This window comes from Vibrio chemaguriensis, assembly GCF_012275705.1.
Taxonomy (GTDB): Bacteria; Pseudomonadota; Gammaproteobacteria; order Enterobacterales; family Vibrionaceae; genus Vibrio; species Vibrio diabolicus.
The window spans coordinates 1-57671 of the sequence record NZ_SHOE01000011.1 but is presented as its reverse complement, the minus strand read 5'-3'; the positions used below and the strand labels follow the sequence as shown (position 1 = coordinate 57671).

The window sequence follows — 57671 nt, the reverse complement described above, 5'->3', positions numbered from 1 at the left end:
GATCCAGAGAAAGTGCTGCGCGAGCTGAGTAATAAACTCACCAACAAACTGATTCACGCTCCAACTCGCGCATTGCAAAGTGCGGCAGAGCAAGGCGAACCAGCAAAATTAACGATTATCCGCCAGACACTCGGCTTGGATGATCTATAACTCACGCTTTTTATTAAGAAAACGACACTATGAAAGCCTCTATTCTGACTAAGCTAGAAACGCTAGTAGAACGTTACGAAGAAGTTCAACATCTTCTTGGTGATCCTGATGTAATTGGAAATCAGGACAAATTCCGTGCTCTATCAAGAGAGTACTCTCAGCTAGAAGAAGTAACCAAGTGCTTCCAAGCTTATCAACAAGCACAAGAAGATCTTGTCGCCGCTGAAGAGATGGCAAACGAAGACGACGAAGAAATGCGTGAAATGGCGCAAGAAGAAATCAAAGAAGCGAAAGCGACGATTGAGCGTCTTACTGATGAGTTACAGATTCTTCTTCTGCCAAAAGATCCGAACGATGATCGTAACTGTTTCCTAGAAATTCGTGCAGGTGCGGGTGGCGACGAAGCGGGTATCTTCGCGGGTGATCTATTCCGTATGTACAGCAAGTACGCAGAAAAGCGTGGCTGGCGCATCGAAGTGATGTCTTCAAACGAAGCTGAACACGGTGGTTACAAAGAGATGATCGCAAAAGTGAGCGGCGACGGTGCGTACGGCGTACTGAAGTTTGAGTCTGGCGGTCACCGTGTACAGCGTGTTCCTGCAACTGAATCCCAAGGCCGTGTGCATACTTCTGCATGTACCGTAGCGGTGATGGCGGAAATCCCAGAAGCGGATCTGCCAGAAATCAAAGCAGCAGACCTGAAAATCGATACGTTCCGTGCATCTGGCGCGGGTGGTCAGCACGTTAACACCACGGATTCTGCAATCCGTATTACTCACTTACCAACGGGTACGGTGGTAGAGTGTCAGGACGAGCGTTCACAGCACAAGAACAAAGCGAAAGCGATGGCGGTTCTTGCTGCTCGTATCGTTCAAGCGGAAGAAGAGCGTCGTGCCGCAGAAGTGTCTGATACACGTCGTAACCTTCTAGGTTCTGGTGACCGTAGTGACCGTATTCGTACCTACAACTACCCACAAGGTCGTGTGTCTGATCACCGCATCAACCTAACCATCTATCGTTTGAACGAAGTGATGGAAGGTGACCTGCAGAGCTTGATTGATCCTGTGATTCAAGAGCACCAAGCAGACCAACTTGCGGCGCTCGCAGAGAACGGCTAATCGATGAGCCAAGTTCAATCAATTGAGCAAGCACTGAAAAGTGCGACGGCGAAACTGGCAGAAGGCGGCAAAGAGTCGCCTTCTCTCGATGCAGCTGTACTCCTCTGCCATATCCTTGGCAAACCACGAACTTATCTACTGACCTGGCCAGAAAAAGCATTAGAAGCAGAGCAACAAGCAAAATTCGACGCTCTACTTGAACGACGTTTAGCTGGTGAACCCGTCGCTTATATTATTGGTGAGCGAGAGTTTTGGTCTCTACCGTTCAAAGTTTCTCCCTCCACCTTGATCCCAAGACCGGATACAGAACGTTTGGTCGAAGTTGCACTCGATAAGACCTATGAGCAAACAGGACCTATTTTAGATCTTGGAACGGGGACGGGGGCAATTGCTATCGCACTCGCATCTGAAATGCCAAAACGTCAAGTGATGGGCGTAGATCTCAAGCAAGAAGCGAAAGCACTTGCAGAGTACAATGCTGAGCAGCTAAACATCAAAAATGTGACCTTTGCTCAAGGCAGTTGGTTCGAGCCTATTGCAGAGGGTACGAAGTTTGCTTTAATTGTCTCCAATCCGCCGTATATTGATGAAAAAGATCCACATTTATCCCAAGGTGATGTGCGCTTTGAGCCAAAATCTGCATTAGTTGCTAAGGAGAATGGTTTAGCCGATATCCGCCATATCTCGGATCTTGCTCGTCAGTATCTTGAAGTAGGCGGTTGGCTGGCATTCGAACATGGTTATGATCAGGGTGATGCCGTACGTGAGATAATGCGTGGTTTTGGTTACCAACAAGTTGCCACGGAAAAAGATTATGGCGGTAACGACCGAGTAACACTTGGTTGCCTGGCCAGTTAATCATGGAAGTCAGCAAACACTAACTAAAAAGAGAAGAAAAATGTACGTAGCTCTAAAACACATACACTTAGTGACGATTGCGCTCAGCGCGACACTATTATCGATCCGATTCGTGTTAATGATGATGAACTCACCGAAGCGAAATAATCGCTTTTTGAAAGTGTTTCCCCACATCGTTGATACTGCATTGCTAGTGTCAGGTATCGCGCTTATTTTCATTACTGGTTTCATCCCGTTTACTGATGCCGCACCGTGGTTAACAAACAAAATCACCTGCGTACTAGCGTACATTGCGCTCGGTTTCTTCTCGTTGAAGCTTGCGAAAAACAACCTACTGAAGATATTTGGCTTTTTCGGCGCATTAGGTTGGTTAGTCATGGCTGCAAACATTGCTGTGTCTAAGAGCCCTACGTTATTTGGATAAGACGTCATGTTAGAGTTTTTTGACGAAGATTTTGACAATATACCGTTGGTGGAAGGTGCGCTTGAGCTAAACAAAGCGATTAACCCAGAAACCAAAGTACATTGGGCGAAACAAGAGTTAGAGCGTCTTTACAAAGATGCAGAAGCCACGCTTGTTCATGAAACCGATGAAGAGCAACGATTTGATGCATTCCTACGACTGTTTTTCCACGAGTGGGGATTCAAAGGCGACGAGCAGGAATACTTTATTTCGGACAACAGCTTCATTGATAAAGTATTGGAGCGCAGAAAAGGTATTCCCGTGAGCTTAGGTTCGATTTTGTTATACCTAGGCAAAAAGCTGGGTTTCCCGTTGAAGGGAGTCACTTTCCCTACTCAGTTCCTACTAAAAGTCGATTGGATGCATAAAAAGCCAGACTACATTAACCCATTTAATGGTGAGTATGTGGGGGAAAGAATTCTCCAAGCTTGGCTTATTGGTCAAGAAGGGCCGTTGGCTCAGTTAAAGCCAGAACACTTTGAAGAAGCTGACAATCCAACCATTATTGGTCGCTGGTTAGCGTTGATCAAAAGCGCGATGTTACGTGAAGAGCACTACACGCTGGCGTTGCGTTGTACGAACCTTGCGTTAACCTTTGTGCCAGATGACCCATACGAGATTCGTGACCGTGGTTTTATTTTCCAACAGCTAGAGTGCCCTCAAGTGGCGGTGTCAGATTTTCAGTACTTTATTGACCAATGCCCTGACGATCCGGCTTCTGAGCTACTAAAATCACAAGTTAATGTGATGAGTGAAACGCACGTCACACTTCACTAATTTTATCGATGTGCCGAACTGTGGCGTATCGTGGACAGAAAAAGAGAATCAAAATGGAACAGAAAATCGTTAATATCGGCGACATTCAGGTTGCTAACGACAAGTCATTCACCCTATTTGCAGGTATGAACGTTCTTGAGTCTCGTGATCTTGCGATGCAGATCTGTGAGCACTACGTAAAAGTAACGGAAAAACTTGGCATTCCTTACGTATTTAAGGCGTCGTTTGACAAAGCAAACCGCAGTTCTGTTCATTCATACCGTGGGCCAGGCCTGGAAGAAGGTATGAAAATCTTCCAAGAGCTAAAAGACACATTTGGTGTGAAGATCATCACGGACGTTCACACTGAAGCGCAAGCTCAACCTGTCGCTGACGTGGTAGACGTTATTCAGCTTCCTGCATTCCTAGCTCGTCAAACTGACCTTGTTGAAGCAATGGCAAAAACAGGTGCGGTTATCAACGTGAAGAAACCTCAATTTATGAGCCCAGGTCAAGTGGGTAACATCGTTGAGAAGTTCGCGGAATGCGGTAACGACAAGATCATCCTATGTGAGCGCGGCTCTTGCCACGGCTACGATAACCTAGTCGTAGACATGCTTGGCTTTGGTGTGATGAAAAATGCGTCGAAAGGCAGCCCAATCATCTTTGACGTGACGCACTCACTACAGATGCGTGACCCGTCAGGTGCGGCATCTGGCGGTCGTCGTGAGCAGACAGTTGAACTTGCGAAAGCGGGTCTAGCAACAGGCATCGCAGGTCTATTTATCGAGGCGCATCCAAACCCAGACCAAGCACGCTGTGATGGCCCATCTGCACTGCCGCTAGACAAGTTAGAACCGTTTCTAGCGCAAATGAAATCTCTTGATGATCTGATCAAGAGCTTTGCAGATATCGATATCAAGTAAACGCCAGATGACTGGTGATCAAATGCAATAGCCAACCTCGTGTTGGCTATTTTTTTATCAGATGGCGCATCATTCTCAGCTTCTTGCTGTAAAGGCTCTAGGCCGCTGGGAATGTGCATCAGTGACTCCCAATAAGAAAAAAGGTAAATAAATGAAGCAGCGTCTGATTATTAAAACTGCGTTGAGTGCCGCTATTTTGGCCTCGTTAGCTGGGTGTGCTACGCAACCTGCACCAGAATGGAATGCAGATACAACCTATAAATTGACCGTGCTACACACTAACGATCATCACGGTCGTTTTTGGCAAAATCGATACGGCGAGTACGGTATGGCGGCACGTAAAACGTTAATAGATGATTTGCGTGAAGAAATACAAGCAGAGGGGGGCAGTGTGTTACTGCTTTCTGGTGGTGACATCAACACTGGAGTACCTGAGTCTGATTTACAAGATGCCGAGCCAGATTTTAAAGGCATGAGCAAAATTGGTTACGATGCGATGGCGCTAGGTAATCATGAGTTTGATAATCCATTGGATGTGCTTTTCAAGCAGCAAGAGTGGGCAAGTTTTCCGATGTTGTCTGCCAATATTTACGATAAAAATACTGGCAAGCGCCTATTCCAACCGTACGCGATGTTTAACAAACAGGGTATTAAGATTGCAGTAATTGGTCTTACAACCGAAGATACAGCGAAACTTGGCAACCCTGAATTCATTGAACAAATTGACTTCCGTGATCCAAAAGAAGAAGCCAAGAATCTAATTGCTGAGCTGAAAGAAACGGAGTACCCAGACCTTATTTTTGCTGTCACACATATGGGACACTATGAGAATGGCAATAGAGGCATCAATGCACCTGGTGATGTAGCGTTAGCTCGTTATTTGAATGAAGGTGATCTGGATATGATTGTCGGTGGTCACTCACAAGAGCCGGTTTGCATGGAAGGTCCAAACGTCATCAAAAAGAGTTTTAAACCGGGTAATGAATGTCAGCCTGATCAACAAAATGGTGCTTATATTGTTCAGGCACATGAGTGGGGGAAATATGTGGGACGCGCCGATTACGAGTTTCGTAATGGTGAACTCTCGATGGTGAGCTACGATCTGATCCCAGTAAACTTGAAAAAGAAAATTAAAGTTGATGGTCAGTCGCAACGAGTTTTGATCCAAGAAGAGATTGAACAAGACGAAGCGATGCTTGAGTTTCTTCGTCCTTATCAAGAAAAAGGTCAGGGCAAGCTAAACGTGAAGATTGCAGAATCTAACGGTAAGCTTGAGGGTGACCGCAGTGTGGTTCGTTACCAGCAAACAAACTTAGGTCGATTAATTGCAACGGCTCACATGGAACGTGCAAAAGCAGATTTCGCCGTAATGAATTCTGGCGGCGTTCGCGATTCGATTGCAGCAGGTGACATTACCTACAAAGATGTGCTGACTGTGCAGCCATTTGGCAATATGGTCTCTTACGTTGATATGACGGGCAAAGAAGTATTGGATTACCTAAATGTCGTTGCAACTAAGCCTGTCGACTCTGGAGCTTACGCGCAGTTTGCGGGTATTGCGATGAGTATCAATAATGGTGAGGTAACCAATGTGTTCATTGGTAATAAGCAACTTCGCTTAGATGGTAATTACCGCTTTACCGTACCAAGCTATAATGCTGCTGGTGGTGATGGTTACCCTAAAATCGACGATCATCCTGGGTATGTAAATACAGGTTTTACCGATGCTGAGGTTTTGAAGGATTATTTAGAAACACACAGCCCTATTGATGTTAATGAGTATGCCCCTTCAGGTGAAATCACGTATTTAGTTGATACGGCGATTGATCAGTAACCCAACAGAGAAAAAGCGATTGACTCAAACTCGCTGATATCATTAACTAAAAGCGCAGATCCAATTCAATCTGCGCTTTTTGTTTTTATGAGGAGAATCTTGATGACTCCGGCCATTAATCTTGCGAAAAAGAAAAAAATTCCACACACGATTCATCAGTATGAGCACGACCCTAGAGCCGATAGTTATGGCTTGGAGGCTGCTGAAGTACTGGGGCAGGATCCGAAAACAGTATTTAAAACCTTGCTGTTCTGCTTGAACGGCGAGCCAAAGAACCTTGCGGTTGCGATTATCCCTGTTGATCAAAAGCTGAACCTAAAACTGGCAGCGAAAGCAGCGAAGGGCAAAAAGGCCGATATGGCTGATCCGGAAATCGCGCAAAAGACCACAGGTTATGTTGTTGGTGGGATTAGCCCACTGGGGCAGAAGAAAGTCTTACCTACTTTTTTGCACGAAAGCGCAGCAGAGCAAGACACAATCTGTGTAAGCGCAGGGAAGAGAGGATTAGAGATTGAACTCGCCCCGAGAGATTTGCTTGGATTAACTCGTGGTCAGTTTGCACCTCTTTGTTTGTAAACTCATGACAAATAAAAAGGACGCTCATGAGCGTCCTTTTTTGATCTTGCCTGTCAGTGAAGCGTTACTTCTTTAGACTCAATGTACCACCGGTGCGTTTAGCTGGTTTGCTTGGCTTCGCGACATTTGGGTTCATGTAATGCTGCTTAGGCTTACTCGGTGATTGAGGCTTGTTTGCTGAGTGCGTATTGCTCGATGCATCTGGTTTACGGTGTGATTTACCATGCTTGCTTTGCGGTCTGCTGCGTTCACCTTGTGGTTTCGTTTTGTAATGTTCTTTTGCTGGACGTCCGCCTTCATCATCACGCTGACGGCGCTTTTGTTGACCTTTTTTCGAATTTGGAGCATGACGAAAATCGTCTGCGTTATTTCCGCGGTAGGTACGTGGCTTTTGATTTCGTCGAGATACCGAGTCTTGGTTTTCTTCACGGCTGTCATATAACTTCGCGTCGGTCGCTTTACGAATATTGCGGCCTTTTGAGTCAACACGAGATGCCTCTTCTGTACCCACCGAACCATCGCACATAGCAAGAATCTCAGCGACTTCATCGTCAGTTAAGTAACGCCATTTTCCGTTCGGAATACCGTCAAGAGAGATATTCATGATTCGAACACGACGAAGCTTAAAGACTTCGTAACCTAGTGCTTCACACATACGACGGATTTGGCGGTTAAGTCCTTGAGTGAGCACAATACGGAAAGAGAACTTAGTCTCTTTCGTTACCTTACAAGGTAGGGTGACGGTATCGAGAATCTTAACGCCGCTCGACATCTGTTTGAGAAACTCACCTGTAATCGGTTTGTCCACGCGCACAACGTACTCTTTTTCGTGGCTGTTGCCAGCACGGAGGATTTTGTTGACGATATCACCATCGTTGGTCAAAAAAATCAGACCATCAGAGGGTTTATCCAAGCGGCCGATCGGAAAGATACGTTTTTTGTGACCGATAAAATCAACGATGTTTCCAGGTACATCTCGTTCTGTTGTACAGGTGATGCCTGTTGGTTTATTGAGAGCGATATAAATCGGCTTCTCTTTTGCTGCAACTGGCTTACCATCCACACAAACATCATCACCAGGTAGCACTTTTGTTCCCATTTCAGGCTTGTTTCCATTAATGGTGACACGACCTTGTTCAATCAGTCTGTCTGCCTCACGGCGTGAACAAAAACCTGTTTCACTGATGAATTTATTTAATCGTTTAGCGTTGTCTTGTGACATTTTTGTCTCCTAACGTTTCACAACGGCGAATGAAGTTTCCTTCCCGTGAAAGGGAAGGAAGAATAAGGGCGGGCATTCTAGCATTAGGGTGAAATTTAGCCCAACCGTTTTTGGTGACGTTCGCGAGTTTCTAATTTCTTTTCCGCACTTTTTCTAAGTAGAACGTAAACGGCTCCGGTCCCACCGTGAAAGCGTTGCGCACTATGCACGCACTGAACTTCTCTGATTTGTTGTAGCCAGCTGCTAACAAAGCTTTTCATTAGTGCTGGTGGATTTGAGCGTTCTCCTCGGCCGTGGACAATAACGACCGTTCGTATGTCCATTGATAGGCACTGTTTTAAAAACTTTACGACTTCATCACGAGCTTCTTTCAATGTTTTACGATGCAGATCTAGGCGTGCTTGGATTGGATATTTGCCAAGACGAAGCTTGCGGTAAACCCCGTCTTGTACGCCATCACGTTTAAACTCAACAAAGTCCTCTGGTTTCAGCATTTCTGCGTGATCAAGTGACAGGTATTCTGGGTCATCTTCTGTTAGCCAGATTGCTGCTTCTCTCTTGGCGAGCTGTGCTTCGGTTACTTGGTGTACTTTTTTGTGTTCGGCGGTGTCTTGAGTGATCGGCTTTACATCGCCCATCATCTGTTGGAACAGATCAAAATCGTCATCGTGAGACATAGTAGTAATCTCATTAAGAACAGGGAGGAATAATAGGATTATATCAATGAGTGGTGCATTGAGATCAAATAAAAAACCGGAGTAGGCAAGTAACCGACTCCGGTGCAAAGCGTTTCTAGAGCTAAGCGAGATCTAGTGAGGAGATTTGTCGTTCATGATCTTGTATATGAAGAAACCGCCGTAAAATAACATCAGACCAATTGCCCCAAAGATTACTATCATTGACGATAGACCCACTGCATTACCAAATAGGAGATCAAGCCAAAAGTCCATACGTTTCCTCCAAGATGTTCCCGACAGGCATAAAACTAAATGGCAGTGCCTTGTTGCACACTGATCTGGATCAATTATGTTGCTAAGGTTAATAAACTGTATTTTGTTGTGAGTTATCAGTCACATTTTACGTGCTAGTGTTCAGTTATTCATCAAACGAATTAAGACCTAAGGTTTTTTTGTAAAAAGCACTTGCGTCACAGTCCAGAATCCGTAATATACGCATTCGTTGACGAGGACAAGTCCTCAGTTAAAGATCTCGGTGAATAGCGCAGTTTGGTAGCGCATCTGGTTTGGGACCAGAGGGTCGGGGGTTCGAATCCCTCTTCACCGACCATATTGAGAAAAAGGCTCTACAGAAATGTAGAGCCTTTTTCGTATTTGGTGATATTTATTTGGAGCCAGAGGGTCGGGGTCTGGTGCGCCAGTCCGATGGAATGCCAGTCCAATCGAATCCCTACTTCACCGACCACTTTTAGAAAGCCTGCTCAATGAGCAGGCTTTCGTCGTTTTTAGCGCTAGTAATTTTAGACTTCAATAGTATTGAGCCAAATGGGTTCACCTGACGTTAGAATATGGCACTTCACCGACACGTATTGAGAGGAAGGCTCTACAGAGATGTAGGGCCTTTTCATTTTTTAGAGCGAGTAAATTTATTACTTGATGTCACACGAGATAGTGCTGATAGGAGTTTCAGAAGTTGTGAAGCAAACATAAGCGGTCTTTGGATGGTTTGGACCAACTTTGATGTAACCTGCTTTTAGTTCGTCTTCATCAAACGTGACAGAGTGAGATTTGCTCGTACTTCCATCAAAGTAAACAGCTTCAAAGCCTTGATTCATCATATGTGCGACGCGATTTCGGGTATGGTTAGTGGAAAAAGTGATGTTCGCACAACGCATCATTGGTTTTTCGGTAATAAGAAACTGGCCACTCTCTTTATCTAATACCCCGCCTTTTGCTTCTGGGGTTATATCAATAGCTTGAAAATTTTCTACGTTACATGACGGTTTAGCATAAGCAAGCGATGAAGTGAGCATCATGCTGCTCACGCATAGGAATAAAGCTTTAAATTTCATATGAGTTATTATGTATCCGCATAGGTTAGAGTCGTTTTAGCAGAGGAGTAAACCATTGTCAGTGATCGTGTTAGCGTGATGCCTTGCTATTCATCATTGATGAGGCCGGCTGCCTTCAAATAAATTTCTAAATATGGCACCTAGCTTGGCGGGTTTTACCGAGTGGTTTTATGTCAAAGCCCCTTTTTTTAAGCAGCTCAATCAGATTATCTTTACCAACTAAATGCAAACTGCCGACAACAACGGTATAGCGACCCGAACGTTGAGGTAGGACACTGCCAGTATCAAGCTTTTTTGCCCAATCTCGATTGCGCTCATATAAGAAAGCCTGATTAAAATCTTCTGTTGCTTGATCGGTTAATGATGCCTCAACCAACATGCTACCATCACCGCTCTTCCAACTTTCTATCAAACACTGAACCAATTCTTCCCCACCGTCATATTCTTCAATTGACGAGAGGAGCATCTCTTTACCACCTTCTGATTGACCTGCTATTAAATCAATTTGGAATTGCACGGACTCCAGTGGAATGACCGGGATTTGTTTTTTATCAGCGAGTCCTATTAAGTGCATGTCGACCCCTTTATCAGAGACATACCCCAGCTTGTTGACTAAAGCGAGTTGGATGGTTAATGCAGCCGTCCATGGTGGAGAATTTAAAAGTTGAGTTTCAGGCAACCCTAAATCTTGTGCTATCTCGACTAAGTGGCGACGTTGAGCCTTATCTAAAACATCTTTAGAAAGGATGGTTGTTTGTGGGTAAACCAAGCCTTCAGAGTTTCTGACATCTGCTTCGATAATCAACCCAGCGCTTTGGCTTAAGTGCTGAGTAATAGTTTTAGGGAGTGGGTACATCGTTTTATCGCCCACATGCACAGAGCCAATGATCATCAGCTCGGTTTCCCCTTTTTTTGCTAACCAATGTTGCGGTTCTGCATAAGAGGAAAAGGGAGCAAAGGCAACAAGTAGGGATGATATGAGTGTCAAGAGACGAAACATAGAATGGTCCTCAGGTAAGATACCTTTAAACTTTATACGCAAAAATGCTTGAGGTTAAGTGCAATTTCTCTAGTGGGGATATTCGACAAAATCGTCATTTCTAAAAATATTGACGAGTTTTGACGACGAATAAATGAGAGTCACTTCACGAAAGATAAATAGGTCATTCGCTTACTAATGGTTCACAAAATAATTAGGCGTGATCCAAATCTTACAAAATCAGTCGTAACTCATGAATATGAGTGACCTAGATCGCAGCAAACTCGTCAAAACAAGTTGTTCGATTTTGACGTAGCTTGTAACTTCATGAAAGTTAAGTTTTTATGGTTTTTGCTGAGTATCATTTTTTGAACTAGATCACTTCCTATTTCTATTTATTTTACTCTTAGAAATAACTGGTTGTATGTTGAATGCAACTGTTAGGCCCCTCGCATTTGAGGAGCCGCGATGTTTATCGTTGTCGTTTTGAACCACTGACTTTTTTGGGGAAGTAAGATGTTTAAACCTAGTCTGATTGCTGTTTCTGTTATCACCACATTAGCAGGTTGCTCTGCTCTGCAAAGCTCTGAGCAACAAGTTGTAAATTCACTGGCTCATAACCTTGATATTCAATACCAAGTGTTGACTAACCACGGTGCAAACGAAGGTCTTGCTTGTCAGGATTTAGGAGCTGAGTGGGCTTCTTGTAACAAGGTGAACATGACGCTAGTTAACCAAGGTGAAGCGGTTAACTCAAAAGATTGGGCTATCTACTTCCACAGCATTCGTCTGATTTTGGATGTAGATAATGATCAGTTCAAAATTTCTCGTGTAACGGGCGACCTACACAAACTGGAACCAACAGATAAGTTTGATGGCTTTGCGGCGGGCGAAGAAGTGGTACTTCCACTAATTGGCGAATACTGGCAGTTATTTGAAACCGACTTTATGCCAGGCGCTTTCGTGGCTGCACCAAACGCAGAACCTAAGATGATCGCTTCTCTTAACACAGAAGACGTTGCATCTTTCGTGACTGGCCTTGAAGGTAACAACCTAAAACGTACGCCAGATGACAACAACGTATTTGCAAACGCTGTGTCTCGCTTCGAGAAGAACGAAGACCTAGTAAAACAAGATGTATCAACCACGTTACTACCAACGCCAATGTCTGTTGAAGCAGGCAAAGGTACAGTAGATATCGCGGCAGGTATTGCGCTGCCTAAAGACGCATTCGATGCGACTCAATTCGCAGCAATTCAAGATCGTGCAGAAGTGGTAGGTGTGGACGTTCGTGGTGATCTTCCTGTAAGCATCACTGTTGTTCCTGCAGACTTCACCGGTGAATTGGCAAAATCTGGTGCTTACGAGATGAGCATCAAAGGCGATGGTATTGCGATTAAAGCGTTTGACCAAGCAGGTGCTTTCTACGCAGTACAATCTATCTTTGGCCTGGTAGATAGCCAAAATGCTGATTCTCTACCACAACTGTCTATCCAAGATGCACCGCGCTTTGATTACCGTGGTGTGATGGTGGATGTGGCTCGTAACTTCCACTCTAAAGACGCCATTCTCGCAACGCTAGACCAAATGGCAGCGTACAAGATGAACAAACTTCACCTTCACCTAACCGATGATGAAGGCTGGCGTTTAGAAATCCCAGGCCTACCTGAGCTGACAGAGGTTGGCGCTAATCGTTGTTTCGATACACAAGAGAAAAGCTGCGTACTGCCTCAGCTTGGTTCCGGTCCAACGACAGACAACTTTGGCTCTGGCTACTTCAGTAAAACAGACTACGTGGAAATCTTGAAATACGCGAAAGCGCGTAACATTGAAGTCATTCCCGAAATCGATATGCCAGCGCACGCTCGTGCCGCAGTAGTATCTATGGAAGCTCGTTACGACCGTCTAATGGAAGAAGGTAAGGAAGCTGAAGCGAACGAATACCGCCTGATGGATCCTCAAGATACTTCTAATGTCACTACGGTTCAGTTCTACGATAAGCAAAGCTTTATCAACCCGTGTATGGAATCTTCCACTCGCTTCGTAGATAAAGTGATTTCAGAAGTGGCAGCAATGCACGCTGAAGCTGGGGCACCGCTAACGACATGGCACTTTGGTGGCGATGAAGCGAAGAACATCAAGCTTGGCGCTGGTTTCCAAGACGTGAACGCGCAAGACAAAGTTAGCTGGAAGGGCACGATTGATCTGTCGAAACAAGACAAGCCATTCGCGCAATCTCCACAATGTCAGGCGTTAATCGCAGAAGGCACAGTGAGCGATTTTGCTCACCTACCGAGTCATTTTGCACAAGAAGTATCAAAATTAGTTGCTGAGAAAGGCATTCCAAACTTCCAAGCATGGCAAGATGGTTTGAAATACAGCGAAGGTGAGAAAGCATTCGCAACAGAAAATACGCGTGTTAACTTCTGGGACGTTCTTTACTGGGGTGGTACATCATCAGTGTACGAGTGGTCTGAGAAAGGTTACGACGTGATCGTTTCTAACCCTGACTATGTGTACATGGACATGCCATACGAAGTTGATCCGAAAGAGCGTGGTTACTACTGGGCAACACGTGCAACCGATACGCGTAAGATGTTTGGCTTTGCACCAGAGAACATGCCTCAGAACGCAGAAACCTCTGTAGACCGCGATGGCAACGGCTTTACTGGTAAAGGTGAAATCGAAGCGAAACCTTTCTACGGTCTATCAGCACAGCTTTGGTCTGAGACAGTACGTAACGATGAGCAATACGAGTACATGGTATTCCCTCGCGTACTCGCAGCCGCTGAGCGTGCATGGCATCGCGCAGTTTGGGAGAACGACTACAAAGTCGGTGTTGAGTACTCGCAAAACTCTAACCTAGTTGATAAAGCATCGCTAAACCAAGACTACAACCGCTTTGCGAACGTGCTTGGCCAACGTGAACTGGCTAAGCTAGAAAAATCTGGTATCGACTACCGCCTTCCAATTCCTGGTGCGAAAGTAGAAAACGGCAAGCTAGCTATGAACGTTCAGTTCCCTGGCGTTGAACTGCAATACTCATTAGACGGTCAAAACTGGCTGACTTACGCAGACAATGCTCGTCCAAGTGTGAAAGGAGAAGTGTTTATCCGCTCTGTATCGGCGACAGGGGAAAGAGCAAGCCGCGTAACTAGCGTGAAATAACCTTAATCTTCTCAGCTAAATTTAAGCAAACCCTCAATGTCATGTTGAGGGTTTCTTTATTTTTATGGGAAATTAAGTGTGACCAATGTCTGATTATTTTTCATTGATAAATAAGTTTTAGCTTGTAATGGTCAGGGTTATTGTGAACTGGATCGACTTAATTTGCTAAATGTCAATAAATTACCTGTTTATGATCACACTTCTATTTTTTGAATCATTATAGAAAAATACGGTAAGTGCCTGTATTTACCATACTTTTATCAGGGTTGTTGAGCGTCGGTTTGAACAAGATCACTTTTTAAAATGTTTTATTTTCCATCGCGAATTAATTGGAACAATATTGCGATCGCCAAGGAGGCACATTCCAAAGTTTGCGATAAAAGGGAAGAGAAGCCCTTTAAAACCGTCGCATAACGTGAATAAATAAAGGCAGTAATTATGAAAAACATTTTTGCACTGAGTGCTCTTTCTCTCGCTTTCGCTTCTAGCGCTTTTGCTGGTTCTTCTTACGTAACGGGTAACGTTCAATTCCACGATGATGGTCGAATCCATGGTTCGGACGTTACGTCTACACTGGAAGCTGGTCATACTTTTGATAACCAATTCGGCGGCTTTACGGTTTACACCGAATTTGATGGTATTCAGTTGGGTAAACTGGAAACAGAAAACGGTGGCGCGGGTAACACAACACCAGCAATCACTGTGGGTGGTGAGCAGTCATTTAACATTACCGATCATTTATGGGTTGCAGCGGGTTACCAACACTTGTTCTCTGCTGGCGAGAACGTACAGTACCGTCCATTGGTTAAGATCGGTTACAACTTCGATAACGGTATCTCGCTAAGTAACCGTACTCGTGCGCATATTGATGCGACAGACGCAGATGCGGATACAGATTACCGTATGGATAACCGTATTGGTTACGTGATGAATGAAGATGTGACGCTAAGCTACAACAACGTCTACATGATTGAAGCGGAAACGATGGACCACGAGCTTCGCGCAACGTGGACACGTAAAGGTGTTCAGCCTTACTTTGAGTTCCGTAGCCAAGCACACGGTGCAGAAAACGCAAGTGGTGATAGCCTAGTTAACAATGCGTTTGTATTTGGTGCCTCTTACGGCTTCTAATCTTATATTTGTCTATTAAGAAAAAGCCCAGCAATTGATTTGCTGGGCTTTCTTGTTATTTGTCGTTGCCTTCGTGGTGGCTATATTCGAACACTTGGCCTTTTTCGTTAAACGCGTAAACAGTGTAGCTGTCTTTTTTATCGCCATACTCCATACCAGGGGAACCCATTGGCATGCCCGGTACCGAGAGCCCTTTTGCGTTACGTGGTGGATTTTCTAAGAATGCTTTAATGTCTTCGGCTGGAATGTGACCTTCGAACACATAGCCGTTGATTTCTGCTGTGTGGCAAGAGTAAAGCTGTTCGTTCTTGATGCCTAGATCGCGTTTTATGGCGTTCATGTCATCGTGCAATTTCTCTTCGACCGTAAATCCGTTCTCTTCCATGTGTTTTGTCCATTCACCACAGCAGCCGCAGTATGGCGATTTGTGGTTAATGACATCAGCTGCCAATACGTTGGCGGATGCGGTCGCAAGCATTGCAAAGGTCAATAATTTCAACTTCATAATAGCCTCAAATATAAGTGGTTATTTTACTGAAAAAAGTCGTAGTCGATTTGCATTACTAACGACAGTAATAGATGACAGCGCCATTGCCGCACCTGCGACAACTGGGCTGAGCAAAAATCCAAATGCAGGATAAAGTACGCCTGCGGCAACAGGGATCCCCAGTGAGTTATAAACGAAGGCTCCAAATAGGTTTTGCTTCATGTTTTTAAGTGTAGCGCGCGACAGTTCAATCGCATGTACCACCGCCATTGGTGACGTGTTCAGGATGGTCATTTGCGAACTTTCAATGGCGACATCACTGCCGCTACCCATGGCAATACCAAGGTTGGCTAACGCGAGAGCAGGGGCGTCGTTAATGCCATCCCCCACCATTGCCACGACATGGCCTTGGGATTGAAGTTGCTCAATGTGCTGAGCTTTCTCATCTGGCATTACTTGAGCGATTACTTCATCAATACCAAGTTCTTGACCGATAGCGTTGGCTACGTGTTGGTTGTCACCCGTTAGCATTACCGTTTTGATGCCTTGCGATTTTAATGCAGAGAGCGCTTGTTTTGCATCCGATTTGATTGGGTCAGCAATGGCGATCAGGCCGACTAACTCACCATCGAGCGCAACGGCAACCGGAGTCCATGCGTTCTGAGCACATTCGTCAATTTCATCCTGAAGAGCCTCTGTTGCAACGTTTTCCGCTTGCATAAATTGAAGCGAGCCAATAAGCAGCGGTTTACCTTGATACGTTGCCAAAATGCCGCGCCCACGAACGTTTTCAAATTTATCGAGAGTCACTTCTTGCGTGTCGTGCTGATTAGCAAAGTTGCATACCGCTTTTGCTAGTGGGTGCTCTGACTGACGCTCGGCGGCGTACGCTAACCCCAACAGCTCTTCTTGGCTGGTGGTCTGAGTAAACACTTGCTGCACACTCGGTTTACCTTGGGTAAGCGTGCCTGTTTTATCGAACACAACCGTATCTATTTTACTCGCTAGCTGCAGGGCATCAGCATCTTTGATCAAAATGCCGAGTTCTGCGGCTTTACCCACACCCACCGTGACAGAAAGTGGGGTTGCTAAGCCTAGAGCACAAGGGCAGGCGATGATAAGTACGGTTGTGGTGACCACCAGCATATAGCTCGCTTTTGGCTCTGGGCCAACGGCAAACCAAACAAGCGCGGCCAGTATTGCTATGCCTACAACGACAGGGACAAACACCGATGAAATCTGATCTGCCAATTTAGCGATGGCGGGCTTGCTGCTCTGAGCGCTGCGCACCATACGAATAATACGTGCGAGCATCGTATTTGCGCCGATTCCGGTAGCCTCTATAGTGAGAGAGCCGTCGGTATTCAATGTTCCTGCGGATACATGAGCCTCTTGTGCTTTTAATACAGGAACGGGTTCACCTGTTAGCATGGACTCATCAATGTACGATTCACCATTAATTACCGTACCGTCGACGGGCACTTTCTCTCCCGGCTTGATACGTAATTTCATTCCTAAAGTGATTTCTTCTACCGCGATTTGTTTATCACCTTGCTCAGTGATGACGGTCGCTTGTTGAGGCTGTAAGTTCACCAAAGCCTGAAGCGAGCGAGTTGTGTTTGCTTTCGCTTTGGCTTCTATATAGTGACCAAGTGAAATCAAACCAATGATCATCGCGCTGGCTTCGAAGTAAACATGACGAGATGCCATTGGGAACCAATCTGGGAAAATCACCACAAGCATAGAATAGAACCACGCTGCGCCAGTACCGAGCGCAACTAAGGTATCCATCGTGGCGCGCTTGTGAGTGGCTGCTAACCAAGCGTTACTAAAGAACTGTTTTCCGGCAGTGGCAAGCAGCAGCAAACACACAATACCGATCGCGCCCCAAACCAATTGGTCATTGGTGTTGCGAATCATCATGTTGCCACCAGCAACACCCCAAATCATCAAAGGGGCACCCACAACAAGGCCGGCAATGGCATCCAACTTAAAACGTTTTTGCTGTTGACGTTGTTGCTGCGCTTGCTTTTCTTGCTGTGTCGCGGCGTCTTGTAAAACCTCGCCTTGGTAACCCGCTTGTTTGACAGATTGCAAAATAGATTGATGTAACGAATCTGAGTCTTCAGTCACAAACACCAGTGCGCTTTGTTCTGCGAGGTTTACCTGAGCTTTTTCAACCCCTTGTACATTAGTCAGGGCTTTTTCTACTGATGCGACACAGCTTGCACAGGTCATACCTTGAATCAACATCTGTAGTTGAGCTGTGCCTGCTGGTTGCTCGTCAGGCGCTGCTTGGTCGCCTTTTTCGCTTTGATATGTCTGGCTTTGGCGTTGATCGGGAGTGATTGCCTTGTGCTCTTCAGCAACTGAGTTATCAGTAACAGCGCTATTGTTGGCCGTATAGCCCAAGCTGGCAACTAGCTCAATGACTTGTTGCTCGGAGAGTAGGGTACGAATCTCTAAGTGCGTTGTTGAAGCCTCGAAAGAAATAACGTCTTGATGAGAGTCTAATAAAGACGAGAGTTTTTTCACGCAGCCGCCGCAGCTTAAGCCTGAAAGGTTTAACTCGTACTGATTTCCTGCTTGGTAACCAAGAGATTCAATTGATGAGACAAGCTCTTTGAGAGAGGACTCGGTTTTGACCTCGACTTGCGTTGGGGACAAAGTGAGGATCTCTACATCGTGATTCGCATGTAAAGCCTTCTCAACTTTTCTCGCACAGCCCATGCAGTTGAGCCCTGATAAAGGTATGACAAACTGATACATAATCTGCACCTCAATAATAGTGATACATTGAGCTTAAACCTTTCTGCAAGGGTAAGGTCAATACCCATTTTTTGTTCTCAACAATTTCGTCAAAATCGCTTGAATCACAAAAGTTCACTGCCATTTTACTTGCGAGTGATCTCAAGGTTTTTTCTCTCTGAATATAAAGTTCCGTTAAAACACCTAAAAGATGAATGAAGTCGCTCACGCTTTTAAGATGCTCTCAATGTCAGTTCAGTGTCAAGAAGTGCTTTTAACGTTTTTAACTTTTTATATTTGAACTTAATTATTTGATTATTAAGTATTTATATTGTTTTTGATCTTCTCATTTTGAAGTCGCTCAGATTGCTGTAGGGAAAGTTTTTTAGTGCGAAAAAAGTTTGTCATATTTGCCCCGTCCAAACATTGTTTCAAGTTCCTGCCATGTCCTAGTTAGCGAATTTGAAAATGGAAAAAACTAAAAAATATAGGGGTTAAAAATGTCTTACCTAAAGAAAAGCCTACTTGCTACGGCAATCACAGGCATGATGTTCAGTGGTGCTGCATTTGCTGATGGTGCAAACAGTGACGCAGCAAAAGAGTTCCTAACCAAAGATTCATTCTCTTATGAAGTTTACGGGATCATCGCGATGCAGGCCGCGTACCGCGATTACGATTCTGGCAACAAAGCAACGGACGATGATCTAGGTGGCATGCAGCTAAACAACGAATCTCGCATCGGTTTCCGTGGTAAAAAACAATTTGCTAACTTCGGCCCTACTTTTATTTGGCAAATCGAAGGTGGTTACGTTGACCCTAGCTTTGGCGGCGAGGGTGCAGGTCTTGGTGAACGTGACACATTCGTCGGTTTTGAAAGTGCATCTTGGGGTCAAGTTCGTTTAGGTCGTGTATTAACACCGATGTACGAATTAGTTGACTGGCCTGCATCTAACCCAGGTCTCGGTGACGTTTACGACTGGGGTGGTGCAATTGGTGGTGCTAAGTATCAAGACCGTCAATCAAACACCATTCGTTGGGACTCCCCAATGTATGCGGACAAATTCTCTCTAGATATCGCGGCAGGTGCAGGTGACAAAGCGGGTCTGGGTGAAGGTGATGACTACTGGGGTGGTGTCGCAGCGCACTACAAAATTGGTCCAATTCAGTTAGATGCTGCATACGAGGGTAACCGTAACATTAAGATGGAAGGCCAAACGTGGGAAAACAACACATACTTGGTGGGTGCTCAAGGCTGGTTTGATAACGGTATTTCTTTCTTCGCGCAATACAAATACATGGAAGCTGACGCAAGCAACGGCGTGAGTGAGAAGCAAGACGCAATGTCTGCCGCTATCATGTACACCACTGGTGATTGGCAATACAAACTGGCTTACGCAGCGAACTTTGATCTAGAGCGTGATGGTAAGACAATTAACGATACAGCAGACGATGTACTATCTGCACAAGTTATGTACTTCGTAGACCCATCGGCAGTGCTTTACGTACGTGCTCGTACGCTAGACTTTGGCGACGGTGCATATCAACTGGATAAACCAACAGAAGCGCGTTGGAAATCTGCGGACTACGATGAGTTCTCTGTGGGTGTTGAATACTACTTCTAATAAAGAAGCAGCTAAAAGGGCGGAAACGCCCTTTTTGTCTTGATACTGATTCAAATAAGCCTTTGGAATGACTGGCCTGTAAGTTTCAGAGGCTTATCTAAATTGGTATAAAGTGAGAAACCACGATGAAAAAAACAACGACACTTCTCGGACTTTGCGCAATGCTTTCTGCGCCTGCTTTTGCTGCTCAACTGACTCTGCAAGCTGAACTGGTTCCTCGCGTTCTCAACGGTGAGTTCGTGTACCCTGAGTGGATTTCCAAAAATAACAGCATCGAGCTGAAGGACGGGGAAAATCAGTTGGCGGTGACGGTTGGACAAATTGTCTTTGAAGATGGCAAGCGCCGTAAGTTCGATTCGCAGCCACTGGTATTAGAGTTTGAAGCAGAAAAAGACGCCGAACTATCGCTGACTTACAAAGCGTTCCGTACCATCGAAGAAGCGAAAGCTTTCGAACTCGATCCCAAAGTGGTATTGAAAGACAAACACGGAAAAGAAGTGGCATTTTCTATGGTTCAACTTCGTAAAGGTGGTTTGCAAGGTTTTCGTGATTACGAGCGAGAAGTGGCTGACTATAACAATGCAATGAACAAACAATCGACCAAGGCAAGCATTGCGTCTTCTCCGGCGGAAACCAAAACAATCAAAGCATCGTTTAATGAGTTAAGCCGTGAAGAGCAGCAAGAATTTATGCAATGGGCGATGCGTAACCTGAAGTAATTTCGTTCTGCACTTTAACAGTAAATAGGAGGGCAGTACCTTTATTGGTGCTGCCCTGTTTGTATTTCTGGTGTCAAACCGATTGTAGAATTGACTTACGGTGGTAAAATGTCGCCACTTTTATCCTTGACATTACAACGAGAGATCTCTCGTTGCTCATTATCCCTAAGGAACTCAAATGACGGTTAAAACTCGTTTTGCTCCTAGCCCAACTGGCTATCTACACGTTGGTGGTGCGCGTACTGCACTTTACTCTTGGCTATACGCTAAAAACCAAGGTGGTGAATTCGTTCTACGTATCGAAGATACAGACCTTGAGCGTAACTCTCAGGAAGCAGTTGATGCAATTCTTGAAGGCATGGAATGGCTAGGCTTGGAGTGGGATGAAGGTCCTTACTACCAAACTCAACGTTTTGATCGTTACAACGAAATGGTTGATAAGCTGCTGGCAGAAGGCAAAGCTTACAAATGTTACGCGTCTAAAGAGCTGCTAGATGAAATCCGTGCAGAGCAAGAAGCAAACAAAGAAATGCCTCGTTACGATGCGAACCATCCAAAAATCAAAGCGGCAAACGAAGCGGCAAAAGACGGCGACCCATGTGTTATCCGTTTCCGTAACCCAAAAGAGGGCAGCGTAGTATTTGATGACCAAATTCGTGGTCGCATCGAAATCCGCAACGACCAAATGGATGACTTAATCATCCGTCGTACTGACGGTTCACCTACTTACAACTTCTGTGTAGTTGTGGACGACTGGGACATGGGTATCACTCACGTTGTTCGTGGCGAAGACCACATCAACAACACGCCTCGTCAAATCAACATCTACGAAGCACTAGGTGCGCCAGTACCAACATTTGCACACTGTGCAATGATCTTGGGTGATGACGGTGCGAAATTGTCGAAACGTCACGGTGCTGTATCAGTCATGCAATATCGCGATATGGGTTACCTGCCTGCGGCACTAAACAACTACCTAGTGCGTCTAGGTTGGTCTCATGGCGACCAAGAAATCTTCTCTCAAGAAGAGATGATCAACCTATTCAGCCTAAATGCAGTATCTAAGTCAGCGTCTGCCTTCAACACGGATAAACTGCAATGGTTGAACAACCATTACATCAAAAACTCAGATCCTGCGTACGTTGCAGAGCACCTACAATGGCACCTAGATCAACAAAAACTAGACGTAACGAATGGTCCTGCTATCACTGACGTGATCAAGCTAGTGGGTGAGCGTTGCAACACGCTGGTTGAGCTAGCTGAGCAAATCCGTTACTTCTACGAAGATTTCTCTGAGTTTGAAGCGGGCGCAGCGAAGAAACACTTACGCGGTGTGGCTAAAGAGCCTCTAGAGCTTGCTCTAGCGAAAGCTGAAGCACTGACCGAGTGGACAACAGCAAACATCAAAGATGGCGTTATCGCAGCAGTCTGTGAAGAGCTAGAAATCGGCATGGGCAAAATCGGTATGCCATTACGTGTTGCTGTAACAGGCGGCGGTCAGTCTCCTTCTGTAGATGCAGTAATGGAACTGGTTGGCAAAGAGCGTTGTGTTGCTCGTATTAAGATGGCGCTTGAGTTCATTGCTGAGCGTGAAGCAAACGCATAATTGCTTTGAGCTAAACGTTCTTTTGAATAAATAGTCACAAAGCCGCGGTAAACACCCGCGGCTTTTTTGTATCTGAATCCTAGATAATGAGAAATCTTCTCATATGTCGGTGAAGGATGTGGTATTTAGGACCGTAATTCACCTAGGTATGGATAAGATTTTTTAATCCAAACATCGTTGGCATGAATAAAAAACGAGCGATTATATATCAAATATCTGATTGATTTTTATCCACCTTCCTTAAAGTTCCATTTTTGTTGTCTCATTTTTAAGAAAAAACTTTGCTTAAGTTGTAGTGTTCCAGAAAATAAAGCAAACGTTTGCGTCGTGATTGTGTGGGGATTTTTTTGCTTAAGATCACATGTTGTTGAGATTTTTGATGACAATAAATTGACAGAATTGGGATTTTTCTCGCGATTTCTTAGCGTTATAGTTCACCCCGTCAGTGATACCGAGATGGCGATATGTATCACTGAACAGGAAATGTACGTAAGTAGCTTCCATAAAAAAAATGCATGTGCATAAAAAGAAGCTGACTAAGTATCTCACTCAAGGAATGAATAAAAAGAATTGAAATACAACGTCAGTCAGACGGCGCATTTCGGCATCTAACAAAAGAACTTCTTTAGAGGAATCAATAATGAAAAAATTAGCAGCGGTAATTTCAGCGTCTCTACTTATGGCTTCAGCAGCACAAGCAGAAGTATACGTTGGTGGTAAGATGGGTAAGTCATGGATGGAAGACGCGTGTGTAGCGGGCCAGGCTTGTGACAAAGACGACTCTACTCTTGGCGCTTTTGTTGGTTACGAAATGAATAAATACTTCGCAGTAGAAGCAGGTTTCGACAACATCGGTGATTTTAACCAAACTTCTTTCGGTGGCCATGTAGAAGCAATCACTCTTGCACCTAAATTCAGCCTACCAATCACTGAAGACATCGCACTTTACGGTAAAGTGGGTGGCGCTTACGTAATGTTTGATGGCAAAGATGATTACTCTTACCTAGGCGCAGCTGGCCTTGAGTTCAACCTAAGCCAAAACGTAACTGCTCGTGCGGAATACCAAACTCTGACTGATATCAGCAACGATGTAACTCGTGCGACAGGTAACACAGCAACACTGGGTGTTTCTTTCAAATTCGGCGGCAACGATGAGCCAGTAATCGTAGAAGAGCCAGTTGTTGTTGAAGAAGTGGTTGTAGAAGAAGTGGTAGAAGAGCCAGTAGTTGTAACGAAAACATTCGAAACTCAAACAATCGGCACTGGTAGCTTCGATCTAAACAGCACAACTCTAAAACCAGAGAGCGCTGCAAAACTTGATAACCTAGTTGCTTTCCTAAACGAGCACCCACAAGCGAACGTTGAAGTTGTAGGTTACACAGATACTTCTGGCCCAGCAGCTTACAACCTAAAAGTTTCTGAGAAACGCGCTGAGTCTGTAGCTAACGCACTCGTTGAAAAAGGCATTGATTCATCACGTATTCAAGCGCGTGGCGAAGGTGAAAACAACCCAATCGCTTCAAACGACACTCGTGAAGGTCGTCAGCAAAACCGTCGCGTAGAAATCGTTGTTCCAGAGTTTGAATACCAAGTTCAGCAATAAGCTCCTATCCGACCGTAGTATAGAAGACTGAAGCTGAAAGCCCCAAAGAGTTCGCTCTTTGGGGCTTTTTCATTTCTATTTGAAACGGACTGAAAAGCTAAAAACGGTAAACATCACTTGAGGTCAATGCTGTTTAAGCGCCCCATGAATGTTAGGATTTCCAAGTTGTCTTTATGTGCTTCTAACAACGCTTTTTTGGTTTGCATGTAGGCGGCAAGCTTGCCGTATTTACTAATAGAGCGAACCACCGTTTTGTATTTGTAGTCACCGTCATCATTGAACTCTCGCCACTTAGCGATGTAACACGTATCTCGGTTATCTGGGTTTTCAAGAGTGGGGTTAGGCTTGTGAACAATTTTTGGCTCAACGCTGTGTGGGAGTCTGGTCATGAGGTAAGGATCCTTCAAAAGACGTCGCCAAAATTTGCCCCACATTTGCCGGCCTAATTCGTTTCTCAGCTTAATGGCTTTTTGTAAGCCTTTCTTTTCTCCAATACGAACAAACCCAACCGAGCGGTGCAGTACCGTGTCCTCGGGGGTATGGATATGAATCTTAAAGGCAGTCTTGCCTTTAGAAATAAAGCGGTGTCCAGTGTTAGTTATTAAATTGCTCTTAGACATAGTGCTAACTAATAATTTTATTAATAGCTAAAAGGGTAAGCAAAACTCATAGATAATTAAAGTAATAAAATACAAAACTGTAAATAGGGCTTGTTGAAATGATTTCAAGGGGAAGAGGTCGGAACAGTAAAAGGTTTTATCTCGTCGAGTAAAGGAGTGAGACGATCATATTGATTACTGAAGAAATTGTTTCACACGTTACTTGGAAACGCTCTGTGAAGCTCGAAATAGTGGATACAAAAAAGCCTTAGCTCAAGTGGGAGCTAAGGCTATGATATGGCGCCCCCAGTAGGATTCGAACCTACGACCTGTCCCTTAGGAGGGGACTGCGCTATCCAGCTGTGCCATGGGGGCGTAATACCAATAGTTGCAGTTCATTGAACCGTTTTACTGAATGCAAACCTAGCAACTTTGTTTAGGTCTTTATCAGTATCACTTTGAACGACTTACTACGGTCATTGGTATAATCAAATAAGATGCGCTGCCTATGATATTCAAAAGTGAGCATATCTCAAGACTTAATGTTTGCTTTTATAGGATCTTGTTCATTACGTCGCCAATTTGAACACTAGAGGCTAAATTTGGCTGATCAATCGTCAGCTCGGCTTCGTGTTCGTATATACGAGATACCGTCAATGTAATTTCACTTTGCGATACTTTATTTCTTGGTAATCCGTTTTGGTCGATAAATGATGCGGTGTGCCAAAGTTGCAATTTGTCTCCCTCTTTTACGCCATGCATACGGCCGAGATCCATCGTTACCGTATTGCCGAAGACTGCGACGACCTCTGGCAGCGTAATTTTGCAAGACAGCTCTGACTCTAGATCCAGCATTATATTGCGACTAACGCGTAGCATCATCTCGCCATAGGTCGACGCCCAAAAGCGCGCACTGCGAGTATCTACTTGGCTCGTTTTGGCAAATGGCCAACGCGCCACTTCACGGTAGGCTTTGTTGAAGACTTCATGACCAGTTTTACCATCAAATACTTTCATCTCTAACGCAAACTGACGATTGATGATGTCATCTTGCAGTAGTTGAGATTCGACCGTCGCAGTGAGATCGGTAATGACTCCCCCAATGATGTATTGTGCGCCGTTGTCTTGCGCGATCATTTGAGTACGAGCGGGATAGTTACTGCTAATTGAATAGTCCGTTGTACCCACAGACACAAAGCTGCGAGAGGTTTGATCCAGCTGGCGATTCACCACGCGGCTAAAATCGTCACCCACTTGGTAAATCTGTCCCATCACCGCTTGTTGTGGTGAGGCAACCTCAATATTGCCGACAAGGATCGTCTTTTTGTATTGATCGGTGTGGCAACCCGTTGCCGATGGATAAATATCGACGCGAATTTTTACCTCGACTTTACCTCGACGTTTACGCTCAGACTCGACCAAAATGTAACGGACTTCATGGTTGGTAAACTGGTACTCGTTACGGCTTTCCTCTAACAGCGGCATCAAGTTGCTAATACTGCCAATATCTGCGCCCGAAAAATTGACGGCTTTGAACAGCGCGTCTTCCAACGCATGGAGCCTTGCCGTTTCTTCTGAAGAAACGATAGTGGCAACGCCTGTTACTTCATACCAAGATGCCATTACTTTAAAAGGCACAAGCATCACTAAAGTGATTGAAAACAGACTGTTTAATATTTTTTTCATTGATTACAACCGTTCGGGTATAAATATTGCTTTAACAATTTCAGTGAAGTTTGGTGGATTTTTCTTCGTTAGGCAAACAAAGAAAAGCAAAGACTGTTCCAATATTCACTTTCTTAGAAAGGAATTAATCAAGAACGGTATCACCTAAGATTATCTGGAGAATCAAACCATGAAAAAGTGGCTTGTCGCCGCATCGATGATGACGCTTCTGACATCGTGCGCGTACTCACCGATTTACAATGGTAAAGAACCGTACTCGGGAAGCCAGTTCATGCTGATGGATAGTCCACGTCATACGATGGACTTTTTCATTGAAAGCATGACCGAAGACCTGATGGTTTCTAATGTGGCGGTATCTGCGCGGACACCGATTGCAATTACCTCGTTTGTTGACCTACAAAATATGGATGCAACAAACTGGTTAGGTAACTCGGTTTCGGAAGGTTTTATCCATCAGTTCCAGCGCCGAGGGTTTAAAGTGGTTGATTTCAAAACTACGGGCTCTATCCAAGTGACGCAGCAGGGCGATTTTGCTTTAAGCCGTGATTGGCAAGATCTGGCGCAAGAGCAACAAATTCAGTATGTACTGACTGGCACGATGCTGCGCCAAGAGGGCGGGGTGCTGGTCAATGCACGTGTGGTCGGTATGCAGAGCCGTGTGGTTGTAGCAACGGCGCAGGGTTTCCTTCCGGCTGACCGTATTGGTCGTGACTTAGATACGTTAAACAGTATCCGTACGCAAGATGGCGTGTTGATTCGCTCAGACCCAACCATTCGTCAGCCGTACACTGTGATTCTGCGTCCATAGGATAGAAGCATGAAGAAGTTCTTATTTATTATTGCCACACTGATATTAGTGGGGTGTCAGCCACTACAACAGATGCGTCAAGATGAAATCTTAGTGGCAGTGGGTTATGCGAGTGTCAGTGAGCAAACTGGCCGCACAGTAGAAGAGAAGCGTGTACGAGCGATGCGCGCATCAAAAATTGATGCTTATCGTGAGCTAGCAGAACAAGTGTATGGCATGCGTGTTAGTGGACGTGCCGAACTGCAAGACCAGCGTTTGGGTATTGAAAGTACCACTGGTGCGGTCGATGGTGTGATTCGCGGTGCAGAAGTTGTGCGTAGTTATCTTGTTGAAGACAGTTACGTGACAGAGCTGCGTCTTGATATTCGTAAGATGGATAAGTTGCGTGATTACGGAGAAGTTCAACAGGTGCCTGAGAAGCGTCAACAAACCTTGTTCTAATGCACTGAGCGCATTACTTCAGAAGACCAGATAATCTTTCCCGCGGCTGATTGGCAACAATGAGTCGCTTTTTTATATCTACATTCTAGAGATGGTGGGGCAGGAGTGACGTTTAGGCTTTTATATTGGTGCCAAGTGTCGAAATAGTATGGGTTTTGCCACCGGCATTGTAGGTCATGCCCACTTTGCCATGAGTTCGCTGAAGCATGTTATTGAGTTTATTGAAACTCAGCTGTGCGCGACTAAGCGATTCACCATTTACTTTGTTGACTTGTTGACAGTCGAGGACGATCGATTGGATTTGAGCAACAACCTGACTTAGGTGCTCATCTTCAGTAAGTTGATTGACGTGCGGGTGAGAGGCGATTCGCTGATCAGTCGTTCTAAGCTGATCAATGAGTGTCATCTTCTGTTTGGCAATATTCTCAATCTCGGTAGAGACACGCGCAGTTATCGCTTGTGTTTCTTGACGCAAAACAGCAGAAAGTGCCTTAGCATTTTCTAGTTGGAAATTGACGAGATCGACTAATGCTGCCATAAAATACTTACCTTCGGCCTAAGTCAGTTAGCTTTTGCCTTGCAATTCGTTTTCAAACTTAATCATGTTGTCGGCCAATTTTTCAGGATCGACTTTGCATGAACCGTTTGTGATTGCTTCTTTGATTGCCGCCACTTTGGCGCTGTCATAGGCCGGAGAAGCTGCCATATCTTTTTGGAGTTTGCTAACGGCTTTGCTTTGCTGGCTGAGTGATACAGCGTCTTGTTGTGCGGGTGCTTTTTTCGATTCAGTCGTGCTGGTAGCATTGGAATCGTTACGCGCAGGTGCACGACTTGTCGTCGTCATCATTTGCCCTGAACGTATATTATCTATACCTGCCATGTTTAACCTTTGCCTTGTATCGTAATACTGGTATCCAGACTATCGACCAGTGCAAAAATAACTTTAGTCATTTTTTGCATTTTTATTGATCAGTTTAAACACGCTACCAGTGGGTGTTAAAAATTAACAGTGATTTCCGCAATGCCAGTCACTATGCCTTCTATTATACGCTGTGACTTATCATTTTTCACTCTTACTTGATCGCCAGCCGCACCATCTTGCAATGCTGTGCCTTGCGTGGTGATTGTCATGCCAGAATTTACCGCTTTAATTGTGACCTTTTCATTCCGGCAAACGACACAGACATCATTACGTTCAACAACATCACCTAGGCGAACGTTGCGTTTTAGCTTTGCGCCAACCACTTGATCGTAGTTAGAAAAGCCATCTTTGCGAAAGCGCTGCAGCTCGATCATAGAAGTGGTGACATCCGACGCGCTGACGATTTCTCCTCTCCCTAGTGTTCGTGTTGCGACGATCATTGGCACTGATACCGAGATCCGTACAGGCACATAGACTTTCCAGTCATCCGATGGGCATTCCACTAGAACATTGATGTTGCTTCGAGTACTGCTGGTGGAAGAAGCTGACGTATCCAGGGGCACTGGGCAATCCGTTGCTTTTATTCTCGAGTCGATATCTGCCGCATTAACAGATAGCTCGCCACCATCAGGCTGATCAACTGTAGCAAGAATATGTTGTTCTGCTGCCGTTTTTATTTGCTCGATCTGATTATCTGAAGCTGAATGAACAAAAAAGCTAAACATACTGAGCAAAATGCCGATAGACTTAGCGTACTTTGTAATTAGCGCTCTACATATTGTCATAGTCAATGGTGTCGAAGTGAAAGTGAAATACGCCATACTGTCTCCCTGGTATCGTGCTTGCCAGTGGTAGAGTATCATTTAAAAACAAAAAGTTTGAGATGGAGATGAGCATATGACGGGGATTCTTGACTCGGTGAATCAGCGTACGCAACTCGTCGGTCAGAACCGATTGGAATTATTGACCTTTCGACTGATGGGCCGACAGCGCTACGGCATTAACGTATTCAAAGTGAAAGAAGTACTGCAGTGCCCTAAGCTGACTTCAATGCCAAATCTACACCCGCTGGTAAAAGGTATCGCTCATATCCGCGGCCATACCGTGTCCGTTATTGATTTGAGCCTGGCAATTGGTGGCCGCCCAACCACTGATCTGGATAAATGTTTTGTTGTTATCGCAGAATTTAACCGTACGATCCAAGCATTTTTGGTATCATCGGTTGAGCGTATTATCAATATGCATTGGGAAGCGATTTTGCCGCCGCCAGACGGTGCGGGTAAAGCGCACTACTTGACCGCAGTGACGAACATCGACAACGAGCTGGTTGAAATCCTTGACGTTGAAAAAATCCTGGCGGAGATTGCGCCGGTTGATGAAACGATGGATTCCGCTATCGGTGAAGAAATCGCGCAAGCAGAACAAGAAAAGCCTATTGTACGCCGTATATTGATTGCCGATGACTCGACTGTCGCGCGTAAACAGGTAGAGCGTGCGATTACATCAATCGGTTTCGAGGTCGTATCTGTCAAAGATGGCAAAGAAGCGTACAATAAGTTGATTGAAATGGCTCAAGAAGGCAATATCTACGATCAAATTTCGTTGGTTATTTCCGATATTGAAATGCCAGAAATGGACGGCTATACCTTAACGGCTGAAATTCGCAGACATGCCGATTTGAAAGACCTTTATGTTATCCTCCATTCTTCATTAAGTGGTGTATTCAACCAGGCTATGGTTGAGCGTGTAGGTGCCAATACCTTCATTGCGAAATTTAACCCAGATGAATTGGGTAACGCGGTTAAATCTGCATTAACACAATAAAAGAGACATTAATGACTGCTATTACAATCAGTGATCAAGAGTATCGTGACTTTAGCCGTTTTCTAGAATCGCAATGTGGCATCGTGTTAGGTGATAGCAAGCAATACCTTGTGCGTAGCCGACTGAGTCCTTTAGTGACGAAGTTTAAGCTCGCATCGTTATCAGATTTGCTACGTGATGTTGTTACAGGGCGCAATCGTGAATTACGAGTGGCCGCTGTGGACGCGATGACGACTAACGAAACCTTGTGGTTTCGAGATACTTATCCGTTCACAGTTTTAGCTGACAAATTATTGCCAGAAGTAGCGGCAAGCAAGCGCCCAATCAAGATCTGGTCTGCAGCCAGTTCATCGGGCCAAGAGCCGTATTCTATTGCAATGACGATTCTGGAAACGCAACAGCGCAAGCCGGGTTTGTTACCAAACGTGTCTATTACAGCAACAGACATTTCAGCAAGTATGCTCGAAATGTGTCGTGCAGGTGTGTATGACAATTTGGCTCTAGGGCGCGGACTTTCACCAGAACGTCGCCGCACCTTCTTTGAGAATGCGGACGGTGGCCGTATGAAAGTCAAAGACAACGTCAAACGTTTGGTGAACTTTCGTCCACAAAACTTGATGGACAGTTATGCACTGATGGGTAAGTTCGACATTATTTTTTGTCGCAACGTGCTGATTTACTTCTCACCGGAAATGAAATCAAAAGTGCTTAACCAAATGGCGAGCAGCTTAAACCCAGGTGGTTATCTGCTGTTAGGGGCATCAGAGTCGCTAACTGGTCTGACTGATAAATTTGAAATGGTGCGCTGTAATCCGGGTATCATTTACAAGCTTAAATAGCGGTATCTCTTCATTGATAAAAAGCCTGACCTCGTGTCAGGCTTTTTTGTTTGCTGGTTTCCTGCCTTCGAGTGTTTCCACGTTTTCACTTGCTAAATTGAAGCGCGATTTTGCTTTGTTCCCTCATCACGGTGTATCTTTATTAAGTGAACAAAGTGAAACGACATGACATTCCAGTCACTTTGGCTCACTTATTGCTATTCCAATGGGTGATAGCTATTAAGTAGATAGAGCGCTTTATGTTTTTGGCATGCTAATTGCTTTTTGGTTATCAATCACGGTCAGTTCTTAATTGTAGAGGCAAACATGGCTATATCTTTTGACAATGCACTAGGCATCCACCAGCACACGGTGGGCGTACGTGAGCGCAATGCTGAGGTGATTTCCACCAACATTGCACAAGCCAACACGCCTGGTTACAAAGCAAGAGGTTTAGACTTTGCGAAGGAATTGCAAGCGGCAACATCTGGGGCAAGCATTGGTCTTAGTCGTACGGATGGTCGGCATATTCCTGCCACTACAACGTTGGTCGGGGACAAGCTATATCGTCTTCCTACGCAACCTGATACGGGTGATGGCAACACGGTAGATTTGGATTTAGAGCGTAACTTGTTTATGCAAAACCAAATCAGACACCAAGCATCACTCGACTTTCTAGGCAGCAAATTCAAGAACTTAACCAAAGCAATCAAAGGGGAATAATTTAGATGAGCTTATTTAACGTTTTCAATGTGACAGGTTCCGCAATGAGCGCTGAATCCGTTCGTCTGAACACTACCTCAAGCAACTTGGCGAACGCCGACAGTGTCAGCAGCTCTGCGAAAGACACTTATAAAGCGCGCCATGCTGTGTTTGGAGCTGAGTTAAGTAACGCCATGCGTGGCGGTGATACGGTGCCAGTGAAAGTGATGGGCATTGTAGAAAGCGATAAACCGCTGAGTGCGGAGTACAACCCAGACCATCCCCTTGCAAACGAAGAAGGCTACATCTACAAGCCGAACGTGAATGTAATGGAAGAAATGGCGAACATGATTTCAGCTTCTCGCGCATACCAAACCAATGTGCAAGTAGCGGATTCTAGTAAACAAATGCTGCTGCGTACGCTGCAGATGGGTCAATAAGGATAAGGAGGTAGCGTATGGCCGGAATTAACAACGTTGGTCAAAGCGGCTTGTCCTATATCGACCAGCTTAAAAGTCTACAAGAGAGTAACAAGAAGACGGAAGAGAGCACGGGTAAGCAAGACCTAAAACAGGAAGACTTCTTATCATTGCTCACGAAGCAATTGTCTCAACAGGACCCTTTTAAGCCGGTAAGTAATGACCAGATGATTGCGCAAATGGCTTCATTTGCGACCGTTGATGGCATTGGCAAGATGAACACTCAGTTTGAGAGTTTGAACTCGTCAATGACATCAAACCAAGCGTTACAAGCTTCCTCTTTGGTAGGACGTGACGTATTGGTCCCAGGAGCGGCAGGTGTGAAGCAGGACGACGCGCCAATGGCGGCAATGGTTAAGCTTTCACAATCTATCGATAATCTGTTTGTTCGTGTAGAGGATGAAGCTGGCCAACTGGTTCGTACTTTTGAGGTAGGGGCGAAACCAGCCGGCGACACGCGTGTGCTTTGGGACGGTAAAGATGAAAGCGGAAATCCACTGCCTGCTGGCAAATACAAAGTGAAAGCGTCTGGCTTGGTTGAAGGGGAGTCGCAAGAGTTCCCAGTATCGACATATGCCAACGTAAATAGCGTATTGCTCGGCAAAGGTGACGGAAACGTATTACTCAATCTGGCTGGTTTTGAATCGCCAGTTCGACTTGCAGAAGTTTTGGAAGTCGGCAAAGCGTAGTCATAGCTCGCTAGATTAGGAGATTTTGGAATGTCATATGTATCTTTAAGCGGTTTGTCCGCCGCCCAACTGGATTTGAACACCACCAGTAACAACATTGCGAACGCCAACACATACGGCTTTAAAGAGTCCCGTGCTGAGTTTGCTGATGTCTACTCTAACTCTTTATTTACTAACGCAAAAACCACACCGGGTGGTGGTGCGCAAGCAAGCCAAGTGGCGCAGCAGTTCCATGAAGGCTCAAGCATTTACACCAACAACCCAATGGATCTGCGTGTTTCGGGTACAGGTTTCTTCGCCGTGGCGAAGGAGCGTCTGACTCCACAACAGAATGAACTGACACGTAATGGTGCATTCCATTTAAATAAAGAAAACTACATGGTGACCGCGAACGATGAGTTCTTATTAGGTTACCAAGTGGATCCAAGCTCTGGTGAGGTTTCTTCATACGAGCCACAACCTATCAATATTCCTGCTGAATTTGGTAAGCCAAAGCAAACAGCAAACATTGAAGTGGGCGTGAACTTGCCAGCTAACGGCGATTTGAAAGATCCAACTCAGTTTGATTTTTCAGACCCAGATACATACAACCGTTCAACCTCTTCGACTATTTATGACTCGATGGGTCAGTCTTACAAGCTAACGACGTACTACTTGAAAGATCAGACTCAGCCAAACACGTGGAACACTTACTACACCGTGACAGATAAAGAAGGTGAAAAGCCTTTAAACGTTGCGGCAGGTGATGCACAAACGCCAACAGGCCATGTGGGGCATACCATGAAGTTCAACAACGATGGTACGTTGGCGAGCTTGAACAATGGTCAGCCAATTACGTCTGTGGCACTGGGCGATCCGGCGACGAACACGACACCAGTCGATATGAATGGTGCCGATCCTGCGCAGACGCTTAACTTCGGTTTAGGCTCGGCAACACAGTTTGCTGCTCCGTTCGAACTGACTAAGTTCGATGAAGACGGTGCAACAACGGGCTTCCTAACCAAGGTTGACTTCGATGAAAACGGCAGCGTAATGGGGACTTACTCAAACGGTGAAAACGTCACATTGGGTCGTGTCGCGCTAGTACGTGTTCCAAACGAGCAAGGTCTGGATAAGAAGGGCGGTACGCAATGGGATTCAACTCAGTTCTCTGGTGACAAGATTTGGGGTGAATCTAACAAAGGCTCTTTCGGCACCATCAACAACGGTATGCTGGAACAGTCAAACATTGATATGACGCAGGAGCTGGTGGACCTGATTTCTGCTCAGCGTAACTTCCAAGCAAACTCACGTTCGCTAGAAGTGCACAACCAGCTACAACAAAATATCCTGCAGATCCGATAATCTGCATCATCAAGTTAGGCGAGCTTTCGCCACTTGGCTTGATAACATCATGACATTCATCTGATGCTTAGCCTGAAAATACCTCAGTTCAGGTTAAGCATGCTTTGATCTCTGATTTGCCGCCGTTGCCGCCATGTGGATCAAAACCTTGCCCCTTGTTGCAGTTTTCTGCCACTGAAACCCCTCTTAATCTTTTGTTTCTTATTTAAGTGTTTGATAAATAAGCTTATTTTGTGTTGGCATAACTATTGCTTTTACTCCGTGTACAGAGAAGTTTTTGGAGTAATTTATGGATCGCGCACTGTTTCTCGCAATGAGTGGGGCCAAGCAAAATATGCAGGCACTACAATTGCGTGCTAATAACTTGGCTAACGTAAGCACGACAGGGTTTCGTGCGGATTTAGCACAGGCTCGCTCAATGCAGGCTTATGGTGAAGGCCATCCTTCACGTGTGTTCAGCATGACAGAGCGTCCAGGGCATAACTTTGCTCAAGGTAGTGTGATTACAACAGGGCGTGATCTGGATGTGACTATTGAAGGCAGCGGCTGGATATCGGTACTCGATCACACGGGTAAAGAAGGGTTGACCCGTAACGGTAACCTAAAAGTCGATCAAAATGGCATGCTTACTAACGCAAGTGGCCATTTGGTGCTGGGTGAAAACGATGCGCCGATTACTTTGCCTATTCCTCTCTCCAAAATTGAAATCGGTCGTGATGGCACCATCTCTGTGCTTCCTCAAGGTGCCCCGGCGGAAGAATTCCAAGCGGTTGATCGCATTAAGCTTGTTAAGCCTAATGATCAAAGCTTATTTAAAGACACCAATGGCTTATTTCGCCATAAAACTCCAAACCAACCTTACGAAGCAGACGCTACTGTTAGCCTCCAGACAGGAGCGATTGAAGGCAGTAACGTGAATGCCGTAGGTGAAATGACCGCATTGATTGACTTACAGCGTCAGTTTGAAATGCAAGTCAAGATGATGAGCACAGCTGAAGAAATGGATAAATCTTCAGATTCACTGCTTCGTATGAGTTAACAGAGTTAGAGGTTCACTATGCATCCAGCACTATGGGTAAGTAAAACAGGTCTAGACGCCCAGCAAACCAACATTGCCACGATTTCGAACAACTTGGCGAACGCCTCTACTGTCGGCTACAAAAAGAGCCGTGCGGTATTCGAAGATTTGTTCTATCAGAACATCAACCAGCCTGGCGGCCAATCATCTCAGAACACTGAGCTTCCGAGTGGCTTGATGCTAGGTGCGGGTTCTAAAGTGGTTGCGACGCAAAAAGTGCACACGCATGGTAATGCGCAGACAACGACCAACGCACTGGACATGATGGTTGAAGGCGACGGCTTCTTCCAAGTGACGTTGCCGGATGGCAACATCGGTTACACCCGTAACGGTCAGTTCACGTTAAATGGTGAAGGCACGTTAGTCACGTCGGGTTCTGGCTACCCTGTAGAACCTGAAATTGTGATTCCAGAAGATGCGATTTCTATCACTGTCGGTACGGATGGTGAAGTATCGGTTCGCGTCCGTGGTCAGCAAGACAACCAAGTCGTTGGTCAGCTAACCATTACAGACTTTGTTAACCCAGGTGGCCTAGAGCCAATTGGCCAGAACCTTTACTTACCAACGGGTGCTAGTGGCGATCCACAAGAAGGTGTTCCTGGTTTGGACGGTTTGGGTGAAATCCGTCAATCCATGCTGGAAGCGTCTAACGTGAATGTAACGGAAGAGTTGGTCAACATGATCGAAGCCCAGCGCGTTTACGAAATGAACTCAAAAGTGATCTCATCAGTCGATAAGATGATGAGCTTCGTTAACCAGCAGTTATAACGGTTAAGAGCAAGAATTGAGGAGCTCACGATGAAACGTATTTGTCTACTTGCTTTGATTGCCACGATGTCGGGTTGTGCCATGTTAGAGCCGATTGAAACGGATGAAGTGACACAAGCAACGACGGTGGTTGATGCGGTAGAAGGCGATAAATCGAAAGAAGAGAGCAGCGGTATCGTGGATACACTGCGTGGCAGAAGCGATCCGGTTGCGGGTGATCCTGCATGGGCTCCTATTCATCCGAAAAAGAAACCTGAGCATTATGCTGCTGCAACAGGTTCACTGTTTAGCGCCGAGCACATTACCGATCTTTACGACGATTCCAAGCCACGTGGTATTGGCGACATTATTACCGTGACACTGGATGAGACTACCAGCGCCACGAAAAGCGCCAATGCCGATTTATCGAAAACCAATGAAGCGCAAATGGACCCGCTTCAAGTGGGTGGCGAAGAGCTGCAAATTGGTGGCAAATACAATTTCTCTTATGACTTAAATAACTCAAACTCATTTGCGGGTGACTCTTCTGCTAAGCAGAGTAACAGCATCAGTGGTTACATTACTGTTGAGGTGATTGAAGTTTTGGCAAATGGCAACCTCGTTATCCGTGGAGAAAAATGGATGACGCTTAATACGGGTGATGAGTACATACGTTTAAGCGGCACTATTCGTCCGGATGACATTAGTTTCGACAATACTATTGCATCAAACCGCGTTTCTAACGCAAGAATTCAGTATTCTGGCACCGGTGTACAACAAGATATGCAAGAGCCGGGTTTCTTGGCACGATTCTTTAATGTAGCGCTATAACACGCCGTGCTGACGGCAATTTGACTGCAAGAGATAAGTAAGCATGAAAAAACTCCTTTTAATACTGATGAGCGTTGCTCTGTTTGCTACCGCTGCCCAAGCTGCACGTATCAAAGACGTCGCGCAAGTGGCAGGTGTACGAAGCAACCAACTCGTGGGTTATGGTTTGGTTTCAGGCTTACCTGGCACAGGCGAAGCGAACCCGTTTACGGAGCAAAGTTTCGCCGCTATGCTGCAAAACTTCGGCATTCAGATGCCGCCGGGCACAAAGCCAAAAATTAAAAACGTTGCTGCAGTCATGGTAACGGCAGAGTTGCCGCCTTTCTCTAAACCAGGTCAGCAAGTAGACGTGACCGTCTCTTCCATCGGAAGTGCCAAAAGTTTGCGTGGTGGTACGCTACTGCAAACGTTCCTCAAAGGTCTCGATGGTCAAGTTTACGCGGTTGCTCAAGGTAACTTAGTGGTGAGCGGCTTCAGCGCTGAAGGTGCTGACGGTTCAAAAATCGTAGGTAACAATCCAACCGTTGGTCTTATCTCTAGTGGTGCGACAGTAGAGCGAGAAATTCCAAACCCATTTGGTCGTGGCGATTACATCACGTTCAACTTGCTTGAGTCAGACTTCACAACGGCTCAACGTATGGCGGATGCGGTAAACAACTTCCTTGGCCCACAAATGGCGAGCGCGGTAGACGCGACGTCGGTACGTGTGCGTGCTCCTCGTGACGTCAGCCAGCGTGTGGCGTTCTTATCGGCAATTGAAAACCTAGAATTCGACCCAGCAGATGGCGCAGCCAAAATCATCGTTAACTCTCGCACGGGTACCATCGTAGTTGGTAAACATGTTCGCCTTAAACCTGCTGCGGTAACCCATGGCGGAATGACGGTCGCAATCAAAGAAAACCTGAATGTTAGCCAACCTAACGGCTTTTCTGGTGGGCAAACCGTTGTCGTGCCAGACTCAGATATCGAAGTTAGCGAAGAGCAGGGCAAGATGTTTAAGTTCGAGCCAGGCTTAACGTTGGATGATTTGGTCCGTGCCGTTAACCAAGTCGGCGCAGCGCCGTCGGATTTGATGGCTATCTTGCAAGCATTGAAACAAGCTGGTGCCATTGAAGGCCAGTTGATCATCATTTAATGGTTAGGAGGTAGGTATAATGAACAATCCTAACGACATTGGTTTTATTCATGACATCAGTTCGCTGGATACCCTGCGTCAAAAAGCAGTGAAGGAAGGTAAAGATGGCGAGCAAGAAGCACTGCGTGCAGCGGCTCGTCAGTTCGAATCTATTTTCACCTCCATGATGTTGAAATCTATGCGAGAAGCCAATGAGGGCTTTGAGTCCAACATGATGAACAGCCAGAACGAGAAGTTCTACCGACAAATGCTGGATGAGCAGATGGCGAGCGAGCTCAGTTCGTCTGGTTCAATGGGCTTGGCCGATATGATTGTTAAGCAATTAACGGCTGGGCAAGGTAACGACAAGAGTGAAACGGCAATGCGTGATGCGGCAAATAATGCTGTGGAATATCGTCGTGTTGACCCGAAAAAAGCGCGTGAGATTGAACAGCGCTTGATTGAATCTGGTCAGCTATCTCGACCAAGCAATGAACCAACTCGATTCGATTCGCCAGAGTCTTTTGTTAACTCGATGAAGCCATACGCGGAGAAAGCCGCGAAAGCCCTAGGTGTCGAGCCATCTCTGCTACTTGCGCAAGCGGCTTTGGAAACCGGGTGGGGACAAAAGGTAGTGAAGAACGCGCGTGGCAGCAGCAACAACTTATTTAACATCAAAGCAGATCGAAGTTGGCAGGGTGACAAAGTGACGACTCAAACGCTAGAGTTCCACGATAATACGCCAGTGAAAGAGACGGCAGCGTTTCGCGCCTACTCAAATTACGAAGACAGCTTTAATGACTTTGTGCGCTTTTTAAATGACAACCCACGTTACGAGACGGCATTGCAACAGCGAGGGAATTCAGAGTCGTTTATTCGCGGCATCCACAGCGCGGGTTACGCGACCGATCCGAATTACGCAGACAAAGTCCTGCAGGTGAAGCAGAAAATCGAAAGTATGTAATTTACTCTTCGCCAGTTCATGTTGTTTTCGAAGGCTTGCCACAGTGCAAGCCTTTACTTTTTCTGAATATTCACACCTCTATTTTATTTGGCACACCTTTTGCTTTGATGTGTCTAGGTGATCGGTTTTGCCGATTTTATTTCGTTTTTGGGAGCATGTATGGCGTCAGATCTTCTGAATGTAGGTACTCAAAGTGTGCTTACTGCTCAGAGACAATTAAACACCACTGGTCATAACATTTCTAATGTTAATACAGAGGGTTATAGCCGCCAGTCTGTTATCCAAGGTACGAATGATCCGCGCATGTTTGGTGGTTCTACCTACGGCATGGGTGTGCATGTGGAAAATGTTCGCCGCTCGTGGGATCAATTTGCCGTGAATGAACTGAACTTGTCGTCAACCAACAATGCCAACAAAACGGATACCCAAGACAATCTTGATATGCTCTCTAGCATGTTGAGCTCAGTTGCATCTAAGAAAATTCCAGAGAACTTGAACGAGTGGTTCGATGCGGTCAAAACCATGGCAGATACCCCGAACGATTTGGGGGCACGGAAAGTGGTATTGGAAAAGGCGAAAATCTTCTCTGATACATTAAATGACTTCCATGAAACTGTGCGGTTGCAATCTGACGTGACCAATAAAAAATTGGATATGGGCATTGAACGCGTGAACCAACTTGCCTTGGAAATCCGCGATGTGCATCGGTTAATGATGCGCACACCCGGTCCACACAATGATTTGATGGACCAGCATGAAAAGCTGGTTACTGAGCTATCTGAGTACACCAAAGTAACCGTAACCCCACGCAAAAATGCGGAAGGATTTAATGTTCACATCGGCAATGGTCACACGCTAGTTTCTGGCACGGAAGCAAGCCAGCTCAAAATGATTGACGGCTATCCTGATGTTCACCAAAGACGATTAGCAATGGTGGAAGGGGATGGCATTAAAGCGATCAAGTCTGACGACATGGATGGCAAAATCGGTGCCTTGCTTGAAATGCGCGACAAACACATTCCGCAACTTCAGGATGAAATGGGCCGTTTAGCGACGGGCTTTTCCTACAAAATTAATCAGCTGCAATCTCAAGGTCTGGATCTTAACGGTAAGATAGGTAAAGACGTATTTACCGACGTGAACTCTGAGCTGGTGGCAAAATCTCGAGTTTTTGCTGCGCCTGACTCTCAAGCTGATGTTGCGGTTTACATTGATGATATCTCAGCGATCAAAGGTGGTGAATATTCGCTACGTTATGATGGCGACCAGTATAGCGTGACAACACCGAAAGGTGAGCAAATGTCGTTGAACATTGATCAATCGGATTCTTCGTTTGTTCTGGATGGTATGAAAGTGCAAATTGGTGAAGGTCTTGCCGATGGTGAGCGCGTATTGTTGCGCCCAACACGAAGTGGCGCAGCCATCATTAAGATGGAAACTAATGATGCAAAAGCCATTGCCGCGCAAAGTTATGAAGCTTCAACCACTTTTGCTCAAGGTAACGCCAAGTTCAAAATTCGTGAGGCGGGGGATGTCAAAGAATTTGAGGTCACCGTACAACCAGCCGACGAGAAACATGATAAGCCGTGGTTAAAGATCACGGACAACAAAGGCAGTTTGCTATCGGACAAATACTCATACCCGCTAGACAAAGATAACCCGATGATTGAAATCTCAGTGCCGAAAAGTCATCCGCTGTATAAAAATGGCGATGCGACTGTATTTGAGCTGAGCGAAGGCGCGCTGATGAATGATAAATTCACCGCAAACTTGGTGCCTTCTGAAGGTGGTAACGGCAACTTGAGAAAAATGCAGAAGATCCAAACAGACAAGATGATGGATGGAAAATCCAGTACCTTGATTGATGTTTATCACAACCTCAATACCGAAGTCGGATTGAAATCTTCTACAGCAAACCGATTAGCCTCCGTCGCTCGCTTAGAGCATGAGGCGGCACAAGAGCGCGTTGCTTCTATTTCTGGAGTTAACCTCGATGAAGAAGCGGCCAACATGATGAAGTTTCAACAAGCGTACATGGCTTCATCACGTGTGATGCAAGCGGCGAATGATACCTTCAATACCATTTTACAACTGAGGTAAGGAGAAGAGATAAGTGCTAACCCGAATTTCTAGTTTCCATAACTATCAGTCCGTACAAAATGATTTGCGTCGTCAAGAAAATAAGGTTCACCATAACCAAGAGCAACTTGCTTCAGGGAAAAAGTTACTGAAACCTAGCGACGATCCCCTTGCGTCGCATTACATTCAAAATATTAGTCAGCAACAAGAACAGCTACAACAATACCTTAGCTCAATAGTGTTGGTGCGTAATCGTCTAGAAAACCACGAAGTTAATATCGCCAATGCAGAGAATTTTGCCGACGAGTCGAAGCGCTTAACGATGGAGATGATTAACGGTGCGTTTTCTGCGGAAGACCGACAAGCAAAGAAGCGTGAGCTAGAAGAGATTGCGAACAACTTCCTTAACTTAGTGAATTCGCAAGATGAATCTGGTAACTACGTGTTTGCTGGCACTAAGCCAAAAAGCCAACCATTCTATCGCGATAAAGACGGTAGTGTTCAGTACGCTGGAGACGATTACCAGCGCAAAATGAAAGTCTCCAGCATGCTTGAGATGCCAATGAACGATCCTGGCAGCAAGCTGTTTATGGAGATACCAAACCCATTTGGCGATTATCAGCCGAATTACGATCTACAAAACGGTTCTGAGTTGCTATTAAACAGAGCCACTAACGTTGATACGAAGGATGATGCGGCGTATCGCGTGACATTTGTCGATATGAACAACGGCAAATTTGGTTACCAACTAGAGCGTAACGGTAAAGTCGTGGATGCCGATGAGTTTTCTCCAGAAAAAGGCATTGAGTACAAAGGCCTGAAAGTGCACGTAAAAGGTCAAATTACGCCTGGCGATAGCATCGAGATCGAAAAGCGGGCAGAGTTCAGCATTTTCGATACCTTCAAGGATGCAATGGCGTGGTCAGATAAATCGGTGTCGGATACGTCGGCGACCGCCAAATTGCACCAAATGACAGAAGAATTTCACGCTGCTTTTATCCATTTGAATAAAGCGCGTACTGATGCCGGAGCTCGATTGAGCACGCTCGATATCCAAGAGCAAAACCACGAAGACTTTAATTTGTCTCTGGCGAAAGCGAAGAGCAACTTTGAGGATTTGGATTACTCTAAAGCCGTTATCGAGTTCAGTGAAAACTCACGAGCGTTACAGGCATCGCAACAAGCATTCGGTAAGACCAAAGATCTAACGTTGTTTAACTATATTTAGTCTGACTTAAGACACACTGTCTGATTTTTGATGCCTTATGTGCAAAGCCTTAAGTGCGATAAATCGACGTAAATTAAGAGTCAGGCTATGCGGCACGATTTTACCCAAAGCGGCAATGACGCGAGAGGCAAGTCGGGCGGCAACAAAGTAGCGGTCAATATCTATGAAGCAAGATGAGCCTCATTATCCGGAAATGGTTTAGTGATAACGCTAACTTATTGTTTATGTGCTTCTTTTAAAAGCGGTGAAATAAATTTTATAAGTTGGCACACAAATTGTATTGAAAATATCAGAACAGATTTAGAGATTCTAAACCCTGCGTTTAAGGCAGATTTAGCAAGTAATTTTTACGGTCAGTGCTTATCCAAATGAGAGTAAAGCTGGCCGCTTCGCAAAAGCTTGCGAACTCAAAAGGAGAGCAAAATGGCTGTAACAGTTAGTACTAACGTCTCCGCGATGACCGCGCAGCGTTACCTAAACAAAGCGACTGACGAATTAAATACGTCGATGGAGCGCTTATCTTCAGGACATAAGATTAACAGTGCAAAAGATGATGCGGCAGGTCTACAGATCTCTAACCGCTTAACTGCACAGTCTCGTGGTCTAGATGTCGCAATGCGTAACGCGAACGATGGTATCTCGATTGCACAAACCGCTGAAGGTGCGATGAATGAGGCAACATCTGTCATGCAACGTATGCGTGACCTTGCTATTCAATCATCGAACGGTACTAACTCTCCGGCTGAGCGTCAGGCGATCAACGAAGAGTCAATGGCATTGATTGACGAGCTAAACCGTATCGCAGAAACCACGTCATTCGGTGGCCGTCGTCTATTGAACGGCTCATTCGGTGAAGCGGCATTCCAGATTGGTGCGAGCTCAGGTGAAGCAATGATTATGGGGCTAACCAGCATTCGTGCGGACGATACTCGCATGGGCGGTGTGACCTTCTTATCGGAAAACGGTAAAGATAAAGATTGGGGCGTTGACCCAGCTAAATCGGATCTAAAAATCACTTTGCCAGGTATGGGTGAAGACGAAGACGGCAATGTCGATGATCTAGAAATCAACATTAATGCAAAAGCAGGTGACGACATCGAAGAGCTTGCTACGTACATTAATGGTCAGTCTGATATGATCAACGCGTCTGTAAGTGAAGATGGCAAGTTACAAGTTTTTGTTGCACATCCAAATGTTCAGGGTGAGATTTCAATTTCGGGTGGATTGGCGTCTGAGCTTGGTTTGAGCGATGAACCTCTTAGAACATCAGTACAAGATATTGATATGACAACCGTACAAGGTTCTCAAAACGCTATCTCTGTGCTGGATTCGGCACTGAAATACGTGGATTCACAACGTGCGGATCTGGGTGCGAAGCAAAACCGTCTGAGCCACAGCATCAACAACTTGGCAAACATCCAAGAAAACGTTGACGCGTCGAACAGCCGAATTAAAGACACGGACTTTGCGAAAGAAACCACGCAAATGACCAAAGCACAAATTTTGCAACAAGCAGGTACTTCGATTCTTGCTCAAGCGAAACAGTTGCCAAACTCTGCAATGTCACTATTGCAGTAGTTTACTTAGCCTGTACTCAATACATTCAGACGTGGATGGGAATGCAGGCTTTTGGCAAGCAACTTTATAATAGAATGAGCGGCTCTCTCATCTCTCACCTGCCAATTATTTTCAATGTAAAGTTGCACTCGGTATGCCGGAAATGTGTTCATTTCTCTTGATCTCCACATAGGCTCTGGCGACCAACCTAGCCCCAGTTCTCTCAAAGGAAAAGGGGCTTTTTCTTCTCTAATTCTCACGTTTATCGTCTGCGAACTTACCTTTAATTGTTTCCTTTTGCTGGTTTTCTATACAATTTAGCCCTCTCGGCTCGATTTGTGGAAACTTGAGCACTTTTTCTTACTTTTCTTCAATTTTATTAGCTAAATCTCGCAATGTTATTTTTTTAAATTTTTTTCTAAAGCTTCTGAATTTGGTGTCGTTAATAGGGGTAACTTTGAGAGAACTACTTGGTTTTCCGAGACGTCGGAAACCGCTATACCGGAAAATCAATTGGAGAAATCACCATGGCAGTGAATGTAAACACTAACGTATCAGCGATGACGGCTCAGCGTTACCTAAACAACGCAAACTCAGCTCAACAAACTTCTATGGAGCGTTTGTCTTCGGGGTTCAAAATCAACAGCGCAAAAGATGACGCTGCGGGTCTTCAAATTTCGAACCGTTTGAACGTACAAAGCCGTGGTTTGGATGTGGCGGTTCGCAACGCGAACGACGGTATCTCAATTGCACAAACCGCTGAAGGTGCAATGAACGAGACCACCAACATTCTTCAACGTATGCGTGACTTGTCTCTACAATCAGCAAACGGCTCAAACTCGAAATCAGAGCGTGTGGCGATTCAAGAAGAAGTGACCGCGCTAAACGACGAACTAAACCGTATCGCAGAAACCACGTCTTTCGGTGGTAACAAGCTACTAAACGGCACACACGGTGCGAAATCGTTCCAAATCGGTGCGGATAACGGTGAAGCCGTGATGCTTGAGCTAAAAGACATGCGTTCAGACAACAAAATGATGGGCGGTGTGAGCTACCAAGCTGAAAGTGGTAAAGGTAAAGACTGGAACGTTGCTGAAGGTAAGAACGACCTAAAAATCAACTTAACGGACAGCTATGGTCAAGAGCAAGAAATCAACATCAGCGCAAAAGCGGGTGACGATATCGAAGAGCTTGCGACTTACATTAACGGTCAAACTGACCTAGTGAAAGCCTCAGTAGACCAAGACGGTAAACTGCAAATCTTTGCTGGCAACAACAAAGTTGAAGGCGAAGTCGAGTTTTCAGGCGGCCTATCTGGCGAGCTAGGTTTGGGCGAAGGTAAAAAAGTAACGGTAGATACAATCGACGTAACCTCAGTTGGTGGCGCACAAGAATCTGTCGCTATCATCGATGCGGCACTGAAATACGTAGACAGCCACCGCGCAGAGCTGGGTGCATTCCAGAACCGTTTCAACCATGCAATCAGCAACTTGGATAACATCAACGAGAACGTGAATGCGTCGAAGAGCCGTATCAAAGATACTGACTTCGCGAAAGAAACGACTCAAATGACCAAGTCACAAATTCTATCGCAAGCGTCAAGCTCAATCCTTGCGCAAGCGAAACAAGCGCCAAACTCAGCGCTAAGTCTGCTAGGTTAATCACCTTAATAAGACAAGATACAAAAGCCAGGCTCATCCCTGGCTTTTTTGCTTATCGGCTATAACGATTTAGATGCGTCCCAACAGGATGTTCGACAAGGCACTCATATCGATTAGATGGTCTCTTTAAATACCAATGTTGCCGCGATGGTGGCGCAGAGACACCTGAGTCAAGCGGCAGCGCAAAACGTCGAGTCACAACGCAACCTAACTTCTGGTTTTCGAATTAACTCGGCGAGTGATGATGCGGCAGGTTTACAGATATCGAATACTCTCCATGTGCAAACGAGAGGGCTTGATGTCGCCTTAAGAAATGCGCACGATGCTTATTCGGTCGCGCAAACCGCGGAAGGCGCGTTACATGAGAGCAGTGATATTTTGCAACGGTTACGCTCTCTAGGGCTTCAAGCAGCAAACGGTAGTAACGATACCAGTGACCGACAAAGCATCCAGTACGAGGTCGTAGCGCTGCAGGATGAGCTTGATCGTGTCGCGATCACGACAACATTTGCGGATAAAAATTTATTTGATGGTTCTTATGGCTCGCAAAGCTTTCATATTGGCGCGAACGCTAATTCAATCTCTTTGACGTTACGTAACATGCGTAGCCATATCCCAGAGATGGGAGGGCAGCATTATGTTGGTGATGCGGTCGATAAAGATTGGCGAGTCACTAAAGATAACCAAACTCTAAAAGTCGAATACCAAGACAGTAAAGGGCAAACCCAAACGGAATCCATTGGGCTCAAATTGGGTGATCGCATAGAACAGGTCGCCACTTACATCAATGCTCAACAATCGGTAGTGAGTACCTCAGTAACGGAAAACAATGAACTGCAATTCTTTGCCTCTACGATGAAGGCGCCAGAGGGTGTGGTTCTCGAAGGGAGTTTAGCGGATGAGTTTGATGTGAGCGCTGGTCAATTAGTCACAATTGATGACATCGATATGTCGACGGCAGGTAAGGCGCAGCTTTCAATTGGGGTGATTGATGCAGCAATTAAGTACGTTGATTCGCACCGAAGTGAAATTGGCAGCTTTCAGAATCGTGTAAATGGTTCGGTGGATAACTTAAATACCGTGAATCGGAGTGTTACGGAATCCAAGAGTCGAATAAGAGATACAGACTTCGCAAGAGAGTCTACGGAAATGGTGCGTTCTCAAGTGCTCCAAGATGCGACAACTGCGTTATTGGCTCAGGCAAAACAAAGGCCGAGTTCGGCACTTGGTCTACTCAGTTGAATCCGGTAAGAAAGTATAAACTTCAGGTAATAAAAAACGCTGCCAATGGCAGCGTTTTTTCGTGTTCGGCTAAGTAAAAATTACTTAGTTACACGTAGAACTGGAGTTTCACCAACAGTCACAGAACCAGAAAGCTTGTTCAGCTCTTTGATTTCGTCCATGTTAGAGATAACAACTGGAGTTAGCGTTGACTTCGCTTTCTCTTCTAGAAGAGCTAGATCGAATTCAATTACAGTGTCGCCAGCTTTAACAGTTTGACCTTCTTCAGCGATACGCGTGAAGCCTTCGCCTTTTAGTTCAACTGTGTCGATACCGAAGTGAACGAAAAGCTCAACACCGTCGTCAGACTCGATAGAGAATGCGTGGTTAGTTTCGAAGATCTTACCGATAGTACCGTTTACAGGAGCTACCATTTTGTTGCCTGCTGGCTTGATAGCAATACCGTCACCAACGATTTTCTCAGCGAAAACAACATCTGGCACGTCTTCGATGTTTACAATCTCACCAGAAAGTGGCGCGATGATTTCGATAGCACCAGCGTCAGCGCTGTCATCAGATACAAGCTTCTTAAGTTTGTCAAACAGACCCATTGTGTCATGCTCCTAAGGTTTGGTTTTATTCTGTCGAATTATAGTATACCAATATAGCGCATTAGACGACTTTTTTCGCCGTCTAATGGCCATTAAGTATTGAATTACTTGGTACTACCGATTACTGAGCTTTCTCAGCAATAAACTTTTCTACCACTGCTTCGATTTCTGCAGCTGTTGGTAAAGAAAGGGCTTCTTCAGCCATTGCTTTCACTTCTGCGAAGTTAGAGTTACGAACTACTTTCTTCACTTTAGGGATTGAAATGCCGCTCATTGAGAACTCGTCCAGACCCATACCTAGAAGTAGAAGCGTTGCACGCTCGTCACCTGCAAGTTCACCACACATACCAGTCCATTTACCTTCTGCGTGAGAAGCGTCAATAACTTGCTTGATCACGGTTAGTACTGCTGGTGATAGTGGGTTGTAAAGATGAGAGATCATCTCGTTACCACGGTCTACCGCTAGCGTGTACTGAGTTAGGTCGTTTGTACCGATAGAGAAGAAAGATACTTCTTTCGCTAAGTGGTGTGCGATCGCTGCAGCAGCAGGAGTTTCAACCATAACACCGATTTCGATGTTTTCGTCGAATGCGTGGCCTTCAGCGCGTAGCTCTTCTTTGTACTCTTCGATCGCTTTCTTAAGCTCACGGATTTCTTCAACAGAGATGATCATTGGGAACATGATACGCAGTTTACCGTGTGCAGACGCACGTAGGATGCCACGTAGCTGATCACGAAGGATTTCACGACGATCCAGACTGATACGTACAGCACGCCAGCCTAGGAATGGGTTCATCTCTTTTGGAAGATCCATGTATGGGAGATCTTTATCGCCGCCGATATCCATTGTACGGATGATCACAGCTTGACCGTTCATTGCTTCTGCAACTTCTTTGTACGCTTGGTACTGTTCTTCTTCAGTTGGTAGCGCAGTACGGTCCATAAATAGGAATTCAGTACGGTACAGACCAACACCTTCACCGCCGTTACGGAGGATACCGTCACAGTCTTTCACTGTACCGATGTTACCGCAAACTTCTACACGGTGACCGTCAGTCGTTTCTGCGTGCAGGTCTTTCAGTTTCGCTAGCTCTTCTTTTTCAGCTAGGAATGCCGCTTTAACCGCTTTCGCTTCTTCTAGTTCAGCTTCTGATGGGTTAACAACAATCTTGTTGTTCATCGCGTCAAGAATCAGCATATCGCCATTCTTAACTTTTTTCGTGATGTCGTTAGTACCAACGATAGCTGGAAGCTCAAGAGAGCGAGCCATGATTGAAGTGTGAGATGTACGACCGCCGATATCACAAGCAAAACCAAGTACGTAGTCTAGGTTAATCTGTGCTGTTTCAGATGGCGTTAGGTCGTAAGCAACTAGGATAACTTCTTCATTGATGTCGCTAAGCGAAACAATGTTGATACCCAGTGCGTTTTTCACAAAACGAGAACCGATATCGCGGATGTCAGTTGCACGTTCTTTTAGGTATTCGTCATCTAGTGACTCAAGAGCACATGCTTGCTCTTCGATAACTGAGTGGATAGCGTGATCCGCAGTCATCTTGTCGTTTTTGATAAGTGCTAGGATCTCTTCTTCTAGCTCTTCGTCTTCAAGAAGCATGATGTGACCTTCAAAGATCGCTTCTTTTTCTTCACCAAACGTTTCAAGCGCTTTTTGCTTGATTGTTTCTAGCTGAGCTGCAGATTTGTTACGAGCGTCGAAGAAACGCTGAACTTCAGCTTCTACTTGATCGTCAGAAATAGTGTTTGTGTTTAGGACAATTTCATCTTCTTGAAGTAGTAGTGCTTTACCGATTGCAATACCAGGAGATGCTAGGATGCCTGAAATCATAGCCTTACCTTAAGTTTGGTCAACTTTATAAAACGGGAGAATAATGGGTGCGCTAACGAATAGTTTTAGCTTAGTTTTGAGCCTATTTCCAACGAAGCCATTTTGCTTTCACAAAATGGCTTCTGGAGTAGGAGACCGGATTAGTGTAGTTGGTCCATTAGAGCAACTAGGTGGTCAACTGCTTGCTGAGCTTGTGGGCCTTCAGCAGAAATAGTTACTTGAGTACCTTTTACTAGGCCTAGTGTTTGTAGTTTGAATAGGCTCTTAGCGCTAGCGCTTTTACCGTTAGAAGTCACAGTGATGTCTGCGTCGAATGCTTTTGCTTCTTTAACAAACTGTGCAGCTGGACGAGTGTGAAGGCCGTTTTCTGCTGTGATTTCTACTTGCTTCTCGTACATGTGATATACCCCAATAAATGTATTTTTTTGTTAGTTTGTGACTAGATTTTAGCTTAACTGCTTTACATCTTGTGCGCTAGCACGGGAAGAGTTCAAAGCGCGTCAGTTCTGATACTAGTCAAAAGTTTGGTAACTACGCAACTGTTTGCGTGCGTAATCACTTTGAAACCTTTTTGTGTTCTGCTTCTTTATTTTGAAGCTAGAAATAAAACACCCTGATATTACCAAAGGTAGGGCAGGGATCAACAAAAAAGCCCCTAAACGGGGCTTTTTTAAACTAAAAATTGATTTGAACACATATTATTGTTGGTTCTCTTTTTCGGTAAAGATACCTGCAAAGAGTGCTGTGCTTAGGTAACGCTCACCTGAACTTGGTAGAACGGTTACAATTGTTTTTCCTTCAAATTCAGGGAGTTCTGCAAGTCGGTTGGCTGCAACAACAGCCGCACCAGATGAGATACCAGCTAGGATACCTTCCTCTTCCATTAGGCGACGAGCCATCTCAATCGCTTCTTCTGAGGTGACTTGTTCAACGCGGTCAATAATGTCTAAATCGAGGTTACCTGGGATGAAACCAGCGCCGATACCTTGGATTTTGTGCGGAGCAGGTTGGATTTCTTCGCCAGCAAGTGCTTGTGCAATAACTGGAGACTCTGCTGGCTCAACTGCAACAGAAGTGATGGCTTTGCCTTTTTCACCTTTGATGTAACGGCTTGTACCTGTGATAGTACCGCCCGTACCGACACCAGCAACGAATACGTCGATTTCACCGTCTGTCGCTTCCCAAATCTCAGGGCCCGTAGTCTTTTCGTGAATTTCTGGGTTCGCAGGGTTGTCAAATTGTTGAAGAAGTAGGTACTTCTCAGGGTTGCTTGCTACGATTTCTTCTGCTTTAGCAATCGCCCCTTTCATGCCTTTCGCCGCTTCAGTCAGCTCAAGGTTAGCGCCCAGTGCTTTAAGTAGCTTACGGCGTTCTAGGCTCATTGATTCAGGCATGGTCAATGTTAGCTTGTAACCGCGAGCGGCCGCTACGAATGCTAGAGCAACACCTGTGTTACCACTGGTAGGTTCTACAAGCTCTACACCTGGCTTAAGAAGCCCCGCTTTCTCTGCTTCCCAAATCATGTTTGCACCGATACGGCACTTAACACTGAAGCTAGGGTTACGCGCTTCAACTTTCGCGAGAACTTTGCCTTTGCTTACTTTGTTTAGACGAACGAGAGGTGTATTACCGATAGTAAGAGAGTTATCTTCGTAGATTTTGCTCATAGTGATGTTCCTTCATTACACGTTGTGTGAATATGGATAGAAGAATATGCGGTATGAAAAAAAGGGAAAAGGATTAAAAAGTTATATCTTATTAGGTTGGCCCAGAACTCGATAAAAGAAAAGGGAAAAGCTGGCGCTGATCCCTTTCCTTAATCTCTAATCGGCTATCGTTGGTGCTTAAACTCCGCCACCCACATAGCGGTTGCGCCACATATTGCTACAGGCATGACAATGAGGTTCAAAATTGGGAGCGTCGTAAACACAGACACCAATACCCCAAAGCCATAGGCCTTACCTTGCTTTTGTTTCAATTTGAAACGCATGTCGTTAAATGGGATTTTATGGTTATCAAACGGATAGTCACAATATTGAATCGCGAGCATCCAGGCGGTAAAGATAAACCATAAAAATGGGCCTACTGTTTGTCCAAGGGCAGGGATGAGCAATAACAGGAATAGGCCTATTGCTTTAGGTAAGATGTAAAGCAGCTTTCTCCACTCACGAGCTAAAACGCGAGGAACATCTTTCAGAACGGCAGTGAATCCATCATCATTTACTTTTTGTCCCGTTAAGTACTCTTCCACTTTTTCAGCTAAGAGGCCATTGAATGGCGCGGCGATAAAGTTCGCGAGCGTGCTGAAGAAGTAAGAAAAAGTTGCGAGTATTGTCAGAGCGAGTAAAGGCCAAAGAATGTAAGTTAACCAGGATAAAAACTCAGGTAGCTGCCCAATCCAGTCTTCGATCCATATATTAAGGTTTGAAAATAGATAGAAGATGGCACCACCTACAAGCAAGATATTTGCAAGTAGAGGTAAAATGACAAAGCGCCTGATTTTAGGGGCAAGTGCCAATTGTATCCCGTATAGAAAATAACCGAATCCGGTTCTCTGCTGATTGTTTTGCTTCATGTCTATTTTGGCTTCGTGTAAATGAAAACTCATTGTACCTGTGAGGGCTTTTCTTTCAATGCCCTGACAAATGACGTCTTGTTAAGTGGAATCGTGGCAAGAATCACAACAAAAAACGGAACTTCTTGCATTAAGTTGTTCTAAATCTACATATAGTTTTGGTAAAGTAAACGTATCATTCAGATTTATTGCACTTGGGTTGCTGCTCAAGGAACTGCGAGTAGTAAAAACAAGTATATTGAGAGTAAATAATGCAGGAATTGCGATTCGTACTCATTGTTGTTGGCGCATTAGCCATCGCGGCATTGCTGTTTCATGGTTTGTGGAGCAGTAAAAAAGAAGGCAAAGCAAAGTTTGGTAACAAACCGCTTGGTAAGCTGGATGTTGACCAAGGGGACAAAAATGATCTTGTCGAGAAAGAACGAGACTTCGCTCCCGCTCCTGAAGATGACTTTGAGATCATTCGTAAAGATCGCAAAGAACCAGATTTTGGAATGGCGAGTTCTTTCGACAACAAATTTGAATCTGACCCGCTATTCGGTGGCCCATCTGAAGTAACACAGACACAGCAGGAGCCAGATGACATCCCTTCATTTGTTGCAGAAAAAGATAAAGAAGAGGACGCTGAACCTGTTGTTCAAGCACCAGTAGCTGAAGAGCCACTCCAGCCTGCTGTGGAAGAAGAAGCTATTCCCGCCGCGTTTGATATCGCTGAGAAAGAACAGCAAGTCGAAACGGTTAGTGAGCCTGTAGTTGCAGAGCCTAAGGAAGAGCCAAAGCCTGAACCTGAAATGCAAGTGATTGTATTGAATGTGCACTGCGCGGGTGAAGAGCCATTTGTTGGTACTGCTTTATTTGAGAGTATGCAACAAAACGGCTTAATTTATGGCGAGATGGATATTTTCCACCGTCATGTCGACTTGTCCGGTAACGGCAAAGTGCTGTTTAGCGTCGCTAATATGATGCACCCTGGTACGTTTGAGCATGCTGATCCTGCTGAGTTTACAACGAAGGGGATTTCATTCTTCATGACATTGCCTTGTTATGGCGAGGCTGAACAGAACTTCAACTTAATGCTCCGAACTGCGCAGCAAATTGCTGATGATTTAGGTGGCAACGTTCTTGATGACCAGCGTAACTTAATGACACCAGACCGTTTAGCGTCTTATCGACGTCAAATAGTTGAGTTTAATGCCGCTAACGCATAATCTTAACAGCAAATAATAATAGGGCTCCGGATGGAGCCCTTTTTCTTGGATTTCCCAACCTCACCGATTGAAAATACACGGGGCTTTACTATGTCTGAATCAGTACTTCAGCGATTAGAAGAACTAAAAGAGTCGTTGCATTACCACGCTGTGCGTTACTACGTGGAAGATAACCCAGAGATCCCTGATGCCGAGTACGACCGCTTAATGCGAGAGCTCCTGGATATTGAAGCTGAGAACCCTGATTTAATTACCGTAGATTCACCAAGTCAACGTGTCGGTGGACAACCTCTCTCTGCGTTTAGCCAAGTGACACATGAAGTACCGATGCTTTCGCTTGATAATGCGTTTGATGACAGCGAACTTGATAGTTTCCATAAGCGAGCACAAGAGCGGGTGGGCAGTCAGAGTGTGAAAGAATACTGTTGTGAGCCGAAACTGGATGGACTCGCAGTTAGTTTACTGTATGAGAACGGTGTGTTAGTTCAGGCGGCAACACGAGGCGATGGCACTACTGGCGAGAACATCACAGAAAATGTACGTACGATTAAAGCCATTCCTTTAAAACTCAGGGGTAATGACTGGCCAAATCGTCTTGAAGTTCGTGGTGAAGTCTTTATGCCGAAAGCTGGGTTTGAAAAGCTCAATGAATTAGCAAGGAAGAAAGGCGAGAAAATCTTTGTTAATCCACGTAATGCTGCGGCAGGTAGCTTACGACAATTGGATTCACGCATTACTGCTTCTCGTCCCCTTAGCTTCTATGCATACAGTGTAGGCGTGGTGCAAGGCGCGGAATTGGCGGCAAGTCACTACGAACGCTTCTTGCAAATTAAATCTTGGGGATTACCAATGTGCCCGGAGACCAAGCGAGTTGAAAGTTTGGCGGATGTAAAAGCTTACTACCAAGATATCTTGCAGCGTCGTGATGCCCTTCCTTATGAGATCGATGGTGTCGTCATTAAAATTGACGATATTGCCGTGCAAGAGCGTCTTGGATTTGTTGCTCGCGCTCCACGTTGGGCGATTGCCTACAAATTCCCGGCTCAGGAAGAAATGACGACGTTGAATGAGGTGGAATTCCAAGTCGGTCGTACTGGTGCGATTACACCTGTTGCTAAACTAGAGCCTGTATTTGTTGGCGGGGTAACGGTAAGTAATGCGACGCTTCATAACGCAGATGAGATAGAACGTCTGCAAGTTAAGATCGGTGATCACGTTGTGATTCGTCGAGCGGGTGACGTTATTCCTCAAGTTGTTTCTGTCATCAAAGAGCGTCGACCAGAAACAGCGCGAGATATTATTTTTCCAACTCAGTGTCCTGTTTGTGGTTCGCATGTTGAACGAATCGAAGGAGAGGCGGTAACACGTTGTACGGGTGGCTTAGTTTGCCAAGCTCAACGTAAACAAGCGCTAAAGCACTTTGTGTCTCGTAAAGCGTTAGACGTTGACGGTCTAGGCGATAAAGTGATCGAGCAACTTGTTGACCGTGAGATGGTGAAAACTCCTGCTGACTTATTTAAGTTATCTGCGGGGATTTTAACGGTATTAGATCGCATGGGGCCAAAGTCTGCGCAGAACATTGTGAATGCGTTAGAAAAATCCAAAGAAACAACGTTACCTCGCTTTTTGTATTCGCTGGGGATTCGTGAAGTTGGCGAGGCAACCGCCGCAAACCTAGCAATGCACTTTAAAACGTTGGAAGCCATCCAAAATGCTAATGAAGAGCAGTTAATTGAAGTGCAAGACATCGGTGCTGTGGTTGCTCAACATATTACGACTTTCTTCAGTGAAGAGCAGAACCAAGCGGTGGTTAAAGATTTGCTTGAACAAGGGATCCACTGGCCAGAGATTAATACTACTGAGCAGGTAGGAGAGCTACCGTTAGAAGGTAAAACAGTCGTATTGACAGGAACACTTTCTCAATTAGGTCGCACAGAGGCTAAAGAAGCCCTCCAATCCCTAGGTGCAAAAGTGACAGGTAGTGTTTCTAAGAAAACGGATATTTTGTTTGCTGGTGAAAATGCAGGTTCGAAGTTGGCAAAGGCACAAGAACTGGGTATCGAGATCAAAACAGAACAAGACTTACTCGAGTTGATGAATTAAGTCTCATCAAAAAAGCTAAAAAATAACTAAAAGCCCGACATGCTTACCATGTCGGGCTTTTTCTCGCCCATAATTAAGTGCTTTTTTATTGAGTTTTTATGCTTTTTATCTTTTCAGTGATCAAGATCTCCCATTGAATTATTAAGGTTTTTTACTTCTTTAGTCTGCGAGTGACTTCAAGTTGGAATTCTAGGGTGTGATTTAAGTTATTGATATTTAATGTTTAACTGTCTTTTCGTGTTAGTGTTGTTAAAAGTAAGATCTGGATCAACAACTTATATGGAACTTTGGACTGGCTCATATTTTTTTAGAAAAAAAATAAGTTCCGTTTGGATGTTTTTAGCTGCGAAGTTAGTCTTAATCACGTGGATACACGGTGTGTATGCAGGAACTAAAAAAAGCCAAATTAGAAATAATGAGGTTTGATCAGGAATTTACTTCTCTCCTTCGGCGGCCAACTAAAGGTGAGATAGAAAAATACAGCTATATCCATTTTTAGGAGTTTTTCCATGGACAAATTTTTTAAGGTTTCAGCGTTAACCGCAGCAATGTTTGGTGTTGTTGCTGTTGCTCCAGCTACAGCGTCTACTGAAAGTGCAGCAGGTGGCGAGTACGTAGAGAAAGTGAACGAATTTATGCAAGACTCTAGTCTTAATGCATTATTTCTAGTTGATACTCGTTCTCGTACTCGTACAACAGGTAAGCCTGGCGGTGAAAACGGTGACCGTTGGAGTCGTCTAAACTACTCTTCTTACAACGCAATTTTAGACTTTACTTCTGGCTACCACGATGGTTGGGTTGGTGCAGATGTTGCGGCTTACTATTCTGGCGACCTTTACAACGATAGCCTTTACAATTCAAACGAAGGCTACCTATGTAATGAAATTTCAACTTGTAACAACCTAGACTGGGGTGCAGGTGATGGTCAACAGCTTAAAGTTTACAAAGCAGCACTGAAGTTTAAAGCAAACGAAAGCTTCAACGCGCGCTTTGGTATGCTACAAGCGGGTGGTAACGGTACTATTGGTAACGTTTGGAGTTTCGTACCTGGTACTTACCGTGGTTTCGAACTGAACGCTAAACTAGGTGATTTCAACCTAAGCTACTTTGGTGCAGACCAATTTACAGCACCTTGGCTACTTCACGAAGATGACTACGCGCCAGCGCTTTGGTCTGACACTTCATGGAGCTACCTACACTCTCTAGGCCTAAACGGTAACCTAACTGACAGCTTGTTTATGCAACTTGGTTTGGGTCAAGCTACTGGCGTTCAATATGCAAATGGTATCGACTGGGGTGCAGGTCAAGTAACTAGCTACCATAACGAAACTGACAACACTTCTTACAAGGCTTACTTGAAGTACACTGTGAGTGACCGTACAACTCTAGCATTTGATTTCTACGGTGTTGACGATGATGTGAAATACGATGGTCTAGGTTTCCACACTGGTCTATCTTTGAATCAATCTTTCGGCAAGCTAGCTTGGATGTCTGAGCTACGCTACACAGACACAGACAACCGCGCTGACTTCGTTCCACGTACAATTCATACTTACGGTATGAACAACGGTACTTGGTCTCAGTGGTGGGATGCACTGTCTGATTGGAACAAAGCGGGTGAGCTAGCGTGGTACAACCGTCTATCTTACAACCAAGGTAACGGCTGGAACTACTACCTAGGCTTTGGTTACGGTACTGGTGCTGATTCTGCAGCAAGCGGTGCATCAGGTGACTGGGATTACGAAAGTGAATACGCAGTTAACGCGACAGTATCTTACTCTCTACAGAGTGGCGCACTGAAAGGTTCTACGATCCGTCTACACGGTACAATCCTAGAGCGCGATGAGTACGCTGGTGCTGGTGATGCGGATGAAACAGACCTACGTCTACAAGTTCTTATCCCTTACAGCTTCCACTAATACTTAGTGAGATGATAAAAAGGAGCCGCTAGGCTCCTTTTTTATTTTACTTCTCGACCATCATATATTTTGCAATATAACGGCGGTAACATATGCACGTTACCGTTTGGTAACTCACACTTTATCTCTGGGGCTAGCGTACGTCCACCTGAAGCACCATTGGCATGAGTAGTTAATGGAGCTAGGGCAAAACATGCTAACAATAGACCAGCTAAAAATCTCATAATCATCACCTTAATGTAGACATTGAATATCTACTTGCTTGGGTAAATAATGACTTTACTGAAAAGTAAGGTATCAATAGTTTACTTATATCGAACTAACTACTGACTTCTATATTAGTTCCATTCTCCGCCTCTAAATCGACACATTTCACTTGGAATATTAGTGACATCACCACTTGGCAATTTACATTCGACTATCGGTCCTAAATTAGTTGTACCACCATTTCCGTTGGTGTAGGCAAAGGAAGAAAAAGAAAAGATACCGCATAACATTAAAAAGAGAAGTTTCTTCATAGTACATCCTCTTACTTACCAAATAAAAAGCATTCAACTTAAATGCTTATGCGTTAAGTATGTATGCTGTCTCTTATACACATCTGACGCTGCCGACGAATAGC

53 protein-coding genes and 2 tRNA genes (1 of these 55 running past the window's edge) are annotated in these 57671 nt (G+C 45.1%); 36 read left to right on the top strand and 19 right to left on the bottom strand.

What is annotated here, in order from left to right:
• The 8 genes from hemA to ybaK all read left to right on the top strand — a co-directional run.
• Positions 1-150, top strand: the end of a protein-coding gene (gene hemA / locus EX191_RS12150) for a glutamyl-tRNA reductase (protein ID WP_005384104.1). 1107 nt of this gene lie to the left of the window's left edge; only the last 150 of its 1257 coding nucleotides appear in the window; the start codon falls outside the window, past its left edge; the stop codon is at positions 148-150.
• 29 nt (positions 151-179) lie between these two features.
• Positions 180-1268, top strand: a complete 1089-nt coding sequence (gene prfA / locus EX191_RS12145) for a peptide chain release factor 1 (protein ID WP_005382222.1) — start codon at positions 180-182, stop codon at positions 1266-1268.
• 3 nt (positions 1269-1271) lie between these two features.
• Complete coding sequence (gene prmC, locus EX191_RS12140; protein WP_193447827.1) at positions 1272-2126, top strand: peptide chain release factor N(5)-glutamine methyltransferase; 855 nt, start codon at positions 1272-1274, stop codon at positions 2124-2126.
• A gap of 40 nt (positions 2127-2166) precedes the next feature.
• Positions 2167-2550 carry a SirB2 family protein gene (locus tag EX191_RS12135; RefSeq protein ID WP_005382225.1) on the top strand — a complete coding sequence of 128 codons (384 nt, stop codon included), beginning with the start codon at positions 2167-2169 and terminating at the stop codon, positions 2548-2550.
• A gap of 6 nt (positions 2551-2556) precedes the next feature.
• Positions 2557-3366 carry a SirB1 family protein gene (locus EX191_RS12130; protein WP_005384098.1) on the top strand — a complete coding sequence of 270 codons (810 nt, stop codon included), beginning with the start codon at positions 2557-2559 and terminating at the stop codon, positions 3364-3366.
• A gap of 53 nt (positions 3367-3419) precedes the next feature.
• Positions 3420-4271, top strand: coding sequence for a 3-deoxy-8-phosphooctulonate synthase (gene kdsA / locus EX191_RS12125; protein ID WP_193447826.1), 852 nt, complete (start codon positions 3420-3422; stop codon positions 4269-4271).
• Positions 4272-4422: 151 nt separating this feature from the next.
• On the top strand, positions 4423-6105 hold the full coding sequence (gene ushA / locus EX191_RS12120; RefSeq protein ID WP_193447825.1) for a bifunctional UDP-sugar hydrolase/5'-nucleotidase UshA: 1683 nt from the start codon (positions 4423-4425) through the stop codon (positions 6103-6105).
• 102 nt (positions 6106-6207) lie between these two features.
• Complete coding sequence (gene ybaK, locus EX191_RS12115) at positions 6208-6681, top strand: Cys-tRNA(Pro) deacylase (RefSeq protein ID WP_046874289.1); 474 nt, start codon at positions 6208-6210, stop codon at positions 6679-6681.
• A gap of 64 nt (positions 6682-6745) precedes the next feature.
• Here ybaK and rluF read toward each other — a convergent pair whose 3' ends face one another.
• The 3 genes from rluF to EX191_RS12100 all read right to left on the bottom strand — a co-directional run bounded on the left by rluF (position 6746) and on the right by EX191_RS12100 (position 8853).
• Positions 6746-7903, bottom strand: coding sequence for a 23S rRNA pseudouridine(2604) synthase RluF (gene rluF, locus EX191_RS12110; protein ID WP_193447824.1), 1158 nt, complete (start codon positions 7901-7903; stop codon positions 6746-6748).
• 95 nt (positions 7904-7998) lie between these two features.
• On the bottom strand, positions 7999-8580 hold the full coding sequence (smrA, locus tag EX191_RS12105) for a DNA endonuclease SmrA (RefSeq protein WP_005393162.1): 582 nt from the start codon (positions 8578-8580) through the stop codon (positions 7999-8001).
• A gap of 132 nt (positions 8581-8712) precedes the next feature.
• Positions 8713-8853 carry a DUF3149 domain-containing protein gene (locus EX191_RS12100; RefSeq protein WP_005382236.1) on the bottom strand — a complete coding sequence of 47 codons (141 nt, stop codon included), beginning with the start codon at positions 8851-8853 and terminating at the stop codon, positions 8713-8715.
• A 260-nt stretch (positions 8854-9113) separates the two neighbouring features.
• Here EX191_RS12100 and EX191_RS12095 point away from each other — a divergent pair.
• Positions 9114-9190: transfer RNA gene (locus tag EX191_RS12095), tRNA-Pro, on the top strand.
• 319 nt (positions 9191-9509) lie between these two features.
• Here EX191_RS12095 and EX191_RS12090 read toward each other — a convergent pair.
• Complete coding sequence (locus tag EX191_RS12090; protein WP_065645201.1) at positions 9510-9932, bottom strand: hypothetical protein; 423 nt, start codon at positions 9930-9932, stop codon at positions 9510-9512.
• Between the two features lie 127 nt (positions 9933-10059).
• Complete coding sequence (locus EX191_RS12085) at positions 10060-10932, bottom strand: TraB/GumN family protein (RefSeq protein WP_006743037.1); 873 nt, start codon at positions 10930-10932, stop codon at positions 10060-10062.
• A 495-nt stretch (positions 10933-11427) separates the two neighbouring features.
• Between EX191_RS12085 and EX191_RS12080 the strand changes: the two genes are divergently transcribed.
• Both EX191_RS12080 and EX191_RS12075 read left to right on the top strand, forming a co-directional pair.
• On the top strand, positions 11428-14079 hold the full coding sequence (locus tag EX191_RS12080; RefSeq protein WP_193447823.1) for a beta-N-acetylhexosaminidase: 2652 nt from the start codon (positions 11428-11430) through the stop codon (positions 14077-14079).
• 438 nt (positions 14080-14517) lie between these two features.
• Complete coding sequence (locus tag EX191_RS12075; protein ID WP_005382004.1) at positions 14518-15210, top strand: oligogalacturonate-specific porin KdgM family protein; 693 nt, start codon at positions 14518-14520, stop codon at positions 15208-15210.
• Positions 15211-15265: 55 nt separating this feature from the next.
• On the opposite strand, the gene EX191_RS12070 is transcribed toward EX191_RS12075, so the two are convergent.
• Together EX191_RS12070 and EX191_RS12065 are read right to left on the bottom strand one after the other, a co-directional pair.
• Positions 15266-15715, bottom strand: a complete 450-nt coding sequence (locus EX191_RS12070) for a DUF411 domain-containing protein (RefSeq protein WP_012842060.1) — start codon at positions 15713-15715, stop codon at positions 15266-15268.
• A gap of 21 nt (positions 15716-15736) precedes the next feature.
• The gene (locus EX191_RS12065; RefSeq protein WP_193447822.1) at positions 15737-18466 is read right to left on the bottom strand and encodes a heavy metal translocating P-type ATPase; all 2730 of its coding nucleotides are present in this window, start codon (positions 18464-18466) and stop codon (positions 15737-15739) included.
• A gap of 479 nt (positions 18467-18945) precedes the next feature.
• Here EX191_RS12065 and chiP point away from each other — a divergent pair, with 479 nt between their 5' ends.
• From chiP to EX191_RS12045, 4 genes are all read left to right on the top strand, one after another.
• A complete protein-coding gene (gene chiP, locus EX191_RS12060) occupies positions 18946-20067 on the top strand; it encodes a chitoporin (protein ID WP_048626112.1) in 1122 nt (373 codons plus the stop codon).
• A 125-nt stretch (positions 20068-20192) separates the two neighbouring features.
• Entirely contained in the window at positions 20193-20786 is a 594-nt protein-coding gene (locus tag EX191_RS12055) for a YccT family protein (RefSeq protein ID WP_104971375.1), read from the top strand.
• 178 nt (positions 20787-20964) lie between these two features.
• A complete protein-coding gene (gene gltX, locus EX191_RS12050; protein ID WP_005393148.1) occupies positions 20965-22392 on the top strand; it encodes a glutamate--tRNA ligase in 1428 nt (475 codons plus the stop codon).
• A gap of 640 nt (positions 22393-23032) precedes the next feature.
• Positions 23033-23995 (top strand): OmpA family protein, encoded by a 963-nt coding sequence (locus tag EX191_RS12045; protein WP_006743033.1) that lies wholly within the window; start codon positions 23033-23035, stop codon positions 23993-23995.
• A gap of 113 nt (positions 23996-24108) precedes the next feature.
• On the opposite strand, the gene EX191_RS12040 is transcribed toward EX191_RS12045, so the two are convergent.
• From EX191_RS12040 to EX191_RS12030, 3 genes are all read right to left on the bottom strand, one after another.
• Complete coding sequence (locus tag EX191_RS12040) at positions 24109-24615, bottom strand: hypothetical protein (RefSeq protein WP_031780328.1); 507 nt, start codon at positions 24613-24615, stop codon at positions 24109-24111.
• 277 nt (positions 24616-24892) lie between these two features.
• A tRNA-Arg gene (locus EX191_RS12035) sits at positions 24893-24969 on the bottom strand.
• 177 nt (positions 24970-25146) lie between these two features.
• Positions 25147-26280: a flagellar assembly protein FlgT gene (locus tag EX191_RS12030; RefSeq protein ID WP_048626114.1), complete on the bottom strand. Its 1134-nt coding sequence runs from the start codon at positions 26278-26280 to the stop codon at positions 25147-25149.
• 169 nt (positions 26281-26449) lie between these two features.
• Here EX191_RS12030 and EX191_RS12025 point away from each other — a divergent pair, with 169 nt between their 5' ends.
• Both EX191_RS12025 and flgP read left to right on the top strand, forming a co-directional pair.
• Entirely contained in the window at positions 26450-27088 is a 639-nt protein-coding gene (locus EX191_RS12025; RefSeq protein WP_005382013.1) for a FlgO family outer membrane protein, read from the top strand.
• A 9-nt stretch (positions 27089-27097) separates the two neighbouring features.
• The gene (gene flgP, locus EX191_RS12020; RefSeq protein WP_031854523.1) at positions 27098-27529 is read left to right on the top strand and encodes a flagellar assembly lipoprotein FlgP; all 432 of its coding nucleotides are present in this window, start codon (positions 27098-27100) and stop codon (positions 27527-27529) included.
• A 112-nt stretch (positions 27530-27641) separates the two neighbouring features.
• On the opposite strand, the gene EX191_RS12015 is transcribed toward flgP, so the two are convergent.
• The 3 genes from EX191_RS12015 to flgA all read right to left on the bottom strand — a co-directional run bounded on the left by EX191_RS12015 (position 27642) and on the right by flgA (position 29272).
• Positions 27642-28067: a flagella synthesis protein FlgN gene (locus tag EX191_RS12015; RefSeq protein ID WP_012842057.1), complete on the bottom strand. Its 426-nt coding sequence runs from the start codon at positions 28065-28067 to the stop codon at positions 27642-27644.
• A gap of 27 nt (positions 28068-28094) precedes the next feature.
• Complete coding sequence (gene flgM, locus EX191_RS12010) at positions 28095-28409, bottom strand: flagellar biosynthesis anti-sigma factor FlgM (protein ID WP_193447821.1); 315 nt, start codon at positions 28407-28409, stop codon at positions 28095-28097.
• A gap of 116 nt (positions 28410-28525) precedes the next feature.
• Entirely contained in the window at positions 28526-29272 is a 747-nt protein-coding gene (gene flgA / locus EX191_RS12005; RefSeq protein WP_085342935.1) for a flagellar basal body P-ring formation chaperone FlgA, read from the bottom strand.
• A gap of 76 nt (positions 29273-29348) precedes the next feature.
• On the opposite strand from flgA, the gene EX191_RS12000 reads away from it, so the two are divergent.
• From EX191_RS12000 to EX191_RS11925, 16 genes are all read left to right on the top strand, one after another.
• Positions 29349-30275: a chemotaxis protein CheV gene (locus EX191_RS12000; protein WP_005382022.1), complete on the top strand. Its 927-nt coding sequence runs from the start codon at positions 29349-29351 to the stop codon at positions 30273-30275.
• A gap of 11 nt (positions 30276-30286) precedes the next feature.
• On the top strand, positions 30287-31114 hold the full coding sequence (locus EX191_RS11995) for a CheR family methyltransferase (RefSeq protein WP_005382024.1): 828 nt from the start codon (positions 30287-30289) through the stop codon (positions 31112-31114).
• Between the two features lie 306 nt (positions 31115-31420).
• On the top strand, positions 31421-31816 hold the full coding sequence (gene flgB, locus EX191_RS11990; protein WP_005382026.1) for a flagellar basal body rod protein FlgB: 396 nt from the start codon (positions 31421-31423) through the stop codon (positions 31814-31816).
• Positions 31817-31821: 5 nt separating this feature from the next.
• Positions 31822-32235, top strand: a complete 414-nt coding sequence (gene flgC / locus EX191_RS11985) for a flagellar basal body rod protein FlgC (protein WP_005393132.1) — start codon at positions 31822-31824, stop codon at positions 32233-32235.
• 17 nt (positions 32236-32252) lie between these two features.
• Positions 32253-32963, top strand: coding sequence for a flagellar hook assembly protein FlgD (flgD, locus tag EX191_RS11980; protein ID WP_005393125.1), 711 nt, complete (start codon positions 32253-32255; stop codon positions 32961-32963).
• A gap of 30 nt (positions 32964-32993) precedes the next feature.
• On the top strand, positions 32994-34307 hold the full coding sequence (gene flgE, locus EX191_RS11975; protein ID WP_005393123.1) for a flagellar hook protein FlgE: 1314 nt from the start codon (positions 32994-32996) through the stop codon (positions 34305-34307).
• A 289-nt stretch (positions 34308-34596) separates the two neighbouring features.
• Positions 34597-35346: a flagellar basal-body rod protein FlgF gene (gene flgF, locus EX191_RS11970; RefSeq protein ID WP_005382031.1), complete on the top strand. Its 750-nt coding sequence runs from the start codon at positions 34597-34599 to the stop codon at positions 35344-35346.
• Positions 35347-35364: 18 nt separating this feature from the next.
• Complete coding sequence (gene flgG, locus EX191_RS11965) at positions 35365-36153, top strand: flagellar basal-body rod protein FlgG (protein WP_005382032.1); 789 nt, start codon at positions 35365-35367, stop codon at positions 36151-36153.
• A 30-nt stretch (positions 36154-36183) separates the two neighbouring features.
• Positions 36184-36963: a flagellar basal body L-ring protein FlgH gene (gene flgH, locus EX191_RS11960; RefSeq protein ID WP_006743029.1), complete on the top strand. Its 780-nt coding sequence runs from the start codon at positions 36184-36186 to the stop codon at positions 36961-36963.
• Between the two features lie 43 nt (positions 36964-37006).
• Complete coding sequence (locus tag EX191_RS11955) at positions 37007-38098, top strand: flagellar basal body P-ring protein FlgI (protein WP_145532375.1); 1092 nt, start codon at positions 37007-37009, stop codon at positions 38096-38098.
• A 16-nt stretch (positions 38099-38114) separates the two neighbouring features.
• Positions 38115-39041, top strand: coding sequence for a flagellar assembly peptidoglycan hydrolase FlgJ (flgJ, locus tag EX191_RS11950; protein WP_046874278.1), 927 nt, complete (start codon positions 38115-38117; stop codon positions 39039-39041).
• A gap of 159 nt (positions 39042-39200) precedes the next feature.
• The gene (gene flgK / locus EX191_RS11945) at positions 39201-41141 is read left to right on the top strand and encodes a flagellar hook-associated protein FlgK (protein ID WP_193447820.1); all 1941 of its coding nucleotides are present in this window, start codon (positions 39201-39203) and stop codon (positions 41139-41141) included.
• A 13-nt stretch (positions 41142-41154) separates the two neighbouring features.
• Positions 41155-42348: a flagellar hook-associated protein FlgL gene (gene flgL / locus EX191_RS11940; RefSeq protein ID WP_005393113.1), complete on the top strand. Its 1194-nt coding sequence runs from the start codon at positions 41155-41157 to the stop codon at positions 42346-42348.
• Between the two features lie 423 nt (positions 42349-42771).
• Complete coding sequence (locus EX191_RS11935) at positions 42772-43926, top strand: flagellin (protein ID WP_006743025.1); 1155 nt, start codon at positions 42772-42774, stop codon at positions 43924-43926.
• A gap of 506 nt (positions 43927-44432) precedes the next feature.
• Positions 44433-45566: a flagellin gene (locus tag EX191_RS11930; protein WP_005393103.1), complete on the top strand. Its 1134-nt coding sequence runs from the start codon at positions 44433-44435 to the stop codon at positions 45564-45566.
• Positions 45567-45683: 117 nt separating this feature from the next.
• Positions 45684-46808: a flagellin gene (locus EX191_RS11925; RefSeq protein ID WP_193447819.1), complete on the top strand. Its 1125-nt coding sequence runs from the start codon at positions 45684-45686 to the stop codon at positions 46806-46808.
• A gap of 80 nt (positions 46809-46888) precedes the next feature.
• Here the strand turns inward: EX191_RS11925 and crr are convergent, their stop codons facing one another.
• The 5 genes from crr to cysZ form a co-directional block, all read right to left on the bottom strand.
• Positions 46889-47398 (bottom strand): PTS glucose transporter subunit IIA, encoded by a 510-nt coding sequence (gene crr, locus EX191_RS11920; RefSeq protein WP_005382041.1) that lies wholly within the window; start codon positions 47396-47398, stop codon positions 46889-46891.
• A 121-nt stretch (positions 47399-47519) separates the two neighbouring features.
• A complete protein-coding gene (gene ptsI, locus EX191_RS11915; protein WP_005393100.1) occupies positions 47520-49244 on the bottom strand; it encodes a phosphoenolpyruvate-protein phosphotransferase PtsI in 1725 nt (574 codons plus the stop codon).
• A gap of 140 nt (positions 49245-49384) precedes the next feature.
• Positions 49385-49642, bottom strand: a complete 258-nt coding sequence (locus EX191_RS11910) for an HPr family phosphocarrier protein (protein WP_005382043.1) — start codon at positions 49640-49642, stop codon at positions 49385-49387.
• Positions 49643-49942: 300 nt separating this feature from the next.
• Positions 49943-50911, bottom strand: a complete 969-nt coding sequence (gene cysK / locus EX191_RS11905; protein WP_193447818.1) for a cysteine synthase A — start codon at positions 50909-50911, stop codon at positions 49943-49945.
• A gap of 164 nt (positions 50912-51075) precedes the next feature.
• Positions 51076-51819, bottom strand: coding sequence for a sulfate transporter CysZ (cysZ, locus tag EX191_RS11900; protein ID WP_193447817.1), 744 nt, complete (start codon positions 51817-51819; stop codon positions 51076-51078).
• A 251-nt stretch (positions 51820-52070) separates the two neighbouring features.
• On the opposite strand from cysZ, the gene zipA reads away from it, so the two are divergent.
• From zipA to EX191_RS11885, 3 genes are all read left to right on the top strand, one after another.
• Positions 52071-53027, top strand: a complete 957-nt coding sequence (gene zipA, locus EX191_RS11895; protein WP_053807087.1) for a cell division protein ZipA — start codon at positions 52071-52073, stop codon at positions 53025-53027.
• 90 nt (positions 53028-53117) lie between these two features.
• Entirely contained in the window at positions 53118-55130 is a 2013-nt protein-coding gene (gene ligA / locus EX191_RS11890) for an NAD-dependent DNA ligase LigA (protein ID WP_041852978.1), read from the top strand.
• Positions 55131-55639: 509 nt separating this feature from the next.
• Positions 55640-57049: an OprD family porin gene (locus EX191_RS11885; protein WP_006742721.1), complete on the top strand. Its 1410-nt coding sequence runs from the start codon at positions 55640-55642 to the stop codon at positions 57047-57049.
• Between the two features lie 338 nt (positions 57050-57387).
• On the opposite strand, the gene EX191_RS11880 is transcribed toward EX191_RS11885, so the two are convergent.
• The gene (locus EX191_RS11880) at positions 57388-57567 is read right to left on the bottom strand and encodes a hypothetical protein (protein WP_074191004.1); all 180 of its coding nucleotides are present in this window, start codon (positions 57565-57567) and stop codon (positions 57388-57390) included.
• Between the last annotated feature and the right edge of the window lie 104 nt (positions 57568-57671).

Coding starts and splice junctions, on each gene's coding strand:
- prfA (WP_005382222.1), top strand. CDS start 180: ATGAAAGCCTCTATTCTGACTAAGCTAGAAACGCTAGTAGAACGTTAC.
- prmC (WP_193447827.1), top strand. CDS start 1,272: ATGAGCCAAGTTCAATCAATTGAGCAAGCACTGAAAAGTGCGACGGCG.
- EX191_RS12135 (WP_005382225.1), top strand. CDS start 2,167: ATGTACGTAGCTCTAAAACACATACACTTAGTGACGATTGCGCTCAGC.
- EX191_RS12130 (WP_005384098.1), top strand. CDS start 2,557: ATGTTAGAGTTTTTTGACGAAGATTTTGACAATATACCGTTGGTGGAA.
- kdsA (WP_193447826.1), top strand. CDS start 3,420: ATGGAACAGAAAATCGTTAATATCGGCGACATTCAGGTTGCTAACGAC.
- ushA (WP_193447825.1), top strand. CDS start 4,423: ATGAAGCAGCGTCTGATTATTAAAACTGCGTTGAGTGCCGCTATTTTG.
- ybaK (WP_046874289.1), top strand. CDS start 6,208: ATGACTCCGGCCATTAATCTTGCGAAAAAGAAAAAAATTCCACACACG.
- rluF (WP_193447824.1), bottom strand. CDS start 7,903: ATGTCACAAGACAACGCTAAACGATTAAATAAATTCATCAGTGAAACA.
- smrA (WP_005393162.1), bottom strand. CDS start 8,580: ATGTCTCACGATGACGATTTTGATCTGTTCCAACAGATGATGGGCGAT.
- EX191_RS12100 (WP_005382236.1), bottom strand. CDS start 8,853: ATGGACTTTTGGCTTGATCTCCTATTTGGTAATGCAGTGGGTCTATCG.
- EX191_RS12090 (WP_065645201.1), bottom strand. CDS start 9,932: ATGAAATTTAAAGCTTTATTCCTATGCGTGAGCAGCATGATGCTCACT.
- EX191_RS12085 (WP_006743037.1), bottom strand. CDS start 10,932: ATGTTTCGTCTCTTGACACTCATATCATCCCTACTTGTTGCCTTTGCT.
- EX191_RS12080 (WP_193447823.1), top strand. CDS start 11,428: ATGTTTAAACCTAGTCTGATTGCTGTTTCTGTTATCACCACATTAGCA.
- EX191_RS12075 (WP_005382004.1), top strand. CDS start 14,518: ATGAAAAACATTTTTGCACTGAGTGCTCTTTCTCTCGCTTTCGCTTCT.
- EX191_RS12070 (WP_012842060.1), bottom strand. CDS start 15,715: ATGAAGTTGAAATTATTGACCTTTGCAATGCTTGCGACCGCATCCGCC.
- EX191_RS12065 (WP_193447822.1), bottom strand. CDS start 18,466: ATGTATCAGTTTGTCATACCTTTATCAGGGCTCAACTGCATGGGCTGT.
- chiP (WP_048626112.1), top strand. CDS start 18,946: ATGTCTTACCTAAAGAAAAGCCTACTTGCTACGGCAATCACAGGCATG.
- EX191_RS12055 (WP_104971375.1), top strand. CDS start 20,193: ATGAAAAAAACAACGACACTTCTCGGACTTTGCGCAATGCTTTCTGCG.
- gltX (WP_005393148.1), top strand. CDS start 20,965: ATGACGGTTAAAACTCGTTTTGCTCCTAGCCCAACTGGCTATCTACAC.
- EX191_RS12045 (WP_006743033.1), top strand. CDS start 23,033: ATGAAAAAATTAGCAGCGGTAATTTCAGCGTCTCTACTTATGGCTTCA.
- EX191_RS12040 (WP_031780328.1), bottom strand. CDS start 24,615: ATGTCTAAGAGCAATTTAATAACTAACACTGGACACCGCTTTATTTCT.
- EX191_RS12030 (WP_048626114.1), bottom strand. CDS start 26,280: ATGAAAAAAATATTAAACAGTCTGTTTTCAATCACTTTAGTGATGCTT.
- EX191_RS12025 (WP_005382013.1), top strand. CDS start 26,450: ATGAAAAAGTGGCTTGTCGCCGCATCGATGATGACGCTTCTGACATCG.
- flgP (WP_031854523.1), top strand. CDS start 27,098: ATGAAGAAGTTCTTATTTATTATTGCCACACTGATATTAGTGGGGTGT.
- EX191_RS12015 (WP_012842057.1), bottom strand. CDS start 28,067: ATGGCAGCATTAGTCGATCTCGTCAATTTCCAACTAGAAAATGCTAAG.
- flgM (WP_193447821.1), bottom strand. CDS start 28,409: ATGGCAGGTATAGATAATATACGTTCAGGGCAAATGATGACGACGACA.
- flgA (WP_085342935.1), bottom strand. CDS start 29,272: ATGGCGTATTTCACTTTCACTTCGACACCATTGACTATGACAATATGT.
- EX191_RS12000 (WP_005382022.1), top strand. CDS start 29,349: ATGACGGGGATTCTTGACTCGGTGAATCAGCGTACGCAACTCGTCGGT.
- EX191_RS11995 (WP_005382024.1), top strand. CDS start 30,287: ATGACTGCTATTACAATCAGTGATCAAGAGTATCGTGACTTTAGCCGT.
- flgB (WP_005382026.1), top strand. CDS start 31,421: ATGGCTATATCTTTTGACAATGCACTAGGCATCCACCAGCACACGGTG.
- flgC (WP_005393132.1), top strand. CDS start 31,822: ATGAGCTTATTTAACGTTTTCAATGTGACAGGTTCCGCAATGAGCGCT.
- flgD (WP_005393125.1), top strand. CDS start 32,253: ATGGCCGGAATTAACAACGTTGGTCAAAGCGGCTTGTCCTATATCGAC.
- flgE (WP_005393123.1), top strand. CDS start 32,994: ATGTCATATGTATCTTTAAGCGGTTTGTCCGCCGCCCAACTGGATTTG.
- flgF (WP_005382031.1), top strand. CDS start 34,597: ATGGATCGCGCACTGTTTCTCGCAATGAGTGGGGCCAAGCAAAATATG.
- flgG (WP_005382032.1), top strand. CDS start 35,365: ATGCATCCAGCACTATGGGTAAGTAAAACAGGTCTAGACGCCCAGCAA.
- flgH (WP_006743029.1), top strand. CDS start 36,184: ATGAAACGTATTTGTCTACTTGCTTTGATTGCCACGATGTCGGGTTGT.
- EX191_RS11955 (WP_145532375.1), top strand. CDS start 37,007: ATGAAAAAACTCCTTTTAATACTGATGAGCGTTGCTCTGTTTGCTACC.
- flgK (WP_193447820.1), top strand. CDS start 39,201: ATGGCGTCAGATCTTCTGAATGTAGGTACTCAAAGTGTGCTTACTGCT.
- EX191_RS11935 (WP_006743025.1), top strand. CDS start 42,772: ATGGCTGTAACAGTTAGTACTAACGTCTCCGCGATGACCGCGCAGCGT.
- EX191_RS11930 (WP_005393103.1), top strand. CDS start 44,433: ATGGCAGTGAATGTAAACACTAACGTATCAGCGATGACGGCTCAGCGT.
- EX191_RS11925 (WP_193447819.1), top strand. CDS start 45,684: ATGGTCTCTTTAAATACCAATGTTGCCGCGATGGTGGCGCAGAGACAC.
- crr (WP_005382041.1), bottom strand. CDS start 47,398: ATGGGTCTGTTTGACAAACTTAAGAAGCTTGTATCTGATGACAGCGCT.
- ptsI (WP_005393100.1), bottom strand. CDS start 49,244: ATGATTTCAGGCATCCTAGCATCTCCTGGTATTGCAATCGGTAAAGCA.
- EX191_RS11910 (WP_005382043.1), bottom strand. CDS start 49,642: ATGTACGAGAAGCAAGTAGAAATCACAGCAGAAAACGGCCTTCACACT.
- cysK (WP_193447818.1), bottom strand. CDS start 50,911: ATGAGCAAAATCTACGAAGATAACTCTCTTACTATCGGTAATACACCT.
- cysZ (WP_193447817.1), bottom strand. CDS start 51,819: ATGAAGCAAAACAATCAGCAGAGAACCGGATTCGGTTATTTTCTATAC.
- zipA (WP_053807087.1), top strand. CDS start 52,071: ATGCAGGAATTGCGATTCGTACTCATTGTTGTTGGCGCATTAGCCATC.
- ligA (WP_041852978.1), top strand. CDS start 53,118: ATGTCTGAATCAGTACTTCAGCGATTAGAAGAACTAAAAGAGTCGTTG.
- EX191_RS11885 (WP_006742721.1), top strand. CDS start 55,640: ATGGACAAATTTTTTAAGGTTTCAGCGTTAACCGCAGCAATGTTTGGT.
- EX191_RS11880 (WP_074191004.1), bottom strand. CDS start 57,567: ATGAAGAAACTTCTCTTTTTAATGTTATGCGGTATCTTTTCTTTTTCT.